The sequence below is a fragment of the Halococcus sp. PRR34 genome (assembly GCF_028617175.1).
Taxonomy (GTDB): Archaea; Halobacteriota; Halobacteria; order Halobacteriales; family Halococcaceae; genus Halococcus; species Halococcus salifodinae.
Map to the genome: position 1 here is coordinate 1 of NZ_JAQJDA010000025.1, position 45,101 is coordinate 45,101.

48 protein-coding genes, 1 tRNA gene, 1 other RNA gene and 1 pseudogene are annotated in these 45,101 nt (G+C 58.5%); 30 read left to right on the top strand and 21 right to left on the bottom strand.

The window, feature by feature from the left end:
- Nucleotides 1-70: 70 nt before the first annotated feature.
- Nucleotides 71-622, bottom strand: a complete 552-nt coding sequence (locus PHA81_RS18400; protein WP_273838098.1) for a hypothetical protein — start codon at nt 620-622, stop codon at nt 71-73.
- A gap of 241 nt (nt 623-863) precedes the next feature.
- Between PHA81_RS18400 and PHA81_RS18405 the strand changes: the two genes are divergently transcribed.
- From PHA81_RS18405 to PHA81_RS18415, 3 genes are all read left to right on the top strand, one after another.
- Complete coding sequence (locus tag PHA81_RS18405) at nt 864-1,229, top strand: group 1 truncated hemoglobin (protein WP_193790531.1); 366 nt, start codon at nt 864-866, stop codon at nt 1,227-1,229.
- Nucleotides 1,230-1,396: 167 nt separating this feature from the next.
- Nucleotides 1,397-2,557 (top strand): multicopper oxidase domain-containing protein, encoded by a 1,161-nt coding sequence (locus tag PHA81_RS18410; protein ID WP_005046249.1) that lies wholly within the window; start codon nt 1,397-1,399, stop codon nt 2,555-2,557.
- 5 nt (nt 2,558-2,562) lie between these two features.
- Nucleotides 2,563-3,600, top strand: coding sequence for a halocyanin domain-containing protein (locus PHA81_RS18415; protein ID WP_005046247.1), 1,038 nt, complete (start codon nt 2,563-2,565; stop codon nt 3,598-3,600).
- 105 nt (nt 3,601-3,705) lie between these two features.
- Here PHA81_RS18415 and ffs read toward each other — a convergent pair.
- Nucleotides 3,706-4,019: signal recognition particle sRNA (ffs, locus tag PHA81_RS18420), an RNA gene on the bottom strand.
- A 61-nt stretch (nt 4,020-4,080) separates the two neighbouring features.
- On the bottom strand, nt 4,081-4,506 hold the full coding sequence (locus tag PHA81_RS18425; protein ID WP_005046245.1) for a helix-turn-helix domain-containing protein: 426 nt from the start codon (nt 4,504-4,506) through the stop codon (nt 4,081-4,083).
- A 97-nt stretch (nt 4,507-4,603) separates the two neighbouring features.
- On the opposite strand from PHA81_RS18425, the gene PHA81_RS18430 reads away from it, so the two are divergent.
- Nucleotides 4,604-5,224 carry a hypothetical protein gene (locus tag PHA81_RS18430; RefSeq protein WP_005046243.1) on the top strand — a complete coding sequence of 207 codons (621 nt, stop codon included), beginning with the start codon at nt 4,604-4,606 and terminating at the stop codon, nt 5,222-5,224.
- 433 nt (nt 5,225-5,657) lie between these two features.
- On the opposite strand, the gene PHA81_RS18435 is transcribed toward PHA81_RS18430, so the two are convergent.
- Entirely contained in the window at nt 5,658-6,335 is a 678-nt protein-coding gene (locus PHA81_RS18435) for a helix-turn-helix domain-containing protein (RefSeq protein WP_005046239.1), read from the bottom strand.
- Nucleotides 6,336-6,571: 236 nt separating this feature from the next.
- On the opposite strand from PHA81_RS18435, the pseudogene PHA81_RS18440 reads away from it, so the two are divergent.
- The 13 genes and pseudogenes from PHA81_RS18440 to PHA81_RS18500 all read left to right on the top strand — a co-directional run bounded on the left by PHA81_RS18440 (nt 6,572) and on the right by PHA81_RS18500 (nt 20,531).
- Nucleotides 6,572-7,570, top strand: a pseudogene (locus PHA81_RS18440) (transposase).
- A 201-nt stretch (nt 7,571-7,771) separates the two neighbouring features.
- Nucleotides 7,772-8,413 carry a hypothetical protein gene (locus PHA81_RS18445; protein WP_049910462.1) on the top strand — a complete coding sequence of 214 codons (642 nt, stop codon included), beginning with the start codon at nt 7,772-7,774 and terminating at the stop codon, nt 8,411-8,413.
- Nucleotides 8,414-8,416: 3 nt separating this feature from the next.
- A complete protein-coding gene (locus PHA81_RS18450; RefSeq protein WP_273838104.1) occupies nt 8,417-9,097 on the top strand; it encodes a Rieske 2Fe-2S domain-containing protein in 681 nt (226 codons plus the stop codon).
- A 6-nt stretch (nt 9,098-9,103) separates the two neighbouring features.
- Entirely contained in the window at nt 9,104-10,555 is a 1,452-nt protein-coding gene (locus PHA81_RS18455; RefSeq protein WP_005046217.1) for a cytochrome bc complex cytochrome b subunit, read from the top strand.
- Nucleotides 10,548-10,736 carry a hypothetical protein gene (locus PHA81_RS18460; RefSeq protein WP_005046215.1) on the top strand — a complete coding sequence of 63 codons (189 nt, stop codon included), beginning with the start codon at nt 10,548-10,550 and terminating at the stop codon, nt 10,734-10,736. Before PHA81_RS18455 ends, PHA81_RS18460 begins: the two co-directional genes overlap by 8 nt.
- Nucleotides 10,733-13,867 (top strand): molybdopterin-dependent oxidoreductase, encoded by a 3,135-nt coding sequence (locus tag PHA81_RS18465; RefSeq protein WP_005046213.1) that lies wholly within the window; start codon nt 10,733-10,735, stop codon nt 13,865-13,867. The genes PHA81_RS18460 and PHA81_RS18465 overlap by 4 nt, the downstream gene beginning before the upstream one ends.
- A complete protein-coding gene (locus PHA81_RS18470) occupies nt 13,864-15,027 on the top strand; it encodes a 4Fe-4S dicluster domain-containing protein (RefSeq protein WP_005046212.1) in 1,164 nt (387 codons plus the stop codon). Before PHA81_RS18465 ends, PHA81_RS18470 begins: the two co-directional genes overlap by 4 nt.
- Nucleotides 15,028-15,141: 114 nt before the next feature.
- A complete protein-coding gene (locus tag PHA81_RS18475; protein WP_005046209.1) occupies nt 15,142-15,990 on the top strand; it encodes an ethylbenzene dehydrogenase-related protein in 849 nt (282 codons plus the stop codon).
- Nucleotides 15,990-16,694 carry a molecular chaperone TorD family protein gene (locus PHA81_RS18480; protein ID WP_005046207.1) on the top strand — a complete coding sequence of 235 codons (705 nt, stop codon included), beginning with the start codon at nt 15,990-15,992 and terminating at the stop codon, nt 16,692-16,694. Before PHA81_RS18475 ends, PHA81_RS18480 begins: the two co-directional genes overlap by 1 nt.
- Before the next feature lies 1 nt (nt 16,695).
- Nucleotides 16,696-17,607: a hypothetical protein gene (locus tag PHA81_RS18485; RefSeq protein ID WP_049910438.1), complete on the top strand. Its 912-nt coding sequence runs from the start codon at nt 16,696-16,698 to the stop codon at nt 17,605-17,607.
- Nucleotides 17,604-18,509: a HEAT repeat domain-containing protein gene (locus PHA81_RS18490; RefSeq protein ID WP_005046203.1), complete on the top strand. Its 906-nt coding sequence runs from the start codon at nt 17,604-17,606 to the stop codon at nt 18,507-18,509. The genes PHA81_RS18485 and PHA81_RS18490 overlap by 4 nt, the downstream gene beginning before the upstream one ends.
- 3 nt (nt 18,510-18,512) lie before the next feature.
- A complete protein-coding gene (locus tag PHA81_RS18495; protein WP_273838115.1) occupies nt 18,513-19,763 on the top strand; it encodes a P-loop NTPase in 1,251 nt (416 codons plus the stop codon).
- Between the two features lie 141 nt (nt 19,764-19,904).
- On the top strand, nt 19,905-20,531 hold the full coding sequence (locus tag PHA81_RS18500) for a universal stress protein (RefSeq protein WP_005046199.1): 627 nt from the start codon (nt 19,905-19,907) through the stop codon (nt 20,529-20,531).
- Between the two features lie 38 nt (nt 20,532-20,569).
- Here the strand turns inward: PHA81_RS18500 and PHA81_RS18505 are convergent.
- The 4 genes from PHA81_RS18505 to PHA81_RS18520 form a co-directional block, all read right to left on the bottom strand.
- A tRNA-Met gene (locus PHA81_RS18505) sits at nt 20,570-20,643 on the bottom strand.
- A gap of 155 nt (nt 20,644-20,798) precedes the next feature.
- Nucleotides 20,799-21,326 (bottom strand): hypothetical protein, encoded by a 528-nt coding sequence (locus PHA81_RS18510; protein ID WP_005046198.1) that lies wholly within the window; start codon nt 21,324-21,326, stop codon nt 20,799-20,801.
- Entirely contained in the window at nt 21,316-22,395 is a 1,080-nt protein-coding gene (locus PHA81_RS18515; RefSeq protein WP_005046197.1) for a hypothetical protein, read from the bottom strand. The genes PHA81_RS18510 and PHA81_RS18515 overlap by 11 nt, the downstream gene beginning before the upstream one ends.
- A 191-nt stretch (nt 22,396-22,586) precedes the next feature.
- Entirely contained in the window at nt 22,587-23,018 is a 432-nt protein-coding gene (locus PHA81_RS18520) for an IS481 family transposase (protein ID WP_005046194.1), read from the bottom strand.
- Nucleotides 23,019-23,158: 140 nt separating this feature from the next.
- Between PHA81_RS18520 and PHA81_RS18525 the strand changes: the two genes are divergently transcribed.
- The 5 genes from PHA81_RS18525 to PHA81_RS18545 all read left to right on the top strand — a co-directional run bounded on the left by PHA81_RS18525 (nt 23,159) and on the right by PHA81_RS18545 (nt 26,835).
- Complete coding sequence (locus PHA81_RS18525) at nt 23,159-23,488, top strand: hypothetical protein (RefSeq protein ID WP_273838122.1); 330 nt, start codon at nt 23,159-23,161, stop codon at nt 23,486-23,488.
- A 166-nt stretch (nt 23,489-23,654) separates the two neighbouring features.
- Entirely contained in the window at nt 23,655-24,110 is a 456-nt protein-coding gene (locus PHA81_RS18530) for a MarR family transcriptional regulator (protein ID WP_206536866.1), read from the top strand.
- Nucleotides 24,111-24,731: 621 nt separating this feature from the next.
- Nucleotides 24,732-25,031, top strand: coding sequence for an Htur_1727 family rSAM-partnered candidate RiPP (locus PHA81_RS18535; RefSeq protein WP_005046189.1), 300 nt, complete (start codon nt 24,732-24,734; stop codon nt 25,029-25,031).
- A complete protein-coding gene (locus PHA81_RS18540; protein WP_005046186.1) occupies nt 25,028-26,215 on the top strand; it encodes a TIGR04347 family pseudo-SAM/SPASM protein in 1,188 nt (395 codons plus the stop codon). The genes PHA81_RS18535 and PHA81_RS18540 overlap by 4 nt, the downstream gene beginning before the upstream one ends.
- A gap of 95 nt (nt 26,216-26,310) precedes the next feature.
- On the top strand, nt 26,311-26,835 hold the full coding sequence (locus PHA81_RS18545) for an Rrf2 family transcriptional regulator (RefSeq protein WP_005046184.1): 525 nt from the start codon (nt 26,311-26,313) through the stop codon (nt 26,833-26,835).
- 54 nt (nt 26,836-26,889) lie between these two features.
- On the opposite strand, the gene PHA81_RS18550 is transcribed toward PHA81_RS18545, so the two are convergent.
- From PHA81_RS18550 to PHA81_RS18560, 3 genes are read right to left on the bottom strand one after another with little or no spacing between them, the layout of a single operon-like run.
- Entirely contained in the window at nt 26,890-27,231 is a 342-nt protein-coding gene (locus tag PHA81_RS18550; RefSeq protein WP_049910435.1) for a glutamyl-tRNA reductase, read from the bottom strand.
- Nucleotides 27,232-27,245: 14 nt separating this feature from the next.
- Complete coding sequence (locus tag PHA81_RS18555; RefSeq protein ID WP_005046178.1) at nt 27,246-28,349, bottom strand: TIGR04053 family radical SAM/SPASM domain-containing protein; 1,104 nt, start codon at nt 28,347-28,349, stop codon at nt 27,246-27,248.
- A gap of 3 nt (nt 28,350-28,352) precedes the next feature.
- Entirely contained in the window at nt 28,353-28,655 is a 303-nt protein-coding gene (locus PHA81_RS18560) for a CGCGG family rSAM-modified RiPP protein (RefSeq protein WP_005046177.1), read from the bottom strand.
- 161 nt (nt 28,656-28,816) lie between these two features.
- On the opposite strand from PHA81_RS18560, the gene PHA81_RS18565 reads away from it, so the two are divergent.
- Nucleotides 28,817-29,095 carry a DUF2249 domain-containing protein gene (locus tag PHA81_RS18565; protein WP_005046175.1) on the top strand — a complete coding sequence of 93 codons (279 nt, stop codon included), beginning with the start codon at nt 28,817-28,819 and terminating at the stop codon, nt 29,093-29,095.
- 59 nt (nt 29,096-29,154) lie between these two features.
- On the opposite strand, the gene PHA81_RS18570 is transcribed toward PHA81_RS18565, so the two are convergent.
- Both PHA81_RS18570 and PHA81_RS18575 read right to left on the bottom strand, forming a co-directional pair.
- A complete protein-coding gene (locus tag PHA81_RS18570; RefSeq protein WP_005046173.1) occupies nt 29,155-29,388 on the bottom strand; it encodes a DUF2249 domain-containing protein in 234 nt (77 codons plus the stop codon).
- Between the two features lie 53 nt (nt 29,389-29,441).
- Nucleotides 29,442-29,678, bottom strand: a complete 237-nt coding sequence (locus PHA81_RS18575) for a DUF2249 domain-containing protein (RefSeq protein WP_005046172.1) — start codon at nt 29,676-29,678, stop codon at nt 29,442-29,444.
- Between the two features lie 134 nt (nt 29,679-29,812).
- On the opposite strand from PHA81_RS18575, the gene PHA81_RS18580 reads away from it, so the two are divergent.
- From PHA81_RS18580 to PHA81_RS18590, 3 genes are all read left to right on the top strand, one after another.
- Nucleotides 29,813-30,466: a helix-turn-helix domain-containing protein gene (locus PHA81_RS18580; protein WP_005046170.1), complete on the top strand. Its 654-nt coding sequence runs from the start codon at nt 29,813-29,815 to the stop codon at nt 30,464-30,466.
- Between the two features lie 149 nt (nt 30,467-30,615).
- Entirely contained in the window at nt 30,616-30,987 is a 372-nt protein-coding gene (locus PHA81_RS18585; RefSeq protein WP_005046168.1) for a helix-turn-helix domain-containing protein, read from the top strand.
- Nucleotides 30,984-31,262, top strand: coding sequence for a hypothetical protein (locus tag PHA81_RS18590; protein WP_005046166.1), 279 nt, complete (start codon nt 30,984-30,986; stop codon nt 31,260-31,262). Before PHA81_RS18585 ends, PHA81_RS18590 begins: the two co-directional genes overlap by 4 nt.
- Before the next feature lie 22 nt (nt 31,263-31,284).
- Here PHA81_RS18590 and PHA81_RS18595 read toward each other — a convergent pair whose 3' ends face one another.
- Nucleotides 31,285-31,731 (bottom strand): halocyanin domain-containing protein, encoded by a 447-nt coding sequence (locus PHA81_RS18595; RefSeq protein ID WP_241430429.1) that lies wholly within the window; start codon nt 31,729-31,731, stop codon nt 31,285-31,287.
- Between the two features lie 144 nt (nt 31,732-31,875).
- Here PHA81_RS18595 and PHA81_RS18600 point away from each other — a divergent pair, with 144 nt between their 5' ends.
- From PHA81_RS18600 to PHA81_RS18610, 3 genes are all read left to right on the top strand, one after another.
- On the top strand, nt 31,876-32,394 hold the full coding sequence (locus tag PHA81_RS18600) for a winged helix-turn-helix domain-containing protein (RefSeq protein ID WP_005046162.1): 519 nt from the start codon (nt 31,876-31,878) through the stop codon (nt 32,392-32,394).
- Nucleotides 32,391-32,894: an IS630 family transposase gene (locus tag PHA81_RS18605; protein ID WP_273838155.1), complete on the top strand. Its 504-nt coding sequence runs from the start codon at nt 32,391-32,393 to the stop codon at nt 32,892-32,894. The genes PHA81_RS18600 and PHA81_RS18605 overlap by 4 nt, the downstream gene beginning before the upstream one ends.
- A 138-nt stretch (nt 32,895-33,032) precedes the next feature.
- Nucleotides 33,033-35,348: a cbb3-type cytochrome c oxidase subunit I gene (locus PHA81_RS18610; RefSeq protein ID WP_005046157.1), complete on the top strand. Its 2,316-nt coding sequence runs from the start codon at nt 33,033-33,035 to the stop codon at nt 35,346-35,348.
- Nucleotides 35,349-35,455: 107 nt separating this feature from the next.
- On the opposite strand, the gene PHA81_RS18615 is transcribed toward PHA81_RS18610, so the two are convergent.
- The 6 genes from PHA81_RS18615 to PHA81_RS18640 form a co-directional block, all read right to left on the bottom strand.
- Complete coding sequence (locus PHA81_RS18615) at nt 35,456-36,475, bottom strand: halocyanin domain-containing protein (protein ID WP_005046156.1); 1,020 nt, start codon at nt 36,473-36,475, stop codon at nt 35,456-35,458.
- Between the two features lie 15 nt (nt 36,476-36,490).
- The gene (gene nirK / locus PHA81_RS18620) at nt 36,491-37,591 is read right to left on the bottom strand and encodes a copper-containing nitrite reductase (protein ID WP_005046154.1); all 1,101 of its coding nucleotides are present in this window, start codon (nt 37,589-37,591) and stop codon (nt 36,491-36,493) included.
- A gap of 434 nt (nt 37,592-38,025) precedes the next feature.
- A complete protein-coding gene (locus tag PHA81_RS18625) occupies nt 38,026-39,525 on the bottom strand; it encodes an MATE family efflux transporter (protein ID WP_005046153.1) in 1,500 nt (499 codons plus the stop codon).
- Nucleotides 39,522-40,097 carry a TetR/AcrR family transcriptional regulator gene (locus PHA81_RS18630; protein ID WP_005046151.1) on the bottom strand — a complete coding sequence of 192 codons (576 nt, stop codon included), beginning with the start codon at nt 40,095-40,097 and terminating at the stop codon, nt 39,522-39,524. The genes PHA81_RS18625 and PHA81_RS18630 overlap by 4 nt, the downstream gene beginning before the upstream one ends.
- Before the next feature lie 162 nt (nt 40,098-40,259).
- Nucleotides 40,260-41,543, bottom strand: coding sequence for an MFS transporter (locus tag PHA81_RS18635; RefSeq protein WP_005046148.1), 1,284 nt, complete (start codon nt 41,541-41,543; stop codon nt 40,260-40,262).
- The gene (locus tag PHA81_RS18640; protein ID WP_005046147.1) at nt 41,540-42,172 is read right to left on the bottom strand and encodes a TetR/AcrR family transcriptional regulator; all 633 of its coding nucleotides are present in this window, start codon (nt 42,170-42,172) and stop codon (nt 41,540-41,542) included. Before PHA81_RS18640 ends, PHA81_RS18635 begins: the two co-directional genes overlap by 4 nt.
- Before the next feature lie 667 nt (nt 42,173-42,839).
- Here PHA81_RS18640 and PHA81_RS18645 point away from each other — a divergent pair.
- Complete coding sequence (locus tag PHA81_RS18645; protein ID WP_005040586.1) at nt 42,840-44,108, top strand: digeranylgeranylglycerophospholipid reductase; 1,269 nt, start codon at nt 42,840-42,842, stop codon at nt 44,106-44,108.
- Between the two features lie 220 nt (nt 44,109-44,328).
- On the opposite strand, the gene PHA81_RS18650 is transcribed toward PHA81_RS18645, so the two are convergent.
- Nucleotides 44,329-44,655: a hypothetical protein gene (locus PHA81_RS18650; protein WP_273838150.1), complete on the bottom strand. Its 327-nt coding sequence runs from the start codon at nt 44,653-44,655 to the stop codon at nt 44,329-44,331.
- Nucleotides 44,656-45,101 lie beyond the last annotated feature (446 nt).

A 45,101-nucleotide genomic window follows, 5' to 3' on the forward strand; every position in this document is an offset into this window, starting at 1 on the left:
ACTCTGATCCCGCCTCACGTCTGGTCTCTTTCAACGTATCTGCTCGTACCGTGACCGATAGAGTGGACAACTAGCGAATGTCTGTCGGCGTGACTCCCTTTCCTGTCTCTTCTGATGGGGTAGTACAAGTGTCGTCTCCTGATTCGAGGTACCCATCTTCGAGCTCGCCGAGTTCGTCGTTGATCTCACCGCTTCGATGGTGCATCGAATGAACGCGAACGCGGACGAGATCGTATTCGTGACGCTCCGTCAACCCGTTCCATGCACGGAACGAACCGACCGTAAGCGTGTGGCTCTGTGGGCAGAACGGTGTCGTTGGTGTGAACTCGGCATGAAGCGTCCGTTGGTCGTCGACGTCCTCCGCATACCGATAGCCAGCACTCGGATGACGGTGGTCGAGATTGAGTTGAGCGAGGTTATAGCCGAAAGTCATGTCGTAGACTCCCCGCTCTTCGAATAACTGTTTCGTCAGCCTGTGGAACGCCACGTGATCTTCTTGTGACAGTAGGTCTTGGCCGTCGAGAAACGTTCCTGGCTCCGGAAGATGGTCGGGAACGAACTCGTCGTACGTGTCGAAGATAGCGCCGTCTGATCCCGAGAACGGTGACGGGAAACCGGACATAGCTGCGTGTTGGATGCGAGCGAGTGTAGGTGCCGTCCCGAACCTGTTCGGGTTATCCGGATGAATTTTGCCACCCTCCACAACGAATTCCTCTCTCAGGTGGCCGATTGACCAACTCGTATAATAATTGTGGAAGTTACTTCCCGACAACGAATGATGTTACATCTCTCGGTTGTGGTCCTCACACACCCCAAATCCGTTCGGGTAAAGACATTAATTGATGACCCTCTATCCACTGATGATGTCAGCAACCAGTTCGATGTACGAAGACATCGGTGGTAACGAGGCTATCGAAGCAGTGGTTTCGGACTTCTACAAGCGCGTCCTCGACGATCCTCTTCTGGAACCATACTTTGAGGAGACCGATATGGACGCTCTCTTCGCTCACCAGGTCCAGTTCGTCAGTGCTGTCGCCGGTGGTCCCGTCGACTACGAAGGCAACGATATGCAGAATGCTCACGAGGGAATGGCCATTACCGAGGAGGCGTTCTCACACGTTGCCGGGCACCTCGCAGACGCTCTCCGCGCGAACGGTGTCTCAGAACCTCACGTCGAAACCATCATTGAGAAAGTCGCGACGCTCGAAGACGACGTCGTCGACCAGTAGCACCCTACTGACTCCCCTCATGGCCAGCCGAGGAGTGATCTTATACACGTGTACTCGAAGCCCGATCAAAAACACCTATCAAGCTCGGGTACGTGAGGGGGCGTTCCCAGTCACTGAGAACTGGCCTCCCGGCTTATCTCCGGATCGTCCGAACGATCAACTGTATCATGACCGACCGCATCGGCGCTCCGGGCACGGGGATTTCACGACGAGAATTCTTGGCGGCGAGTGGGGGTGTCGGCACAGCAGTGCTGGCTGGGTGTACGGCGATCGGCCAAGAATCATCGACGAACCCAACGCTTGGTGATCCACCGGCGAACGTGAGCTCCGACAACGGAACGCTTCCGTACACGTCCCCACCCGACGTCGTTCAGGTCGACGAGCAGGGCGGGAAAGTGACGCTCAGCACCCAGCAGTGCAGACACGCGGTCCACCCCAAAGAAACGATGGGGGGCCCGATCGAGCTCCCCCAGGTTTGGGCGTTCAAGGCCGATGACGGTCCCGCGAGCGTTCCGGGGCCGATCCTCCGGACCACCGAGGGCAACGACATGGAGGTGACGCTGGACAACTCGGACGGGTTGCGCCCGCACACGGTCCACTTCCACGGGTCTCAGACCACGTGGAAAAACGACGGTGTACCGACGACTACCGGCATCGAGGTCGGCCCCGGTGAGAAACACACCTACAGCATCCCGGCGAACGTTCCTGGGACCCACTTCTATCACTGTCACTACCAGACTCACCGCCACATCGACATGGGGATGTACGGGATTCTCCGGATCGATCCGAAGGGGTACGAACCAGCTGATAAGGAGTACTTCATGACGGTGAAAGAGTGGGATTCGCGGCTCAATCGGATGATGGCCGGCGAGGACGCCCAGTACAGCCCGCGGCAACGCAACCCCGATGTGTTCACCATCAACGGGAAGAGTGCACCGCGGTCGTTCCATCCTGAGGATGGCTCACCGATCATCGTCGACAAGGGCGACTCGGTTCGAGTCCACCTCGTCAACGGCGGGTATATGGCTCACCCGCTCCACACCCACAACCATCGGTTCGAGGTGGTCGAGTCCGACGGTGGCCAGATCCCTGAAGCCGCACGATACACTCAAGACGTCGCCAACATCGCCCCTGCGGAACGCCGCACCATCGAGTTCACCGCCGATGCTGATCCCGGTATCTACCTCCTGCATTGCCACAAAGTCCACCACGTTATGAACAGGGACAGCTATCCTGGCGGGATGCTCGGGGCGATCGTCTATCGCGAGGCAATGAATTCGGACATCTTCGCCCAGCTCATGGAGTACGCCGGCTACGACGGGGAGTGATCTCAATGGACGCAATGAGAGGACAACCGAGTGCGGCGCAGGTCGGCCGACGAGGGTTCCTGAAGGCTGCTGGCGGGACGGCAGTCGGTGTCGGAACGCTCGGAGCCACAGCAGGAACTGCCAGTGCACAGGAAGGGAGCGACGCTACGGACGGGTGGTTCGGCGGCGTCAGCAACTACGAAACCGTCGTCGACAAAACAGGTCAAAGCCAAGTCGAAGTCACTGTCGGCACGAAGGGCAACGGCGGTAACTTCGCGTTCTCGCCGCCGGCTATTCGCATCGATACTGGGACGACAGTCGCGTGGAAATGGACCGGCGAGGGCGGTGGTCACAACGTCGTTGCCGAAAACGGTGCGTTCGAGAGCGAGATAGCGAGCGAGGCCGGCCACACGTTCAAACACACCTTCGAGAAGGAGGGTGCGATCAAATACGCTTGTCTGCCGCACAAGAGTATGGGAATGCGAGGAGCAATCCTCGTGGGTGCTAATGCGACCATCGATACCGGATCGAAGCAGTCCGGTGATGGATCGTCGTCTCCATACGGTGGGTGGCTCGACGACACCGAGAACTTCGAGAACGTCATCGATCTGTCTGACCGTGATCGAGTCGAGATTCAGGTGGGTGCAGCAGGCAATGGAGGGAATTTCGCGTTCTCACCTCCCGCGATCCATATCAACCCAAAGACGACTGTCGTCTGGCGGCGGATCGAAGATAACGAGGCGCTCACCGTGGTTGCTGAAGACGAGTCGTTCTGGACTGACTTCGGAGAAGAAACTGGCGAGACGTTCGAGTGGACGTTCACCGGCAATCGTGTTGTGAAATACTCCTGTCCTGCGTATGAGGAACTCGGGATGAAGGGGTTGATCGTTGTCGGGAATCCCGATCTCCCGACGATCAGTGAAGTGGTGTCAACGCCGTGGGGTAGCGCGCTTGCCGGGAGCGGGCTGATGGCGGTTCTCTCACCGGTTGCACTCGGCGCGTTCCTCAAGATACATGGAACTGGTGACACCGACTCGACCGAAGCATCCGACCGACAAGGATGAGATCCCCCATCTCTGGGGGCGTACCAAACGCTCACTCGTGAAGCAGATCTCGTCATAACGGCTCAGTTCTACCCTGACCAATCGGTTTCGGAATAGAAGTATAGGAGATGGACGGTCCGGGGTTGCCCGACGTTCCGGCATGGGGAAGCCCGCGTGCCTCCTCCACCCCGCGACCCGGCGAGCGACGGCTGTCCGGCGGTCCGCTGCTCGCTTCCGCGCCTGACGGGCTGCCGCCGGTTAACCGCGGCGAGTCGTCCCTGCAGACGAGTGGCCGTGGACCGCCGCCCCCGACGGACGAGGCTTCGACGTTGGCTTGCGGGGCCCGTGCCGGTCGGCACGGACGCACCCGGGGTTCGGCCCCCGCTGAAGACCGTGTTGCGGGTGACGGGCAGGGCCTAACTGCTCGACCTAGTCCGATTTGGGGTAAGCGCTTCGGACACAAGCGCTTTTCGCAGGCTCTATTTTCTCAAAATCGACATGTTAGGATTCAGATTCGGGTGTAGTCGAACTGTCGTACATTTCTTCGAACGCTTGCTCGCCGCGGATCAGTTCATCGATGCCTTCACTGAGCGTGACCTCTCCGAACACGGTCGCCCGATAATATGTATATAGACCGTCCTGTCCTCGCTCGGTGCGCTGGCGCTTCTCGATGAGACCGACATCGACGAGCTTGTTGAGGTGGTAGTGGAGCGTGCTGTCATCGATGGATATCACTTCCTCAAGCTCCTTGGGACTCATTTCCCCGCCATGGACGAGCCGGTAGCAAATCTCGTATCGGGTACGGTGCCCGACGGCGGCGTGCATCTCGAGATACTCATCGAGGCAGAGAATGCTGTCTGTCGGCAGCAGATCTTCTGGGTCATCCGGGAAGTCCCCGCCGATCGTACTCGTTTGATCGATTGCCATCTTGTGCCGGGATACGGGTGGAAGACTCTTAGCCTTTGTCAAGCCGAGAATTTTCGAAAACGCCACTCTTTATATTCTCGACCAAGCACGACCCTCCATGACCGCGGAGATCACGCGCGAGTTAATTGTCGAGCGGTTGGGGAGTGTGAAATACGACCGCTTCCTGTTCTACCTGATGGGGCCGTACAAGTCGTTCAACCTCAACTACGTACTCAGCGGGGAGGAACGCCGTGAGATCGATATCGAAGATCTCCCCGGACCGTTGCGCCGACTCTTCCAAAACAGGGGCGAGATCAACGCAGCGCAGGCACTCTTACGGCGGGTGCAGGGAGAGCTTCGGATGACTCCCAATGTGAATGCGTTTTTGGCCCTTGACGTCGGGGTGGACACTGACGATGTAGATGCAGTGACCCAGAGCATCGAGTACACCCGATGCAGCAACGCGACTGCGTTCGTGGTTCCGTTTCTCGGTCACAACTTCGGCGTCGGAGAAGAAGCCGGAAGCATTCTCGAAAACCTCGCGGAAACACACGGTGATCGATTGGTCTTCGTCCATGAAGACGACGTGACGAGTGCGATGATTCGATCGGCGAATATGCGGTGGGACCTACGAGTCGAGACGTACGAAACTGAAGAAGAACTCGTCGCCACTCTCCGACGATTCGCGGGCGGCATCATGCAACGAGAACGCCGCGGAGACCTCGAAAGTCTGGACTGATCGAGATAGAAAAATGAGACTATCCCGATAATTGTCTTGCGTTGTCTGGACACGATAATGCGGACAGGCAGCATTTAATTCACTTTCTGTCGATAACATCGAATCTAAGAGAATGGTGTGACCGATACGCGCCCTGTATGTTGCACGCCGATTTCAACAAGTCCACAATCTGTGATGTGAGGAACTCTGAGAATCAGTGTTAATCCCTATATCACTTGCTGTGGTTACTGAACGCCTCTGTCGATATCGGGCCACCACAGGCGACACAACCCGACGCGAGTAATAGCTCCATCATATCGGCGTCGATCTGGACGTACTCGCCGCAGTGCGGACACCGAAAATCATACCGCTGGCCTGCACCCCTGCTCGTCACGAGCAATCTCTTCGAGTACACCACTACAAAGAGCCACCCACAATAGTTTGGGAGTTAATATCACGACCGAGTAAGAACCGAGTCCATGAGCTTCGACTGGGCGGCCGCGAGGTGTTCAGTGAACGTCGAGACCGTGATATCAAGCGCCGCTGCGACTGTCTCGGCGTTGGCTTCTCGTGGATGAACGAAATATCCCATGTCGTGCGCGACGGTGAGGACCTCGCGCTGACGGTCGGTGAACATGCTCCGATCGACGAACATGAGGTCACTTTCTGCCTCGTCTGCATCCGAACGTAGCAGCCGGCGAACCGATACAGTCTCGAACCGCTCCTTGAGATCCCTAATAACGGTCTGGAGCGTTTCGATATCAACTGCGAAGAACGTGACGGTGACCTGGTCACCGTTGACGGTGACGTCCCGAACCGGACAGCCGAGCGCCTCGACTCGGTCGCAGACACAGCCCCGTCTCTCGCGATCGAATCGGTAGACGGTTTCCGAGTCAGTATCGAACACTCGAGTCATCGATTTGATTTCGTCGATTGCGATGTCGTCGGAGTCGTCCCGCGTCCTCCCGTTCACTTGTTCGACGGTGAACTCTTCAGTGATGGCTTCGTCCTCTGACGGTATCGTACTCCGCGTGATGCTGTTAATTGTCGCAGCCGTCTCGGTCCCCTTCGTTGGGAGTCGGCATGAGGCAGGCCCTCCGACCTCCAGCTCGGCGAAGATACCGTCCCCCATACTCCGGAGTCGCTTAGCCACTCACTTGAGTTTATTGTCGAACATGTTCGGAAAGACCTATCAGCACGGTGGCTGGGTGGAGCATCCCTCTTCAGCGAGCGAGCTATCGTGGAGCGCTATCCCGTCTTTTCACCGAGCAATCAGAGGATGCGAGTAGGGTCAAGGGCGGTCACGATTGGAGGGATATGAGCGTGTCATAGAAAACGTCACATGCGAGGTTGCAGGGCGTGGGAATTGTGTCCAACAACGCCCAAGCCCTGCAAAACGTAGCTTCAGCCGACGACTTCTTGAATGTCGCGGCGATCGAGACTGTACCGCTGTTCGAGTATCTTGAGTTCGAGTTTCTACTGGAGTACGACGTGTTCGCCCCCTGCGATCGGGGGCGAACACGAGTCCATGAGCCACCAGAGCTCTTCCAAGGCTTTCTCCACTGTTACTACGAGGACGTCTACGGCACTCGTCCTGTCACACGGGAACTCCAGAAGCCGTTGGTCTGGTTCAGCTGTGGCTTCGATCGACCGCCGTCGAGAGACGCGGTCGATCGCTTCCTCACCGATCTCGAACACGTTGTTGACGATGTCTTTGACCATCTCGTCGAGTAGGCCGCCGTTCGGGGCCTGCTCGACTCTACCTACCGAATCGATTCGACTCACGTTGAAGCGATTCCGTGGAACGACGACGCTTCGTGGAACTACGATTCAACCGCTGAAGCGCACTACTACGGCTTCGGCTGTACGATCGTCTCGTCGGGAGCGAAGGTACCCATCGCAGCGGAGTTCACACCAGCAAAGCAAGCGCCAGAGGAGACGGCGATGCGCGTCACGCGTGACGCGCTCGCCGTCGAAGTACCGGTCTGGATGATCGGCGACAGTGCGTACGACACGCTGGACTGGCACGACCCCTGCGGTCAGCAGGAGGTCGTGCCAATCGCCCCGTACAACCCGCGAAATACGGACGATCCGCTCGATATCGAGTACCGGGTCGAAGACCGCATCGAAAACCACAGCGAGGGCGTTCAGCTCAAACGCTCGGTCTTAGACGAGACGTACAACCGCCGAACACAGGTCGAACGGACCAACGATGCAGTCAAGAACTGCGGCCTCGGGCCCGTCCGCGCCCGAGGCCGCGTCCACGCACGGGCGCAGGTGTTCCTCGCGCTGTGCCTCCGAGTAGTCGTCGCGATCACTAACGATGAACGAGGAGACAACCCTGGCCGCGAGATGCTCACGGCATGAGACGGATTCTATGACACGCTCGGAGTATTTGAACTCCCCCAGTATGGAGGGAGGGGACTCACACCCCGCTGGTGTCGAGAAATGATATGGTCACGGTGTTCGATCCCCAGCGCGCACGTCGCCAAACGTATCGACACCGATGGACCGGGACGGAGAAGGGAGGGACGAAGTGATGCGAACGAATCAGTGGACCATCCAATGGTGAGGCGAGAAACGCTCGTCATTGGCGTACTCATCGCGCTGGTGCTGCTTCCAATGTGGTACGTCGGGATCCAGGGAGAAGCGACCAGCGAAGAAATCCAGATCGACCAGAGCGTGAGCGAAATCCAGCCCCTTGGTGGCCCGGTCGATCTGCCGAACAAACTCTCGCCAAGTCAGGTCGGTGTCATCGTGTGGATCGCGTTGTTCGGGCTCTACGGCGTTTTGGTCGGTGCTCATCGCTTCATGAACACCGCTGTCAGACCATCCGATCCAGATGCCGAAGCAGTCGTTTCCGATGGGGGCTACTCCGGTCAGAATGATGCTGAACGTGAACCGGAGCCGCCAGATGAGCGGACGGACGGTGGCGTCAATCGTCCCTCGTGGCTGACTGCGGAAAATCGTTGGCTCGTCGAGTACCACGACGCGACTGGATCGAACGAGGGGATCATCGTGATGGGAGCGCTGACCGTGCTCGCTATCGTGTTTTCGGCATTGTTCACGGGTGAATACCTGACACTGGCCCGGACGCAGTACTTCGGCCTCTACGCGACGGGGCTGTTCCTGTCGCTGGCCGCACTGACTGTCGCGTACTACGCCTGGTTCATGCCACACGTCGAAGTAGCGGAGAAACGGGAGCATTGACCCATGAGAGACCGAAATCAATCAACTGATCGCGAACGACCGTTGGCTGACGACCAATCGACCGACTCGTGCGAGAGTTGTCCGTGCGTTCGCGCTGACGGCGGTGCGGAATCGACATCCAACGACGGCGAGGGTGGGAGACTCCACCGACGGGACATGGCGAAGGTCCTCGCCACAGTTGGTGGCCTGACTGCGGTCGGAAGCCTGGCCGCGCCGCTTGCGGGACTGACCCGTGTGTTCGAGCGCGAATACGACGGTCCCACCTATAGCGATAGCGTGCCGCTCGTGGATGCGGAAGGCAACCAGATCGGCGAAAACCAGCTGGAGATGGGTGACTTCATGACCGTCTTTCCTGAACCGCGTCCGGGGCTCGAAGATGCGCCGACCTTGCTGGTTCGGTTCCCCGAGGAGCAGTACGCCGAGCCAACAAACCTCGAATTCACCGTCGGGGGCTATGCGGCGTATTCGAAAGTCTGCACGCATGCGGGATGTATGGTGGCGAATCAGGAGGGCCAAACGATGGTCTGTCCCTGCCACTTCGGGAAGTTCAATCCAGTTCAGGGGGCATCGGTCGTCGGCGGGCCGCCGCCGCGGCCACTTCCGCAGCTCCCCATCACGCTGTCCAGCGATGGCTACCTCATCGCCACCGGGGATTTCGACGGAGCAGTCGGGGTACAGGGGTGAGAACGCATGTTGAACCGCATTTACGGCTGGTTTGACAGGCGATTCGACCTCGAAGACAGCAGCAAGTTCCTCGGGAAGGCCTTCCCGGCTGAAGACTCGTTCCTACTCGGCGAGGTCGCGCTATTCACGTTCTTCCTGCTGGTGATGACGGGTATCTTCCTGGGATTCTTTTTCGAGCCAAGCACCACTGAAGTCACGTACGACGGGAGCGTTGCCCAGTATCAGGATCAGGAGCTCCCAGCAGCGTTCGCGAGTGTTCTCTACATCACCTACGACATTCCCTTCGGGATGTTCCTCCGGCGGCTACACCACTGGGCCGCGCACTTCTTCGTGGCGTCGATCGGGCTGCATATGCTCCGCGTGTTCTTTTCCGGAGCGTACCGCAATCCCCGCGAGCCGAACTGGGTGGTCGGCGGTCTGCTCGCTTTGCTGGCCATCTTTGCTGCGTACACAGGGTACTCACTACCATTCGACGAGTTCGCCAGCACCGCAACCGGCATCGGGTATAGCATCGCCAACTCGATACCGATAGTTGGTGATATCATCTCAAAAATCGTGTTTGGAGGAGAGTATCCTTCCAGCGCTACTCTTCCACGGTTTTACTTCCTGCATGTCTTTGCCATCCCAGTCGCCATCATGGCGCTGATCGGGGTTCATATGGCGATACTAATCCGACAGAAGCACACCGAAGGTCCGCGGAGCAGCGACGTAGCGGGTGAACAAACGGTTGAGAAAGACGACGATACGTACGTCATTGGCTTGCCCGCGTTCCCGAATCAGGCCGCAGTAAGCGTCGTGGTGTTCTTCCTCACGTTGGCGTTCGTCTCCCTACTCGCTGGATTTCTCCCCGTCCACAACGTTGCGGCGTACGGTCCTAATGATCCAGCGAGCACGCCCGAGCTCATCATGCCCGACTGGTTTTTGATGTGGGTGTTCGGCTTCCTGAAGGTGATGCCGTCGTGGATGAGTTTCACCGTTCCGTTCACCGATATCCACGTCTCGACGGAGTTCCTCAGCGGAATGGTTCTCCCGGGTATCGTGTTCGGTCTGGTGTTCCTGTGGCCGTTCATCGACTACCGAAAGGGTCCGACTCATTTCACTGTCAATCCCCTGCGACGCCCGTGGCAGACTGCTGTCGGGGTCGCGGCAGTGACGTTCATCATGATCGCGTCGATCGCCGGGATGAACAATATCCTCGCGGACGTCATCGCTGTCTCGACTGGTACTATCAACAACATACTGCTTGTCGCAACGTTGGTCTATCCCCTCGTGGCTGGGGCGATTACGTACTACATCCTTCGTGACAATACCTCAGAAGAGTCACAAGAACGCGGCGAACCTGCCGCAGATGGTGGATCACGGTCGATGAAGCCGACGTCAGAGAACGGACCAACCGACGGACCGAGCGATGATCCAGCTGCTGACTCGTCGCCCTCGGGAGGTGAGGCGGATGACTGACCACCGTGTGACAGTGGACGGTCGAGTCTATCGGCTACTCGACTATGCAACGAAACTGGCTGGCCTCGCACTCATCGTAGCGGGGTTGGAGGTCGGCGGCGCAACGATGGCCGGGTTGCTGCTCGGCATCAGCGGAGCGGTACTCGGACTCACGACAGTATTCATCGGGAGACAATCATGAGTGACAACCAATCGAACGTGGACGTAGAGAACGCAGACGAATCGAACAGCGGTGTCGGTCGCCGAGGGTTCCTGAAGGGGCTCGGTCTCACGACCGCACTCGGCCTGACCGGTACGACCATCGGCGACGAGCTCACTCAGATGGGCGGGATCGAGAACGTCGATGGATCGGACTACATCGGGAGTTACCCGTATCGAGAGTGGGAGGATTTCTACCGTGAGAAGTGGGACTGGGACTCGGTAGCCCGGAGTACCCACGGCGTCAACTGCACGGGGAGTTGCTCATGGAACGTCTACGTCAAGAACGGCCAGGTCTGGCGCGAGGAGCAGGCCGCCGACTATCCCGAGATCAACGACGAACTGCCTTCTTCGAACCCGCGCGGCTGTCAGAAAGGAGCGTGCTACACCGATTACGTGAACGCCGAGCAGCGCATCACACACCCCCTGCGGCGGGTCGGGGAACGTGGTGAGGGGAAATGGAAGCGCATCTCGTGGGACGAAGCCCTCACCGAAATCGCCGAGAAGGTGATCGAGGAAGTCCAGCAGGGCAATTACGATGCCATCTCCGGATTCACGCCGATCCCGGCGATGAGTCCGGTTTCGTTCGCTTCGGGATCGCGGTTCGTCAACCTCATCGGCGGCGTGAGCCACTCGTTTTACGACTGGTACTCCGACCTGCCGCCGGGTGAACCCATTACATGGGGTACGCAGACCGACAACGCCGAGAGTGCCGATTGGTACGATGCTGACTACATCATCGCGTGGGGGTCGAACATCAATGTCACTCGGATCCCGGATGCCAAGTTCTTCCTCGAGGCCGCATACAAGGGGACCAAGCGGGTCGGAATCTTTACCGACTACTCCCAGACAGCCATCCACTGTGACGACTGGTTGTCACCGAAAGCTGGCTCCGATGCAGCACTTGCTCTCGGAATGGCTCGGACCATCGTCGACGAGGGCCTACACGACGAAGCACACCTGAAAGAGCAGTCGGATATGCCCTTCCTCGTCCGCGAGGACACCGGAAAGTTCCTTCGCGTTGCCGACGTGCCGAGCCTCTCGACCAGCGGCGAGGCGGGCAAAGTGTTCGCGATGGTTGATCAGCAAGGCAACCTCCGGAACGCGCCGGGGTCGCTCGGCAATCGCGATGGCAAACACGACGACAGTGCGAGCATCGCCTTGGACTTCGATCCACGGTTGGACGTGAACCAGTCAGTCGATCTCCAGGACGGGAGCGTGCAAGTCCGGTCGGTCTGGTCGCACGTCACCGAGGAGCTGTCGAACTACACCCCCGAACGCGTACACGAGCTCACCCGCGTCGGCGAGGAGACCCATCAGGAGATCGCCCGCGAGTTCGCCAACGTAGACAAGGGCAAGATCATCCACGGCAAGGGCGTCAACGACTGGTATCACAACGATCTCGGGAACCGGGCGATCCAGCTGCTCGTCACTCTCACTGGTCACATCGGTCGACAGGGCACTGGGTTCGACCACTATGTCGGCCAAGAGAAAATCTGGACGTACAATGGCTGGCAACAGCTCTCGTTCCCGACAGAGAGCGTTCGGGCAGTTCCGACAACGCTCTGGACGTACTTCCACGGCGACATTCTCGGAAACGTCGAACCCGATACTCGACAGCGGATTCAGGAATCCATTGATAATGGGTGGATGCCCGTCTATCCGAAAGAGCGTGAGGATGGTTCGCGCCCCGATCCGAGCGTCTTCTTCTGCTGGCGAGGTAACTATTTCAACCAGTCGAAGGGCGGCATCGCCATCGAGAACGTTCTCTGGCCGAAACTCGATCTCATCGTCGATATCAACTTCCGGATGGATTCGACGGCACTGTACAGCGACATCGTGCTGCCGACCGCGAGCCACTACGAGAAACACGACCTGAATATGACCGACATGCACTCGTACGTCCATCCGTTTACCCCGGCGATCGAACCGCTGGGCGAGTCGAAAACGGACTGGGAGATTTTCCGGCTAATCGCGAAGAAAGTCCAGGAGATAGCAACCGAACGGAATCTGAGTCCGATTCAGGACCGCGAGTTCGATCGTCAGATCGACCTCACGAGCGTCCACGACGACTACGTGCGAAACTGGCCGGACGACGAATCTGGTGCATTAAAAGAGGACAAAGCGGCTTCCGAGTTCATTCTCGATCACTCCGAGGAGACCAATCCCGAGGGGAGCGATAGTCAAATCACGTTCGACGATACGGTCGAGCATCCACGACGATTTGAGGCGGCGGGCGATCACTGGACCTCACCGCTGGAGGAGGGCAAACCGTACACGCCCTGGAAGCGCTATGTCCAGCAGAAGAACCCGTGGCCGACGTTCACCGGCCGCCAGCAGTACTACATCGACCACGACTGGTTCCTCGATCTCGGTGAGGCAGTGCCGACGTACAAGGAACCTGAAGTGCTTCAGTCCGAGCAAGAGTACCCCCTCCAGTACAACACGCCCCACGGACGGTGGTCGATCCACTCGACGTGGCGGGACAACAAGCATATGCTCCGTCTCCAGCGCGGCGAACCCATCGTCTACATGCATCCCGACGACGCCGAAGAGCGCGGGATCGAGGACGGTGACACCGTTCGAATCTACAACGACCTCGACGAAATCGAGGTGAGCGTCAAGATCTATCCCAGTGCCCAGCCCGGCGTGGCGAAGCTCTACTTCGCGTGGGAACGCTTCCAGTTCCCGAGCCGCGGGAACTTCAACACGCTCGTCGGGATGTACATGAAGCCGACGCAGCTGGTGCAGTATCCCGCAGACAGCGGCGAACACCTCGAATTCGTTCCCAACTACTGGGGGCCAACTGGCGTTAATAGCGACGTCCACGTCGAGGTCGAACTGGTCGAAGACGAAGCGACGGGTGAGGGGACTGCCACTACAACCGCCCAAGATCAAAACGGGAGTTCGGGAACCACGACGGCGAATCAGACCACCGCTAACTCTGGCACAATGAATACAACAAGTGGAACGACCGACGGGACGGCAAGCAACGAGACGACAACAAGCAGTGAGAGTACGAGTACCAACGCGACGGCCAGCGGTAACACGTCCGATCTCGACGTGATTCCGGGCGATTCGCCCGATGAGGCTTCCGGCGGTGATTCCCAATGAGCTCACAGAACCAGCAGAACGCCACCAACGAGACCAGCAGTGGTAATGAGAGCACCACGGCCCAGTCCGGGCAGCAGATCGATATCGCAGACGGGATCGACCATCAGGTAGCGATGGTGATGGACCTCAACAAGTGCGTCGGCTGCCAGACCTGTACGATCGCCTGTAAGACGCTCTGGACCGATTCCGGCGGCCGTGAGTACATGTACTGGAACAACGTCGAGACCCAACCCGGAAAGGGCTACCCGCGCGGCTGGGAGGACGACGGCGGTGGGTACGAATCGGCCGAACAGGCCGGAAATCAGGAGCATCTCGACTATCAGGAAGGGGACACCTCCATCCCATCGCAGGAAGACTACGGCCGAGCGTGGGATTTCAACCATACCGAGGTGATGTACGACGGGAGCGACGCACCCCTCCGCCCACAGGGAGAGAACCCCGAATGGGGAGCGAACTGGGACGAAGACCAAGGTGCGGGCGAGTACCCGAACTCGTACTACTTCTATCTCCCGCGCATCTGCAACCACTGTACCCATCCTTCCTGTGCCGAAGCCTGTCCGCGGAAGGCGATCTACAAGCGTGAGGAGGACGGGATCGTTCTCGTCGATCAAGAGCGGTGTCGCGGCTATCGCTACTGTGTCGAGGGGTGTCCGTACAACAAGGTCTACTACAACGTCATGCGCAAGCGCTCGGAGAAGTGCATTTTCTGTTATCCCCGCCTCGAAGGCGAAGGATCGGGCGATGGCAACTTCAACCTCAACGACGGCGACGCGGTGCCGCCCGCCTGTGCGACGGAATGCCCGCCTCAGCTCCGGATGGTCGGCTTTCTGGACGACGAACAGGGTCCGATTCACAAGCTGGTCAACGAACACGAGGTGGCACTCCCGCTCCACCCCGATTATCACACCCAACCGAACGTCTACTACATCCCCCCGTTCGCTCCACCACAACACTCCGAGGACGGCGAGAGTATTGACGTCGAGCGGATCCCGCGCCCCCTCCTTGAGAACTTGTTCGGCGATCGGGTTCACGACGCGCTCGACACCATCGAGCGTCATCGCGACAGGGTTCGACGTGGTGAGGACAGCGAGCTCATGGATATCCTCACCACCAACAACCCGGCTCAGCAGTATCGACTGGAGGCGTTCGACGGTGAGTAAGCGACGCGTCGAACCGTCGAGTTCGCTGGAACTCGCTTCCAGCGGCGTTCGAATGAACGTCCAGGAGGCGCGAGTTCGGGCGTCTCGGAATGGTGTTCCAGAGGTGTTCAACAGGTGACCGAGGACCTCACGGCGATAGCACGGAAACTGCTCGTCGCGGTGGTGTTCGTCCTTGCTGCAGCACTTGCTCCGATGCTCGTTGCAGGAGCGCCCGCCGATCAGATTCCAGTTATGGAAGCATCTCAATCGGAGGCTGACTCGGTCTCGAATCCGACGGCTTCGGTATGGAACGATGCGTCAACTGTCACGGTCCCGCTGTCGAGCGCCCCGAGCCAAGTGCCGGATGCTAATAACACCACCATCAGCCGAGCGAACGTCGAGGCGATTCATACGCAACAGCGGCTCTTCCTCCGAGCGTCGTGGTCGGACGCGACGAAGGACGGCAACGTCACGCCATCTCAGTACGAAGCGCCTCGCCTCAATTCCTACGGCGATGCCATCGCTGTTCAGTTGCCAGCAAACGTCAGCCAACAGCCCGGTATCGCCATGGGGAGCCCGGAGGCGATGGTGAACGTCTGGTGGTGGAACGGTGCAATGGGTCAGCAGGAACTTCTGGCCGCCGGTCCAGGGACGACGATGCCGTTCAATCAGACCGCTATTTCGACCAACGCCACATATCGAGATGGTCGGTGGCACGTGGTACTCTCGCGGAGCCTTGCTGCCAACGAAACGAACCGCGGCTCGATGGCGATGGACCAGGACGTGCCCGTCTCCTTTGCGGTCTGGAACGGGTCGAACACCGAGCGTGCGGGGCAAAAGGCTGTCAGTGAGTGGTACACGTTTCCGTTCGGACCCGGGCCAGAGGGGCCGCCGTACCAGACGGTACTCTGGACCATTGCAGGACTCGCTATCGCCGTCGTCGCCGTCGTCACTGTAACGGCAGTCAGACGAGGTGGGTCCTGATGACGACCGACGTTCCCGCACCGGAACCCGATGATCCACCACTCGATCGTGAGGATCTCGAACCGGATGCGGCGGCCCGCGGAACAGTGTACGCCTTACTTGCTAGTGCATTCGAACACCCGTCCGAGAGCCTCCACACTGCGCTTGCCGAGGACGACCTCCGCGAGCACCTCGACGACCTACTCGCTCGGACACCCCTCGACGTCGCCACGGAAACGGTCGGGACCGACGATGACTACAATACCTTCTGCGCCCGGTACAACGACCTCTTCGTCATTGGCTACTCGGAATATGAGGACCGGACTGATGGTACGCTCTCGACCGACGAACCACCGGTTCCGCTCTATGAATCAGCCTACCGACCTGAGGCGTCGTGGACCGACGTGAACCTTGATCTCGCGCGGGCCTACGATTACTACGGGGTACGACCTGCATCCTCCAACCGGGAACACCACGATTACCTCGTCCTCCAGTTGGAGTTCGCTGGCTATCTCGCCCGGCGCGAAGCCGTCGAGGACGATCCGGATGCTGCACGAGCACGGCTCGATCTCCTCGACCGTCATCTCCGAATTCTCGTCGAAGGCGTCGTCGAACGCATCGACAACGAACCGAACACGGGTGCATACGGGCGGTTTGCTCGGCTACTCGATGAGTTCACCGCTACGGATCGCGAGGAACTCCTCGAACAGCTGGAGGGCGAGTGAGATGAGTCAATCGACCGGCAGAATGAGCGAACGTGTGCGATCGTTCGCGGGGGCAGCCTCCCAGGTCGTTCCAAACTCGCAGACGCCGACGGTTCGACTCTCGGCGGGTCTCGTAGCAGTAGTCGGCATCGCTCTGCTGACCCTCACTCGAATCGCCGTGAACGTTCCCGTCGGTCTTCCACTGGTTAGTTCCAGCGTATGGTTCGATACAGTGACGACTGCGGCGGTTGTCGGCCCGGCTGGCGGGATTATCCTTCTTGGTGTGACGGCCGAGGAGGCATGGGAACGAATCGGATTGATACTTGTCGGCGTCTTCGGTCTCTTATCGGCGTTGACAACCGCAATCGCTGTGCCGGCGGTCGGCGTCATCGTCGCCGGAAGCTGGTTGCTGCTGATCGGCCGAGCGAGAGGTTTCGAACGCCAGGACTATCGATGGCAGACCCTTGGTGGCCTCGTCGCGATAGCGCTTCTCGGAAGCCTGGCCCTCTCGTTGTTTGGAGTCATCGGTGTCCGCCCGGCTACGCTCCGACCTGCCGGGACGACGCTCGCACTCATCGGGATGGCAGCGACTCCGCTTGCTGTTCGATCGAGCCTTGGCCCGCTCGCGGTTGGCGCTCTCACTGGAGTTGGAACGTTCTCCCTGACCGCATCTGCCCCGTTCGTCTCGGGGGCGATCGTGCTAATAGCCGGAAGCGCCGTCGGTGCATCGGCGGTCCTGCTCGCGGCAGCCGTGGGTGGCCTGACCGCAACGATAACAGAAGGAGTAATGCGTCACCGAATCACGCCGGCGGTCGCGGGACTCCTGCTCTTGATGGCGGGCGTTCCCTCGTCGATCCCGCGCGCACTCAGTGTCGTACTTGCAGTAGCACTCATTCTCGGGATTCTATTCGATACCAGAGGTGATTCAGCATGAGCCACGATCACGACCACGACTGCGGCTGTGATAGCGGGTGCGGGTGCGAGAGCGACCCGTACTCGGATGACCCGGAGTACGAAGAAATCGAAGACGACCCCGACCCACAACTCGACCCGCGAAAGAGTCCAGGGTTCGATCACACCCTCGACAGTCTCGCGGACATCGAGGTAGGCCGAGACGTCACGCTCGGGGAAATGACTCCGGACGAACTGACCGCGAGTGACACCGATCCAGTAGCCGACGCATCGGCCCGCGAACTGCTTGCTGACCTCGAGGATGGATCGAAAACGGAACGGCGGCGTGCCACGCTCGCGCTCGCCGAAACCGACGGGTCAGCGGCGGTTGTGAACGCGCTATCGCAGATCGCGCTCGGAGACGATGATTCCGATGTCCGACAGTTTGCGATCGAATCACTCGCCAAACTCCGAGCCGACGACGCTGGCGATGTCGCACTCGCCATCTCGCACGACGACGAGGACCCCTGGGTTCGGGCTGAGGCGCTCGTTGCACTCGATCGTATCGACCGAGAAGGGTATGCCGAACGGATGGAGGCTGCATTGAAGGACGACCACCATGCTGCTCGCCGGAACGCTCTGATCTCGCTGTTCAAAGTTCGCGGCGAGGATATCGAAGACGACGCTATCGAGATGGCGACCGATCCAAGTGAGCGTGTCCGAGAGTGGGCCGCCCACGTCCTCGGTGGGATCGACGACGACCGTGCTCGCCGGACGTTGGAGGGAATGGCAACCTCCGACGACAGTGACATCGTGGCGCTGACCGCTAGACACGCTAGATCGGTCGATCCTGATCGCTTCCGGCGGCGGTTCACAGGAGCAATGAAAGAAGGAGACACGCTCCTCCCCGGAGAGGACCTGCTGAATCGCCAACCGACTCTCTGAATCATGAGTGAACACGAACCTCAACTTCAGGAAGACGTAGAAGAGACGCTTCGATCGGTCGAGGACTCCCGGTCCGGAATGAACGTATTCGAGGCCGGGCTGGTCGAGAATATTACCATCGAGGAGGACTCGGTCACCGTCGAGGCGAATTTGGCCCAGTTCGATCCCCGGACCAGCACTGAAGTCATGGATACGATGTTGCACGCGGTTCAAGACGTGGCTGGCGTCGAGAGTGCCCACGTCGAACCCGCGGAAGTCGATACCGATGACCGGGTATCAATCGCCGAGATCGACACTGTGATCGCCGTCGCCTCGACGAAGGGTGGGGTCGGAAAATCCACTGTCGCCACCCAGCTGGCCTGCGCTTTCGCGGCCGATCGCGATGTGGGCTTGTTCGACGCGGATATCTCCGGTCCCAATGTCCCCTCCCTCCTCGATGTCGATGGTCCGATACTGTCCGACGATGACGATAATCCGATTCCGGCCACCGTCGGGAGTATGGAGGTAATGAGCGTGGGCCTGATGACTGAGGGTGGTCCATTGGCTTGGCGGGGAGCGATGGCCCACGACGCGCTTTCCGACCTGTTCGCCGACACTGCATGGGACGACCCCGATACACTCGTCATCGACTTGCCGCCCGGCACTAGCGACGTACTGCTGACGACGCTGCAAGAGGTCCCTATTGATGGTGTTGTCTTCGTCACGACGCCGTTTCACACCAGCGTGGAGGATACCCGTCGGAGTCGGCGTCTGTTCGAGGAGAACGGTGTCCCGGTTCTCGGGTATGTGCTGAATATGGACCACTTCGTTTGCGACGATTGCGGGAAGAACCACGATATGTTCCCCGGGGGGACGCTGACTGAAGAACTCGATATGCCGGTATTGACTCGTCTTCCGTTCTCGCCTGACTTGCAGACGCAACCGAAACCGGGCACCGCCCCCGAAGCATTCGAGAGATTGGCTGAGTCGGTTGGTGAGCAGTTGGATGATGCTGATCGCCTCGAACTCCCTGAAGATCCAATTGACATCCGTGGCCTCGAAGCCCAACAACGGGTGGAGCGGGTGCGCGAAACGTTTGAATCTCTTGATTCGGGGGAGCCGCTCTATCTCGTGAGCGACCGCGATCCAACCCCAGTCGGCGAATTTTTGGTCACCCTCACCGGCGCAGATGGGGATCCGACTGATGTACTTCCAGAGTTCACGACCGAGCGCCGTGGTCTCGAAAAGTGGGTACTCAAGGCGATTTCTCCGTGAATATCATGTTCGCGTATCTGATGTTTCAGTAACGGCATGTGATTCGTCGCCAGTCGGTAGGACCGATCACGTTCCCACAAATCGAGAATTGGCATAGCCCATTATCGGTCGGATGGCGTACAGTCTACTGGAAACGAAACGATGTACGACCGAATCCTCTTCCCAACGGACGGGAGTAACCAAGCGAGCGCGCTCGAACACGCAGTAGACATCGCGGAGCTGTCTGGCGGGACTCTCCACACGCTCTACGTCGTCGACGACGCCGAGATTCCTGAGACGAACCGAAACCAAATCGTCGATTCGTACGAACGGGAGGGAGCCAACGCCATCGAACACGTCGAGGATGTGGCGGCCGAACGCGACGTCGCTGTCATGGGTGATATCGAACAGGGCACTCCACACGAGGCGATCCTCAACTACGCCGATGAACACGATATCGACCTCGTCGTGATGGGAACCCGTGGGAGATCGGGTCTCGACCGACTCTTGATCGGGAGCGTCACCGAGCGAGTCGTTCGGGCAAGTGACGTGCCAGTTCTCACGGTCTCGTTATCGAGCCACGAGGCAGCCATCACGGATACCGAACAGGCGATTGACCTCGCAACTCGGAGTCTCGAAGACGACGGCTACGAGGTGACCTCGATCGCGGACGAACCGTACCGGGTGAGCGGCACGTGGATTGTCAGAGCGCGTACTGGCGACAATGGGACGTTCAACGTCCACATTAACCGCGCTACTGGCGACGTGAGTCTTGCGAAGGTCAATTGAGGGGGTAAACACGACTGGTGATTTGCATGCAGAAGACATAGCGGGGGGTGGATTCGAACCACCGATCTGCGGGATATGAACCCGCTGGAATGTCTGGCTATCCCACTCCGCTATCCGGAATCTCTTGCTGCGAGGGGGTAACGGTTGCGACTTTCTCGGCATCTCCGACTACGAATTCTAATCGCCCCACTTCTGATCAATGTGGCGAGGAACTTCCTTTCACCTTTCGATTTCGACACTTATCGATTATATTACAGGGAATATAGTCTACTGCACATCCCGAAATTTTCCCCATAAGCGTTCAGTGACCCGATACCCACCATTGATCATGTCTCTTGTTTCGTCCAGGTCCCGAACGAACTTCCTCTGGCGATAGCTGTGGACGATAGTGTTTCGGTGATTCCGTAGCTTCTCCATCTCGCCGTGTGTTCCCTCGTCTATAATCCCAGTATGGAGGAGGAGGTTCTGGCGGCGCTCCTGTGTGAGCTTTCTCTCGAAGAACTCGCTCGACGATTTCACCGAGCTTGTCTCGGTGTCGGTCAGCACCTCCGCTAAGAGGCCAATCGAGAGTTCTTCGATTACCGCTGCGACCATTGTGAAGTACGTGAAGAGCTGAGTGCTCTCATCCGGCGACATGAAGTACCGACCGTCTTCATTAACGTCGTCTACGTCGAACTGCTCAATGCACTCTAGCGTCTGATCTCGGAGACTCTTGATCTCCTGCTCTGGATCATTTCTCAGGGAGCCTCTGAACACCTCACCGTAGCCATCGTAAGCGCTTGGATCATCCTCCATGCTCTGGATCTCGGTAGACGTTGAGAGTAGTGATCTGGGTGTCAAGATCCTCATCGGCGATACACCATGTACTTCCGTCCGTCGAAAGTGAGCCCCAGACAGGGCCTCCGGGATACGATTCCTCCCAAACGCAGTCCCCTCGTTCCACGAGGTACGCGTGTTCATCGATCGTCGTGACGAGAACCCTATCGCCGGTCTTATCGACCTGAACCGACCTCTCGTCTCTCGACATCCCTTCGATATTCGCTTTCCACTGTAGATTACCTCGCGTGTCGAAGCACCGAAGCACTCCTAGTGTGTGTGAGACAATCGACGTGTGGTCCTCCGAAACAGAGAGGAACCCACCTTCATTTTGGCCACTCCAAAGTTTGTCTGTCGCCTTGCGGACGCCGTTTTCGTTGGTGAGAACCTCGCCATCTAAACTGTACGAGACGATCGAGCCGTCGTCCAAACCGGCGGTGACACGGTCATTGTCGGAGTCGAAGACAAGCCCAATAACGTCCTCCTCGGTTTCTTTCGACCACTCCTGCTCACCCCATTCGTAGAAGAGTATGCCGGGCGTTCCGAAACGAGATAACGGATCCTCATCAAGACGGTAATGGCCCGTAGCGACTGCGACTCCACCAGCGTCTTGACTTGCCGATACCCTCTCTCCCACAGCGTCCTCCAGTGGCTGCCCCCACATCTCTTCGTTGCCTTTGACGTACCGGATGGTTCCTGGCCCCTCCCGAGGCCTCGTACACACACAGGCTCCGCTTAGATCGTGAACCGGCGCGATGTCCCAGAGCCCGTTGTACTGGTGCGTCCACGTCTCTCCATCACCGAATCCCATGACGATCCCGCCATCCATGAACGCAAGGACTCCTTTCGGACCATCCTCCGAGATATGTATGTGAGAGACCGATCTACTGGTTGGGGCGCTGATATAGCTGCTGGAACCGGATTCGCCAAACAGCGCGACTCGCCCGTTGTGCTCGCTAATTGCAACAAGCGAACCCGTCTCCGAGATGCCAGTCACGCCGTGATAGTTCCCGTTCTGCTTAGCGAGTACTTCCTCAGGATCTATCATCCATACTCTACGCTACCGCAGGTATTTACTCCAGAAAAACCATTCGGACGGGTACTGATCCCTGTGCTGTCCGGTAAAGATTTCGTCGGTCATCCATCGACGGTCACCTCGGTTGCGAGCAAGTCGCCACCGCCCTCCGCTGGCGATGGCACCAACCGCTCGAATGCCTCGTCTGGCGTCTCCAGCGTGTCCTAGTCGAGGCTCATGTGCGGGCGCTCCTCGTTGTAGATGGTGAGGAACTCATCCAGAGTTCCGAACCGCTGGCGGTGCTTCTCGTAGGTCTGGAAGAACCGCTCGATCTTCCCGTTCGACTGTGGTCGCCCGACCTTGCAGAGCGTGTGTTCGATGTCATTGTCGTGGAGAAAGCGTTCAAACTCGTGATCGAGACACGGACGATCATCCTGGCGGGGGTTGACGAATTCCGATCCGTGATCGGTGATGGCCTCCAAGATCGGGATCGGACTGTCGAACTCCTCGTCAACGCTGTCGAGGAGTTCGACGGCTTGGCTTGCCGAACTGGAGTCAACCTCGATCATGTCGAAGACGCGCCGCGAGGCATCGTCTTCGACCGCCGGCACCTGCTGTCCGCGGTCGTTGTGGTACCAGTCCAGATGGACCGTCACCGCCGCGTTCTCGCGCTCGAAACGAACCCACGGCTGCCTGCGGCCCTGCTTGGTAGGATTCTCGGCACGTGGTCGTGCTCCTGAAGAATTTCATGGACGCGGTTATTGGCGATTGAGAGGCCGTCTCTGACGCGGAGTACATGGGCGATGACGACTGCGCCAGCGCGGAGGCGCTGGCGGAGGTCGAGTACCCGTTCTTCGAGGTCGTCAGGATACTCTGCGTAGGGTCTGCGTCTGGGTGTTTCCAGCTGTGGGATCTCACCGCTCTCACGGTACGCTTTGGCGAGTTGCTGGACTCGCCGCTGAGTGATCTCGAATTGCTCAGCAACCAACCCAGTATCCATGCCGTGGTCAACAACACGCTGACAGATTCGGGTGGCGTCATCCTGAGCAAGTTTCATCTCACCTGGTTGATCGTCGGGCAGATAGCGCCGACGAAATCTTTGGCGGACACTACAGCGTCTCTGTAAGGGCAGGATTACCAGATACAGGTCGCCATCGGCCCCACTGAAGGGAATTTAAACTCATGCATCCGTATACTGCGCTTTCAGCGGCGAGTTTTCGGATTCACCTGGTAGTCTATCCATCCTACGAGCAAACAATACATCCAATACAAATCAGTACAAACAGTACGATATGCCGATCAGCGCAGATCACTTCGAGAACATCCACGATGAGGATAACGGACCGAGCCCAGGGACAAACGCACATGAAATCCTCTCATTCCTCAGCGAGTACGCTGATAAAGCATTCACTCAGGGTGAGATTGCCGAGTCAACGAGTGTCACCTCTGGATCGGTTGGCCCGACGCTTGTCCGTCTCCGCGATCGGGGCCGTCTCGAGCACAAAGGGAAGTACTGGCGCATCAGTGATCATGTACAGAGTCTTGATGCTGCCGTCACGCATGGTGATACCGTTGCCACCAGCCACGAGGATGAGTCGTTCGCATATGACGAGTGGCAGGAGCACGCGGTCGATCCGCGTGAGCAGCGTGAGGAGCAGTACCGGCTTCCAGAAAGGCGACGTTTTCTGGGCTCCCGATCCGTTCCGTCAGGGATCGAATCCACGACTATGGCTGATTCTCGCTGCTGATTCACTCCCCTATCCCGGGGAAGAATACATGTGTGCAGCACTCACCACGAGTGACCTCCCTCGGAATATTGAGGTTGGCAATGATTGGGTCGCGGGTCGGGACCCGGACAAGACATCCTACTGCTCTCCGTGGGTGGTTGCAACTATCAAATCTGATGCGGTTGTGAATCCACAAGGTGAACTCACGGAGTCGTTCACCGAGCAGATGATCTCGGAGTGTGAGACGTATCTCAACACAGCTTGAACACCCCAGAAAGCATTCTCACACCCCACATGCGTCGATAGGCGATTATGTTCGGGATGATTGATTAGTCTCTTAAGACATTACTGCTGGCTATGGCTCGTCCATGGGTCGGGATGAACTGGTCCGAACGACAGCAAATTATCGGTGGCGTAGTAGCACTTGCGGTTGGCGCAGTATTGTTATTTACACTTTCTCTGTCGACGACGAGAATGGGGAATTCTCTGATTGGATTAGCACTTGCGTTAATTAGTGCCTCCCTGCTCGTTACTGGAACATTATCGATCGGGACCTCCGAATTGAATTGATGGGCTACTACTGGATCACGTCCGAACATCATCGGGAGAAGGATGTTTGCGACGTGGTCCGCATTCACAACTATGGTTGAGAAATCGAAACGGTACCGTGTCGGTGATCAGCCACGCGATGCGGTCGAACAGGAGTGGGAAATTTTCATCCGAGACGATAGAGGCAACCCATTACAGCATGCAGGCAGTGTTTCCGCTCCAACAGCCGATGTTGCTCATACAGAGGCGACTAAGCTGTTTGGCTGGTATGCGACCGACATTTGGCTGTGTCCAGCATCCGACGTTCGGCGGTACTCCACTCATACGCTCGATGAACAAGCCGACTCAGTCAACCTCGATATAGATAGCGAAGAGCGAAGCCACGAAGCGTGATCTCGATCAGCAAACTCCTCTGTGATCTCGACGCAGAGGGCGATGGGCTTCGATACGATGCTGCCAGTGAATCCTCGAAACCACAAATTACCGAGAACAAGCAGCATCGCCCGGTCATCGTCTGGAACCTCACCAAGCAGTGTAATCTCTATTGCTCACACTGCTATGCGGCCGCCGATACTGAAACCGCTCAGGGCGAACTCACCACCGAGGAAGGCAAACGATTACTGGATGATCTCGCCGAGTATGCGGTTCCAGTAGTATTGTTTTCCGGTGGAGAACCCCTCGTCCGCGATGATCTGAACGAACTGATCAGGTACGCCGATTCGAGAGGAATCCGTCCTGTGCTCTCGACGAACGGCACGCTCATCACTCCCGACATCGCTCGGAACCTGCGTGAGGCGGGGCTCGAGTATGCTGGAATCTCGGTTGATGGACTCCCCGAACGAAACGATGGGTTCCGTGGACAGGACGGTGCATTCGATGCTGCTGTTCGCGGGATTAGAGCATGTCTCGACGCCGGACTCAAGACTGGACTCCGGTACACGATCACCAAGCAGAACGCAGCTGATCTCTCTGGTGTCGTTGATTTCCTCCACGACGAAGGTGTCAATCGATTCTGTTTCTATCACCTCGATTACGGTGGCCGTGGTGCGGACATCGTCGACCTTGATCTTCCTCCGGAAGAGAAACGGGCTGCGGTGAAGCGACTCTGTGACCTCACACGGGAGTACCACGACCAAGACGAAGAGATTGAGACACTGCTCGTCGGTAACTACTCCGATGCTGCCTATCTCGTGGAATACGCACGCCAGTATCTGAGTGAGGCCAAAGCAGAACGGATACACGACTACCTCCGCCGGAATGGGGGCGATCCAACTGGCGAGCGTGTCGCCGACATCGACTACCAGGGCAACGTCCATCTCACACAGTTCTGGCAGAACTACAGTCTCGGGAACGTTCGTGATCGCCCATTCAGTGCTATTTGGGAAGACGAATCGAATCCCCTGTTGAAGGCGTTACGTAACCGAGAGCAGCGGTTATCAGGTCAATGTGCCCGATGCCAGTATCAGAACATCTGTCGCGGGGCGTCACGCCTCCGAGCGCTCGCCATTCACGACGACCCGTTCGCGCCTGATCCGCAGTGTTATCTCACAGACGGTGAAATCGCCTCGAATGTATAGTTCCGTTCACCGTCTATCTTGTAGTATCTCAAAAAATGGGCCATCAGGTGCTCACCCACTGGGTTTGAAATGTATAGCCCTCCTAGTATGAGAATATGTCATCAATCGAACTAACAGACAGCCAGAAGAAGGTCCTCCAGACACTGGTCGATCTCTACCGCGAGAGTGAAACCGCGATCAAAGGTGAATCCGTCGCGGAGATGATCGATCGCAAGCCCGGCACGATTCGCAATCAGATGCAGAGCCTCAAAGCACTTCAGCTCGTCAAGGGCGTTTCGGGCCCCAAAGGAGGATATAAACCGACCGCGAACGCCTACAACGCGCTCGACATCCAGGAGATGGACGAACCCGCATCCGTCCCGCTGACCCTCAATGACGAGCGTATTGAGGCCGTGAACGTCCAGGAAATCGATTTCCTCAGCGTGCATCACCCTGAGAAGTGTCGCGCGGAGATTCACATTCAAGGGTCGACGGAGGACTTTCAAGACGGTGATACTGTTACCGTAGGACCGACCCCGAAATCGCGTCTCGCCATTACTGGACGGATCGATGGTATCGTCGATACTGACAACATCCTGGTGCTTGACACCGAGAGCATGGATGCACCTGTCGACAACTGATATCTCAATTGTAGTCGAGAACCCTCAGCATTCACGCCTGGGAAGCTGTCACTGTCATTCTCCATTTGATAGTGAATCCGGGTCAAATAACTCCAGCGCTGTCTGAACGTCAGATCGGTCCTCGGACCGAGCGTTTCGAAGTGATTGCGTCGGCGGAGCCACTAACTCAGTAATGAGCGTGTCCGCCATGTCGGCGATGATCTCGCGCTGCATTTCAGTGAGGTCTCCCTGATTTCCCAGCTTCGTGAAAGCTGTCTCGAGTTCCCGCTGCTTGATCCGTTCTGCGTGAGCGTGAATGTGCTCGATAGCTCGCTCTCGTGAAGGACCTGGATCCACTGGTCGTCCTGATGTGTGATTCCGACGGCTGTGAACACTGTTCTCGGTACTTTGGGTCATCGATGAGTAGTCTCTCAGGCGGTGAATCGCTGTTCGGGAAGCGCTCCATCGTATTCATCCGGCGTGTACGCACAGAGCGGATCACTTGCCAGTGGGTCATCAGTGTATGCGTACGCCCGCGAACGGCTCCCGCCGCAAACGTGCTGGTACTCACACGCGCCGCACTTGCCGTGGAAGGCGTCCGAGTCTCGAAGCGTTTGGAATAGCTCCGATTCTCGGTACACGTCGACGATACTCTCGTGTTTGACGTTCCCGGCTGTTTCGGGCAGGAAACCCGAGGGATACACTCCGCCAGTATGGTTGATGAACGCGAACCCGTTCCCGGCGGTGATTCCGAGCCGCCGGCCGATGCCGTCCTCCGCTGGCTTACGGGTAGCGTGGTCGGCACGGCCCCGTTCGATCGCAACACGTCGATAGTGAGGTGCCTCGGTCGTCTTGATCCCGAACGATGCCTCATCGCTGACGGTACACAGCCATTCCAAGACTCGTTCTGCACGGTCGGGTGAAATCGGATCGAGGACTCGCCCGCGGCCGATCGGGACGAGGAAAAACACCGACCAGAGCACAGCACCGAGATCCGCAACGAGATCTCTAATAGCAGGAAGTTCGTCGACAGTCTCTGCGCAAACGGTCGTGTTGATCTGTATCGGTAGTCCGGCAGTTCGGGCATCACATGCTGCTTGCAGGGTTTGGTCGAAACTGCCCCGTTCCTGACGGAACTCGTCGTGTGTCGTGGCCGACCCGCCATCGATACTCAGTGCCATGCGGCGAAGGCCGGCATCGGCCAACGTCTGGATCCGATCGGCGGTGAGCGACGTCGTTCCACTCGGCGTGAGCGTCATCCGAAGCCCGTTGTCCGTTCCGTAGTCGACGAGTTCGATGGTGTCATCGCGGGCGAGCGGATCACCCCCGGACAACACGACGAGTTGTCCGTCGCCGAAGGTGCGTACATCATCCAGCAGCTGCTTGCCCTCTGCTGTCGTGAGTTCGTCCGGATGTCGCTGCGGGTGTGCGTCTGCTCGACAGTGTTTGCAGGCGAGGTCACACGCCTGCGTTACCTCCCAGATGAGAACGAACGGTCGTTGGGTGGTATCGATCTCCCGTGGATTCCTCGGCATCGATTAGACGTGGACGCGGGTGACGTGGCCACCGCAGCCACACTGTTCGATGTAGCTCCACTCGATATCGCCGCCGTACTCGTCGGCGAGCGCTTCGAAGAGGTACTCTCGTGGATGGCCGTGATTCCCGTGCGTGACGAGATTCACGTGGTTGCCTGATTTCGTGTGATCGATCGCGTCGGTAGCCTGCTTGATAACCAGCGCTCTATCATCTTCGTGACGAGGTTTTTCGAGGTTCGCCGACCACGAATTGTCATGCATACGATCGGTAATCGGTTCGGCATCGTTGTGGGAGACGCTCGCCATATTCGGTCTTCGGCTCGTGGGCTGGAAAGCAAACCCCCGAACGTGTTCGGGGATGGTGGAGCAGAATGGAATCAGATTCTCTTTGACGATTCGATACTGACGAGTGGACTCTGAACATCTTCGGGGAAGTATTCGTGAGAGTGTGGCCCATCAGTGAAACCATGCCCGCTGTCGAAGAGTACGTGATGGACACTGAAGCGCCATCAGACCGAGCGCGAGAGACCATGGACGCCCGCGAGCTCCCGCCGCCACAACCGCTCCAGAACACCCTCGAACGCCTCGTTGAGCTGGATGATGAAACCGTGTTGGTGCAATTGAACGACCGTGCTCCACAACACCTGTATCCGAAACTCACCGATCGTGGATACGAGTACGAAACGATCGAGACGGAACTCGGTGTCGTTACTGTCATCTGGAACCCGGATCCGCAGCGCGATTGAGACTGCTCAAATCTCAAATCTCGTTGGAGACACGAAAACAGACTGGTCCGGCAAGCCGATCACTTCTTTGGAAGGGTGGCAACGAACTCGTTCTCACCGCGTTCTTCGACCTCGTACCCTTCCGCGTCGAATTCAGGGACTTCAGCCTGCATCTCGTAGAACAGCGGTTTCGGGTCGTGATCATTGATCAACGTCAGTGTTTCGCCACTATCTAGGTCCGCGAACGCGTCGTGGATTTTCGGATGGCGCTCCGGTGCCGGGATATCGCGGAGATCAAGCGTCTGTTCTGACATCTACCTGTTTGTACTCTCTCGGGAACCCAAGGGGTTTCCCCGAAGATGTTCGGTCAGTCGTGGGTGATCGACACGCGCCACTCGTCGTCTCCAGTATGTGTCGTCTCGTAGACGAAGCCACGTTGTTCGAGAACGGTGTAGAGCGGTTCAGGCTCGAAGCTATTGATGAGAACGAGCGTCTCTTCCTCATCGAGCTCTTTGAGTGCTGCCATGATGTCAGTAAACGGTTCGCCGTCAATCGTTCGGACGTCGAGCTCTTGATTTCCGTCGATGGTCGGTTCGATACTCATGCATGGTCCTTCATGAGCGACACAAATGGCCGTTCCGCCGATGATGTTCGTCTCCTAGAGTCCCTCATCTCGTGACCGAACATGTTCGGGAACACTGATTGGGAATCAGGCCGAATATATTCGTACGAACACCGATGCCACGAGCCAACCTCACGCTCACGATCCCTGAGAGCGTCTGGATCGGAGAGGTCTCACGCGCACACCCGGAAGCAACGTTCCGCATCCTTGCGGCCCTCGCGGACGATGACGCTGGCGTTGGTCTCGCCGAAGTCACGAGCCAGAATCTCTCTTCGATCCTCTCTGAGATCAATGCGAGTGACTCGATCGTCGAGCTCGACATCCTCCGCCAACATGGTGATGAGGCGCTGATTCAGTTCGAGACGACGATGCCGCTGTTGCTGTTCCCAGTCCAAGACTCGGGCGTCCCGCTCGAAATGCCGTTCACCATCGAAGAGGGAGAGGCCAACTGGGAGATTACCGCACCGCAGCGGCGTCTCTCCGAGCTCGGCAATCAGTTCGAACAGTTCGGGATCCCGTTCACGGTCAATGAAATCCACCAGCATATCGAACCAACGCAACTCCTCACCGACAGCCAACTCGAACTCGTTCGGACAGCCATCGAGCAGGGGTACTACGATACGCCGCGACGTTGCTCGCTGACCGACCTCGCCGCCGAATCCGATGTGGCGAAATCAACGTGTAGTGAAACCCTCCACCGGGCCGAAGAGAAGATCATGAAACGATTCGTCGAGGACCTTTCCGAAGCAACGTCGACGGAACGAACATGAAATGTCGTGGCCGGGCTATCGTCAATAGCGGTGGCCAACGGTCGGCGTGAGAGTACACTTGCGGCACTGTGGAGAGAATGACCACATTCAAGCCCTACATGACCGATCACACAATCGAGCACGACGCGGCTTCCACCCAGGATCAAGGAATGGTACGTGATCCGTTCGCTGCTGACCATCCGCAGCTTCAAGACGTGCTCGATGCCCTCGATGATCCCGAATGCCGAACTATCATCAAACACATGGAGAAACCGATGACTGCAAAAGAGGTCTCGAACAGGTGTGACATTCCGCTCTCGACCACCTACCGAAAGCTCGAGCTTCTCGTCGAGGCTTCATTGATCGAAGAGCAAACAGAAGTCAGAGTTAGTGGTCGACATACAGCACGATACGTACTGGATTTCGAGGAAGTAAACGTCGCCCTCGACGAGGATCGTTCGTTGGAGGTTGCGATCGAGCATCCCGAACGCACGCCGGATCAACAGCTCTCCGAACTTTGGGCGGAGGTGAGAAAGAAATGACAGCACTCGTTGCGACTGCAGTGACCGTCCTCAAGGTGCTGAGCCTCTCGCTCGGCGGGCTGATAACGTACTTTTCGTACAAGGCATATCGGAGAACCGGATCGCCCGCTCTTCGTGCACTCACGCTCGGGTTCGCGGTAATAACGCTCGGTGCGTTCGTGGCCGGTATTGTTGACCAAATCGTGCCGGTCGATCAGAGCCATGCACTCCTCGTCGAGAGTGCGTTCACCACGGGAGGATTTGCTATTATCCTGTACTCTCTCTACGTCGACTGAGGTCGAAATCGTTGTCGCAAGCTCACTTCACCACGATGCCGCCTTTCATTCCCATCGCTCTGTGCGGCGTGCAGTAGTACTTGTAGGTGCCCGTGTCATCGAAGGTGTGTTCGAATGTGGCTCCCTCCGTGCTCTGCAGTTCACTCTCGAAGCTACTGTTCTGTGCCACCACGTCGTGATTCCCACCCTTCCCGGTCCATTTCCAGAGTACCGTCGTTCCTGTACTGATTTCGATCGCCGGTGGAGCGAAGGCATACGCGCCATTGTTCCCCTGTGCACCCACCGAAACGGTGACCTCACTCGCCCCGGTCTTGTCCGCGACGCTGCTGTAGTTTCCAGTATCGCTGAGCCAGGCATCGAACGTACTTGTGCCACTACTGTTCGCTTCAGTTCCAGACGAAGGTGAGTTTGCCGTATCAGCAGGACCCTCCTCACCTGTTTCGGATGAATTGCCAGTACAACCAGCCAACACTGTTCCTCCAACGATGATCGTTGGCGTTGCTCTCAGAAACGTCCGCCGGCTAACACTGGACAGGTGCGACATTGGGACTCTCCGGTAGTGCTATAGGGATCAGTGCTCTAATTCATAGTCTCAGGGCGCGTATAGGCGGTTATGACGAAGCGGGGAAAGAAACTGGTCGGTGTCAACGAGAAGCAGTTGCGTGAGCAACTGCGCACGGAACGGGACCCGAAAGCAATCAAACGCTTGGTTGCAGCTCTCGAATACAAATCCGGCCTCTCACCCGCCAAGATCCAGCACAAGTACGGCTGGCACGAACAGACCGTCTACGATTGGCTCGACATCGTCGCCGAGCGCGAAGGAGTCGCGCTCGGCGACCGCCCTCGTGGCGGCAGTTCTTCCCGACTTACCGACGAGCAGTGGGACGAACTGACGGTGACGCTTCGGGCGTCACCGTTGGAAGCAGGAGTCGACGCACCAGCCTGGAGACCGCCGCTCGTCCGCAAATACATCGCCGAGAACTACGACGTTGAGTACTCTACCGCGCATATGTATCGCATGATGGGAAAGGCCGGGCTGTCAGTTCAGACAGCCCGGCCGGTCCATTACGAGGCTGATCCAGAAGTACAACGACGCTGGCGTGCGGAGTTCAAAAAAAGTGGCCGACGCTGAAGGCTGAGGGCTACCGGATCGTCGCGATCGACCAGCACTCCGAGGCGGTCGCCACTAACCAAAAACCCGATTGGTTCCCGGTGAACTCACGCCCGAGACTGCCGGTCTCGGGCGTTCGTGACAAGATGAATATGTTGGGAGCAGTCACCGACGATGGCGAGCGATTCATCGCTCTCACACCGAATCAGTTCAACGCCGAGGTCGCCAAACACTTTCTCCGAGCGGTCCAGCACGAGTTTGGCGAGAAGCTCGCGATCGTCCTGGACAACGCGAGCTACTTCATCGCGAAGACGTTGAAGAAGCAGGCCGCCGCCGACGGCCTGCTTCTGGAGTTCCTGCCGTCGCATTCGCCGGAACTGAACCCGCTCGAAAACTGTTGGCGTCAGCTCAGAGACGGTCGAGCCAACCGACTGTTTCTGACACTCGATGAGGTCAACGAGTTCCTCTCAACAGCTCTGCCAACACTCAACTCACCGCAAATCTATGAGTATCTCTGCTAATCCCTATATCAGTGGAAGCTACAAGGAACCGTTCTCGATTCCGAGTTACTGGGAATTGCCGAATATATTCGTCAGGTTTCAATGGCTGAGAATCGGCCACGACATATAATGAGGTAGTCAGCGAACTCTCAGTGAACTATGGAAGTCACTCGAAAGACGCTGGCAAAGCTCCTCGTAGTGGCCTTCGTCTTCAACCTGATCGTCATGGGTGCAGGGGCGTATCTCACCTACCAACAGTCACCCGACCGCCCCGAGCGGATCGTCGGTCCGAACAGTGACACGCTCACGACAAACGAACAGATCGTGAGCGGCAAGGCCGTCTTCCAGCAGAACGGTCTCATGAATCACGGGTCGATACTGGGCAACGGCGCGTACTTTGGAGCCGACTACACCGCTGATGCGCTCGACCGACTCGTGACAAACATGCGCGAGTATGTCGCCCGCGAGCGCTACGGGACTCCCTACGCGAATCTCGATGAGGCACAGAAAGCGGGCGTGAAGACGGTCGTCGAGCGGCAACTCAGCGACAACACCATCGACGACACCATCGAACTCGGTGCGGCTGAGGCATACGCCTACCAACAAGTCCGCGAGGCATACGTCGAGCGTTATTACGGCGGTGCGCCCGAACACGGTATTCCGTCGGGGTTCGTCTCGTCGCCGGAGGATGCACGCCGATTCGCGGATTTCGCCCTCTGGACGTCGCTGTTCTCCGCGAGCGAGCGTCCCGGTTCCGAGAATTCCTACACCAACGAGTGGCCGTTCAACGCCGGTGCGGGTAACGATGCCCCCGCCTCGGCGATGCTCTGGAGCGTATTTGCGATGGTGATACTCGTCCTCGGCGGCGGGGCGGGCATCTGGCTCTACAAGTCCATCCAACTCTCCGAACCGGAAAGCGAGGGTATCGATATTCCCGACCCCGAGGAGGTCACGCTCTCGCCAAGTCAGTTCGCCGCCGTCCGGTTCGTCCCGGTCGCGGCCGCCCTGTTTCTCGTCCAAACGCTGCTGGGCGGGCTGATGGCCCATTACTACATCGAACGCGAGGGATTCTACGGCATCGCGCAAGCGCTCGGCATCGACGCGATGGCGACGCTCCCGTTCGCCATCACAAAGGCGTGGCACATCGATCTCGCGGTGCTGTGGATCGCGACGCTCTGGCTCGGTATCGGACTGTTCCTCCCGCCGCTGCTCACCGGCTACGAGCCCGATAACCAGAAGACGCTCATCCACGTCCTTCTGGGCGCGCTGTTTGTCGTGGTTGTTGGGGGATTGGTCGGCATCTGGCTCGGCGCACAGGGCTACATCGACGGCTCGCTCTGGTGGCTCCTCGGCAACGAGGGACTCGAATATCTCGAAGTCGGTCGGGTCTGGCAGGTTGGTCTCCTCGTGGGCTTTGCGCTCTGGACCGCCCTCGTCGCCCGTGGATTTAAACCGCTTCTCGACCGGGAGAGTCGCTACGGACTCGCCCACATGATCATCTACGCCGGCGGGTCGATTGGGCTGTTGTTCACCGCGAGTATGCTGTACACGCCGAAGACGAGCATCGTCGTGACGGAGTTCTGGCGGTGGTGGGTCGTCCACATGTGGGTTGAGGGGGCCTTCGAATTCTTCGTCGTCGCCGTCACGGGCATCGCCCTTGTCGCGATGAACCTTCTCTCACGCCGGAGCGCGGAGAAAGCCGTCATCCTCGAAGCACTGCTGGTGATGGGAGCGGGCGTCATCGGCGTCTCGCACCACTACTGGTGGATCGGGCTGCCCGAATACTGGGTCCCCATCGGGAGCCTCTTCTCGACGCTGGAGTTCATTCCACTGGTGTTCATCCTTTTCGAAGCTATCAACCAGTATCGCGCGTACATGAGCGCCGGCGAGCGGTTCCCGTACAAACTGCCGTTCATGTTCATCATCGCGTCGGGGATATGGAACTTCGTCGGTGCGGGTGCGCTCGGCTTCTTCATCAACCTCCCGATAATCAACTACTACGAACACGGGACGTTCCTGACGGTGGGCCACGCCCACGCCTCGATGTTCGGGGCTTTTGGCTTCCTCGCGCTCGGGATGGCGACGTATCTGCTGCGCTTTACCACCAAACCCGGCGCGTGGGACCCGACGAATCTGAAACGCGCGTTCTGGTTGCTGAATGCCGGTCTCGCGTGGATGGTATTTGTCGGCGACATCCCGATCGGCTTTCTTCAGCTGGAGACCGTTTTCACGCAGGGGTACGACGCCGGCCGCTCGCTCGCGTTCTACAACCGCGGTCTCGTCCAGGACCTGTTCTGGGCGCGGCTTCCCGGTGATATCCTCATCATCCTCGGTGCCGCGGTATTCGGTTACGATGTGGTGAGAAAACGATTCGTTCGCCGCGAAGAGACGGCAACCACGTCTGGCGGGACGATCATCTCACGGCGCGTGCTCGGTGAGGAGGCAGACAGCGGACGGAGCCCCGACGACGACTGAGCACCGTCTCATTCGTTGGCATCGCGAGAGGATCGAACGTCAGAAGTCGACTGCTAAACGTCCGTTCGAGAGGGTGAGTGCTGATAGTCGAAACAAATCCGAATTGATCAGGCCGGTTCCTCACCGCTCCACGGCCCGGTTGCCGTTTCGTTGTGAAGCTTGATGCCACGGTGAAGGATCCCGCCGAGAACGGTAGCACCACCACCCGCTACCACGAGCCCCTTCGGTCCGAGTCCGGGTACGACGCCTCGTCCGACGACGACGGCACCGCGCATGCCACGGTCACTATGTGAAACGCACTCGTATTTACTGAGGCCATCGCCACCGAACTTCGTCGCGAACTGATGACCCGCCTTTGCTACCTTCTCACTCTGGTATCGCCCGTTCGTGTCGACAACATCGTGCGGGCCAGTATCCGTTACCCACTCCCAGATGACGGTCGTCCCGGGATCGACGTGAATCGCGGGTGGGTCGAACGCATACGGACCACCGTTGCCCTCTGCACCGAGTTTCACTGTCACTACATCGTTTCCAGTCCGATCGATCACTCCCCCGTAGTTGCCCGTGTTCGAGAGCCAGCCATCGAATGATCGGGACGAATCGCTGGCTCCGGTTGCGGAGGCATTGGCTGCGCCGCCGTCGCTGTCAGCTCCAGCACCGCCGCTAAGTGACGCGGTTGCGTCACCGACGACGACAGCTCCTTTCATCCCCATCGCCTTGTGCGGCGCACAGTAGTACCGGTACACCCCAGAACTATCGAACATGTGTTCGAACGTGGCTCCCTGACTGCTCTGCATCTCGCTCTCGAAGCCGCCCTCCTGTGCCACGACGTTGTGACTCCCGCCCTTTCCGTTCCACTTCCAGACGACAGTCGCTCCGGCGTCAACCCGCAACGCAGCGGGACCGAACCCGAAATTACCGCCGTTCCCTTTCGCACCGACGGTGATTTCGACTGTCGACTGCCCGCGACGATCGACGATCTCGTTCGCGTTCGAGACGTTCTCGAACCAAGACCCGAGGCCACCCTCCTGTGCAGCAGCTGGTTCGGCGAGCGCCCCGACACCGATGGCCGTCCCAGCGAGCGCGCCGAGAAACGTCCGCCGACTCGTAGTTGTAGTAGTTGTCATCGTTCTCTCCAGAGATCAGTACTGCGGCCCCTCCTCGTCCTTCCCCTTGGCTTTGTTCGGCGCAGGATCGAAGACTTCCGGGCGCTCGGGCCCGGTCACGTCGATCTCGGCGAGGAGTCCTCGCCGCGTCACCCGCGTGAGCGCGTGATCGACGAGCTTGATACGCGAGGGAACTGGCAAGTCCATCTCGCCGACCATGCAGCTTCCGGGTGGCACTTTCATCGTCTGGACGTACTTCTCGGGGTGGCCGGCGAGCGCACCGTCGCGCCACGCCCGCGTCCAGACGTTACCGATCGGATGGAAGTTCGAGGAGACGTTCGGGCCACCCGTCACCAGGAACACCCGCGCAGTCTCACCGGTTTCGGCTTTCATCGTGCCGTATCGATCGGGCGTGAATGGGTACTTCTCACCATTGAATAGCACGTACGTCGGTGCTTCCTTCGCCATCGCGTCCGCGTCGAAGCTGTGGTGGCCCTGCTCGCCGACCGGCTTGTTCGTGTAGAGTTCGTGTTGGCCGAGGTAGAACTCGCGATCGACCGGGGGTAGCCCCTCTTTGGGCTCGACGAGCACCATGCCGAACATGCCCGTCGAGATATGCTGGTCCATGTTCGGGACCGCGCAGTGGTAGATGTATGCACCCGGATACGTGGCCTCGAATCGCATGCTGTTGGCTTTCCCTGGGCCAGCAGTCGTGGCGACGCTCCCGCCCCCGGTACCGTAGATGGAGTGCATATCGACGTTGTGCTGGCGCTTGTTCTCGGGGACGTTCTCCATCGTGAACGACACGGTGTCGCCTTGCCGAAGGCGGATCATCGGCCCTGGAACCTGCCCATCGAAAGTCATGAAGTTGAACGTCACGCCCTCTTCGATTTCGGCGGTAACCTCCTTGGCTTCCAGCGTGATGTCGTGGTGTTTCGATTCGTTCCGGTCGATTGGGTCGGGAACGTCAGTGGGATCAGCTGCTACTCGGTCCGCAGCTTTCTTCTGAGCCCGTTGGAGCGTCGTCGAGGGCTGGCCGACCGCTTCGGTTTCGAGGCCAGTCGTACAGCCGGCGACGGAGGCCGCACCCCCGATGCCGAGCGCTCCCATCAGCCGTCGTCGTGAGATCGGGAACATGGTTGGTTCCTCCTTACAGGTGCTACTTCTGCTTCTGTCACCATCAACCGGGAAGGCGATTCTCACGCGGCTGAAACGCCCCCATATATGTTCCTGTTCGGGTTTAAGAGACGATAGAAACAGGATGCCGACGAGACATCGACGGTAGAGTGAATGGTTCGGAGAAGGGGTGAAGGTGGCTTGAAACAAAACGAGGTACCCCATCTTATCGCGTCCAAAATGGATGACCACTCTGCCTACAACGATGCTTGCAAGGGCAGAGCGAGCACTCTACCGGGATGGCCGTTCGCGCTGAGCGAGGAATTATCACCTATGTGGCGGTTTGTAGAAATCCAAACGCCGAACCTCTGGATTTCAGGGTGAAGGTAGCTGATGTGGGTGTACTCGAGATTAGAGAGCTAAGGACGAGTAACGTCGGTAGAACGTCGCGTTCGTTAGTCGTCCATCGCGGGTTCCGCGTTTGCATTGGCATCGATGCTGTCAGACTGAGACGTGAGATCGGTATTCCTCCAACTTCCCCGGCGGAACCAGAAATACGAGATCAGTCCACCGACAACGTTCGAAATCGGGAACGCCAGCCAGAGGCCAGTCACACCGAGAACGCCTGCCCCGAGCCACGCGATCGGCAGGCGAACCAGCCCGAGTGTGCCAACGGCGATGACGGCCGCGATCATCGTCATGCCGGCTCCACGGAACCCGCCGGTGTATGCGCGCATGATCCCGATGAACCCGAACGTCGGTGCGGAATACCGGAGGAACGTTGCACCGACATCGACGACCGCGGGATCGGTGGTGAACACCGATACGATCGGTGCCGCGCCGAGCCAGACTATCGCGCCGATGACCGACAGCACGACGAACAACACCACCGCACCGAAGTGGTTGGTCCGTCCAGCCCGATCGACCTCGTCCGCTCCGATATTTTGGCCGGTCATCGTCTCGACGCCCTGTGAGAACGCGATCGCCGGGAGGAACACGACCGAGAAGATCCGGGTCCCGATCCCGTAGGCGGCGACGACCGTGGTGGGGAACGTAGCGATCACGACCAACAGCAGGTTGATCGAGATCGAACGAACCGTCCCTTCGACGGAGGCTGGTAACCCGATCGAGAGCATCCGTCGGGCGTAGCTCAGGTCCGGCACCATCTGTCGGAGATTGATCTGCACGCCACGCTCACCCCGGAACATGATCCAGAGCGCGACCACGAACGCGAGTGCTCGCGAGGCGATCGTGGCGATTGCCGCACCCTCGATCCCGCTGCCCGCGAAACCGGTCGCTGCGTACAGCGAGGATTCGAGGCCGCGAAGTCCGAGATAGCCGAATAGCGGGTTCGACTCGAAGCCGAAGATCAACAGCGGATCGAGCACGATGTTGATCACGACCGACCCGAACATCACGAGCATCGGCGTGATCGTATCGCCGTAGCCACGCATCAACGCGATGAACATCGCAAAGCCGAAGACGAACACCAGTCCGATCGAGAACACGCGCATGTAGCCCGCTGCGAGCGGCGCGATCGCTTCGCTCGCGCCCAGCAACTGGATGAGCCAATCGACAGCGAAGTATCCGATCACACCGAGCACCAACGAGGCGATGACCGAGAACGTGACCGTCTGTGAGGCGGCGTACTCTGCGCGGTCTTCCTCGCCCGCACCGACGTGTTGGGCGACGAGGACGCTACCTGCGACCGAGAGCCCGAGCGCGAGCGAGATCAGCAGAAACACCATCGGGAACGCGAAGCTGATCGCCGCCAGTGCGTCCGTGCTGTACTGGCCGAGCCAGAACGTGTCCGCGAGATTATAAGCGGTCTGGAACAAGTTCGTGATCACGATCGGCAGCGAGAGATACAACAACGGCCGACCGATCCCACCCGAGGTAAGATCGAACTCCTCGCGTGATTTGAACAGCCCACTCAGTGCATTCCGCAGGCTCATCTAGCAGCGACCTCCGGGGACTCCTCGGCCAGAAGTGTCGTATCGATATACCCGAGCAGGAAATCCCGCGTTTCCTCGATCGGGTGATTGATAGCGACGTGACGTGTTTCCGCCCCGTTGATCGTCGTCACGAAGAACTCCCCGACCCGCTCGGCGTCGATATCCGAACGGACGGTTCCGTTCTCGATCCCCTCAATCAGTAGCTCGTGAACGAACGCGTAGCTTCGCCGATCGAACTCCGCGAGACGCTCGTGATATGCGTCGTCATAGGGTGCTTGGGCTTTGATTTCGAGGAGTGCGGTCTGAAATCGCTGGTGTTGCTGTTCGTCGTGGGGCGTCAAGCGCTCGTGAATGTAGGTCCGGAGCCGCGTCACCGGATCGTCACCTTCGATGGTCTCGAGGTTTTCGACGAACTCTTCGTGGATGAACTCCAGAAACGCAAGCAGCAGTTCGTGTTTAGTGTCGTAGTGGTAGTGCAGTGCAGCCTTGGTTTTGGTGGTTTCGTCGGCGATGTCCTGCATTCGTAGCGAGGCGTAGCCATGCTCGCAGAGTGCACGGTATGTCGCCTCCATGATTTCTGTTTCCGTCTCATTCATTGTGATAACACATTCTGATTAGTTAGTCAGTATGCCTGTTAACTGATTAGTTAGTTAAAGCCTTTCGACTCAACGTCGCAGCTGAGATCGGGATGCCGGGAGTATCACTACTGAATTGGCGTAGCCGACTACTGCTAATCAGTCGTCACCAGGGATGGCTCTAGAAGAGACCGTGGAGCTTTCACCGAACAACGTCGCGGCGACGAGTACGCCGACGAAGACCACCAGGCCGACGCAGGCGAGGTACTCGACGGTGAAGCCCACCACCTCAGCGAGCGGCAGCGCAACCAGCGGGCCGACACTGGAGCCGAGATCGCCGAAAACGTTGTAGACACCACCGAGTTTGCCCGTGTCGTTGTCAGGACTAATATCGCCCAGATACGCGAGCAACGGCGGGTTCGACCCTCCAACGCCGACGCCGATGAGCGCGACGCCGGCAAGTGTGCTTGCCAAGGTGGGCACGAGCGCGAGCAGCGCGAATCCGCATCCGAACACCGCGAGCGCGGGCAGCGTCAAGAGCGCACGATTCGAGAGGCGATCCGAAATTGAACCCACGATTACCGTTGTCAGGCTCGAACAGAGCACACCAAGGGCCATCACGATCCCGCTCGCGCCCACTCCCGATAAGAAGGCGATTTCGATGCCGTTCTGCTGGGCGTAGAGTACCACCGTCGAGAGGAGGACACCCGCGAACAGCAACCGTACGGTGAAGTTGACCGCGCCGACCGTGAAGATGCGAACGTCGGCCCGGATCATTCTCGGAAGGTCGGTCAGCCCGCTCCGAGAACCGGTGGTGGGCTGGATGTTCGGTAGCACGGCGAACGCGACGAGGAAGGCGAACAGGCCCGCAGCGCCGGCGGCGAGGAAGGCCGGCGTGTAACCGAACGTGTCGGTGATAAGGCCGCCCACGACCAGTCCTGTCGGGAAGCCGAGACTCTGGCCGCCCCGCATGTAGCCGACCCACTTGCCACGGTTTTCGGTGGTCGTGACCCGTGTGATGGTGCTGAACGCGCCCACGAACACGAACGCGGAGCCGAAGCCCCACACCGCCCGTGAGAGCAAGAACACACCGCCAGCGTCGAGCACTGGGACAAGTCCCGAATGGATGCCGAGCACGTAGCCAAACGGCGCACACCCTTGGAGCAGAAAGCCCACGAGCATCGGTCGGCGGGTGCCGAGTCGATCAAGGATCTGGCCCGCGGGGGTGTTCATCACGAGCCGGACGATCCGGTTGGCCGAGAGGATCAATCCGACCAAGATCGGCGCGATACCCAGTACTTCGCCGAGCGCGGGCAGCGTCGGGAAGGCAACCCCGCCACCGATACCACCGAAGAACACACCTGCAATGAGCGCCCCTGCGACGTACCGTGTCGAGCGATCCGTACCACGGTCCGGATCGTCGCTGGTTTCGCCCTCGCTCATTCGACGAGCCCGTCCGCCCCGTCACGAACCAGTACGGCGTCGAAATACGTTACGAGGGCCTCATGCGTCTCTTTGGTGACGGCTGGGTCATCGAGTACGATCCGGTTAGTGCGCGCGCCCTGGATTGTCGATAGTACGAGCGTTGCCAGTCGTTCGGGATCGGCGTCTCGAAAGATGCCCTGATCGATTCCGTCGGCGATGGTCCCCGCGACCGTCTCGTGGACGAATCCGTAGTTTTCGGCGAACTGCTCCCGGTAGGCTGGCGTGTAGGGTGCCTGGGCGCGGACCGCCAGCATCGCGGTCTGGAACTCCCAGTAGCTCGATTCGTTGTCGGCGTCTCGTCCGAACAGTAGACGGTCCACGATCGTGAGCAGTCGCTTTCGGGGGTCCTCGTGGTGATCGACGTCGGCGTGGGCGGCGAATCGATCGAGCAGGTACTCCAGGAATGCGGCGAGTAGGTCGTCTTTCGTGTCGTAGTGGTAGTGTAACACCGCCTTGGTCTTGTCAAACTCGTCGGCGATGGCCTGAGTCGTCAGGTTCGCGTAGCCGTGCTTACATAGCGCCCGGTAGGTTGCAGCCATGATCGCCTCCTGGGTCTCGGAGCGGTCGGCGGGCGCAGTGTCGCTCATGCTAACTGGTTAGTTAGCGCGGCGGTAAAGGGTTTGGAGCCGTGGGTGGTGTGTGAGATAGCGTCGGTCTGCCTCGGCGGCAGTGTTGAACCGAGTAACGACCGACTAAGAATATCGTCAGACACCTCATTTGTCTTTCAGCACGGCACTCACACTGCTCGATTTCACGGATAGAGCGGAGAATTGGTAGAGGTTTATTGAAAGAGGAACACCAAAAATCAGCGCGGTGCCCTGTAGTCCAGCCTCGCAGAAACCGTGACAGCTTTCGCAATCAGCGACATATTATCTATTGCTAGCCATGAGCCAAAGCGACAGTGACGACGAACAAAGCGGATTGTCAGGGAAGCTACGGGCGGTCCAACCTACTGCTGGGATGCATTCAAATAACCAGATGAATATTGTCGGAATATTGATTGCCACTGGATTGCTTGTTTTCTTCCTGCCCTTGTTGCCGATACTCGTCGTTGGATGGGTGCTACTGAAGATATTCGGCCGCTAGGCAAACGGCCATACGTTCTACTTTCAGCAGAGTAGTGGGATCTTCTCGCTTCTTTTCATTCAGTCGCCGAATCAGCAGATGGCGATCCGATCACGAGCCGCGATCAATTCCCGAACAGGGTCAGTAGTGGTCAGCAAGACTATTACCACACTGGATCAAATGGTTTTCATGCCCAATGGGTACGATGTTGTTATCGCTGGCGCTGGTCCCGCCGGCGCGCAGTGTGCCCGAGATCTCACGGAGCGCGGCTACGAGGTGCTCGTTCTCGAAACCGAACCCGAGAAGACGTTTCCGGCCCAGAGCAACAAGTCCACCGGCGGAACCTTCCCCTCGATGATGGGGTCGTTCGGTATCCCTGACGATGTGGTGATGAACTACACCGATAGCGTCGTCTTGGAATCACCAAGCGAAAGCTTCCAGTTCCTCCAGCCGGGCGCAGTTCTCGAATTTGCTGATTTTAAACGCTACCTCGTCCGTGACGGCCGCGAGCGCGGCGTGACCTTCCATTTCGACGCGCGGGTCTCGGAGCCCATCCTCGAAGATGGAGACATCACCGGTGTTCGTTACGATGGCAACGAGGAGGCCTACGCCGATATCATCGTGGACGCGACTGGCCCGGCCGCACCGCTTGCGAAGTCTCTCGGGGTGAGCGATCTTGAGCGGGACAAGCAAGCCGTCGGCATCGAGTGGGAATTCGAAGATGTGGACCTCAATCATCCCGACTACACCGACCTAACCGACACGATGATGCTTCGGCTCGACCACGACCTCGCGCCAGGCGGGTACTCGTGGATATTCCACACTGGCGCGGATACGGCAAAAGTTGGTCTCTGCTTCATCCAAAACGAGAAATACAGTTCGAACGCCGATCGTATTCTCATCGACGACGCGCTCACGCGCTGGCTTGAAGACGATCCTCGGTTCACGAACGCCGACCGTATCGACAACAGCCAACATCGCGGCTCCGCACATATCCAGCCACCCGGACGTCTCAGCACGGACGGGTTCATGGCAATCGGCGATACCGTCCCTTCTATCGACCCGCTGTGGGGACAGGGCATCGATAAATGCATGCGATCTGGGCGCGCGGCGGCCGTCACGGCCGATCGCTGTTTTACTGGCGGGATCGACACGTCGGCCGACGAGATGACGATCTACGACACCCTCTGGCATCGCAACGTGGCACCGAAGGCGTCGATGCGCCTGCTAATGGCCCACTTGCTCTACTACGCCCCGACCGAACGCTACAACCGCTTCATCCGCGACCTCCGCCGGCTCAGCGACGATACGCTCTCGGCGGCCAACGGAGGCAATCCGCTCGCGCTGGCGAAACTGTTCCATCCTGGCGATATCTCCCTACTCCGGAAGTTCGCAGCCGAACACCGCGACCTGATTAGCCAACTGCTCCCCAGTCTGTCCTCACTGCTGTCAGAGTGACTATAGCAACGGTGAAACTGTTGCCAGGTCGCTCTTACTTGTACTTCTGCGGTTAAGCGGCGGTACTGTTTTGCAACGGCTCATGCTTCCTGTGGAGGTCACCACAGTTGCAGAGAATGGGCGATTTCAGCGGATTCGGTGCAATGGTGCTCAGATAGCCTTCGTCCCAATGCCGATCGGGCGTCTGAACGTTCCCACACTCATACTTCCTTGCTACCGTCTACATGGATTCGGGGTCCCACTCAGTGGTTTCGCCGGGTGCAGGTGGCGTTCGATCGGAGTACCCTTTTCGCCCGATCGCTCTGTCATCAACCATGTTCAGTACTGCTTGGCGAGCATCCGCAGCTGAGTCGAACACCTCGCCTTGCAGTGGCTTGAAGAGATCTGCAAGCGTCTGTGTCCCATCCGGCAGTTCCACCTCCTGTTCACCGTATTCGTCGATGAGAGTGGTACTTGTCGCTGGGTAACTATGGTCGTCGATCAACGTGGCCAGCGTGCCGAACTCTACACCCTGCTCACGTGTCTTGTCGGTGTTTCTCTCCCCCATAGGATGACGATCTTCGAATCCTACACAAAAGTTCCTTATGGCCAGCACTACTTCACCGGTTGCCGCTGAACGAGTAGCATGATTTACCTTGAAGCTGGTGCAGTTGTGCGGTTTTGCGGGTGCAAGCGGTGGTGGCTTGAATCAACCGTGGAAAGTCACGCGGGAGACACTTCGACTTTGACCACGCCGAAACTACCCGGGAATCGGGCTTGTGACCGGTAGGTAATGGCCATGAATCAGTTTGAAACGACAGCCATCCCCAACCGAGGCACTGCTAGATTGAGCCCTCCGATTCAAGCGCTTCGATCGGCGGCTGATTCTCCAGCGCTTGGTGGCTCCTGAGACGATTGTCGCTAGTTGTCCACTCTTTCGGTCACGGTACGAGCAGATACGTTGAAAGAGACCAGACGTGAGGCGGGATCAGAGTGTAACCCGCTTGGAAGGCA

Coding starts and splice junctions, on each gene's coding strand:
- PHA81_RS18400 (WP_273838098.1), bottom strand. CDS start 622: ATGTCCGGTTTCCCGTCACCGTTCTCGGGATCAGACGGCGCTATCTTC.
- PHA81_RS18405 (WP_193790531.1), top strand. CDS start 864: ATGTCAGCAACCAGTTCGATGTACGAAGACATCGGTGGTAACGAGGCT.
- PHA81_RS18410 (WP_005046249.1), top strand. CDS start 1,397: ATGACCGACCGCATCGGCGCTCCGGGCACGGGGATTTCACGACGAGAA.
- PHA81_RS18415 (WP_005046247.1), top strand. CDS start 2,563: ATGGACGCAATGAGAGGACAACCGAGTGCGGCGCAGGTCGGCCGACGA.
- PHA81_RS18425 (WP_005046245.1), bottom strand. CDS start 4,506: ATGGCAATCGATCAAACGAGTACGATCGGCGGGGACTTCCCGGATGAC.
- PHA81_RS18430 (WP_005046243.1), top strand. CDS start 4,604: ATGACCGCGGAGATCACGCGCGAGTTAATTGTCGAGCGGTTGGGGAGT.
- PHA81_RS18435 (WP_005046239.1), bottom strand. CDS start 6,335: ATGGGGGACGGTATCTTCGCCGAGCTGGAGGTCGGAGGGCCTGCCTCA.
- PHA81_RS18450 (WP_273838104.1), top strand. CDS start 8,417: ATGAGAGACCGAAATCAATCAACTGATCGCGAACGACCGTTGGCTGAC.
- PHA81_RS18455 (WP_005046217.1), top strand. CDS start 9,104: ATGTTGAACCGCATTTACGGCTGGTTTGACAGGCGATTCGACCTCGAA.
- PHA81_RS18460 (WP_005046215.1), top strand. CDS start 10,548: ATGACTGACCACCGTGTGACAGTGGACGGTCGAGTCTATCGGCTACTC.
- PHA81_RS18465 (WP_005046213.1), top strand. CDS start 10,733: ATGAGTGACAACCAATCGAACGTGGACGTAGAGAACGCAGACGAATCG.
- PHA81_RS18470 (WP_005046212.1), top strand. CDS start 13,864: ATGAGCTCACAGAACCAGCAGAACGCCACCAACGAGACCAGCAGTGGT.
- PHA81_RS18480 (WP_005046207.1), top strand. CDS start 15,990: ATGACGACCGACGTTCCCGCACCGGAACCCGATGATCCACCACTCGAT.
- PHA81_RS18485 (WP_049910438.1), top strand. CDS start 16,696: ATGAGTCAATCGACCGGCAGAATGAGCGAACGTGTGCGATCGTTCGCG.
- PHA81_RS18490 (WP_005046203.1), top strand. CDS start 17,604: ATGAGCCACGATCACGACCACGACTGCGGCTGTGATAGCGGGTGCGGG.
- PHA81_RS18495 (WP_273838115.1), top strand. CDS start 18,513: ATGAGTGAACACGAACCTCAACTTCAGGAAGACGTAGAAGAGACGCTT.
- PHA81_RS18500 (WP_005046199.1), top strand. CDS start 19,905: ATGTACGACCGAATCCTCTTCCCAACGGACGGGAGTAACCAAGCGAGC.
- PHA81_RS18510 (WP_005046198.1), bottom strand. CDS start 21,326: ATGGAGGATGATCCAAGCGCTTACGATGGCTACGGTGAGGTGTTCAGA.
- PHA81_RS18515 (WP_005046197.1), bottom strand. CDS start 22,395: ATGATAGATCCTGAGGAAGTACTCGCTAAGCAGAACGGGAACTATCAC.
- PHA81_RS18525 (WP_273838122.1), top strand. CDS start 23,159: ATGGGCGATGACGACTGCGCCAGCGCGGAGGCGCTGGCGGAGGTCGAG.
- PHA81_RS18530 (WP_206536866.1), top strand. CDS start 23,655: ATGCCGATCAGCGCAGATCACTTCGAGAACATCCACGATGAGGATAAC.
- PHA81_RS18535 (WP_005046189.1), top strand. CDS start 24,732: ATGGTTGAGAAATCGAAACGGTACCGTGTCGGTGATCAGCCACGCGAT.
- PHA81_RS18545 (WP_005046184.1), top strand. CDS start 26,311: ATGTCATCAATCGAACTAACAGACAGCCAGAAGAAGGTCCTCCAGACA.
- PHA81_RS18550 (WP_049910435.1), bottom strand. CDS start 27,231: ATGACCCAAAGTACCGAGAACAGTGTTCACAGCCGTCGGAATCACACA.
- PHA81_RS18555 (WP_005046178.1), bottom strand. CDS start 28,349: ATGCCGAGGAATCCACGGGAGATCGATACCACCCAACGACCGTTCGTT.
- PHA81_RS18560 (WP_005046177.1), bottom strand. CDS start 28,655: ATGGCGAGCGTCTCCCACAACGATGCCGAACCGATTACCGATCGTATG.
- PHA81_RS18565 (WP_005046175.1), top strand. CDS start 28,817: ATGCCCGCTGTCGAAGAGTACGTGATGGACACTGAAGCGCCATCAGAC.
- PHA81_RS18570 (WP_005046173.1), bottom strand. CDS start 29,388: ATGTCAGAACAGACGCTTGATCTCCGCGATATCCCGGCACCGGAGCGC.
- PHA81_RS18575 (WP_005046172.1), bottom strand. CDS start 29,678: ATGAGTATCGAACCGACCATCGACGGAAATCAAGAGCTCGACGTCCGA.
- PHA81_RS18580 (WP_005046170.1), top strand. CDS start 29,813: ATGCCACGAGCCAACCTCACGCTCACGATCCCTGAGAGCGTCTGGATC.
- PHA81_RS18585 (WP_005046168.1), top strand. CDS start 30,616: ATGGTACGTGATCCGTTCGCTGCTGACCATCCGCAGCTTCAAGACGTG.
- PHA81_RS18590 (WP_005046166.1), top strand. CDS start 30,984: ATGACAGCACTCGTTGCGACTGCAGTGACCGTCCTCAAGGTGCTGAGC.
- PHA81_RS18600 (WP_005046162.1), top strand. CDS start 31,876: ATGACGAAGCGGGGAAAGAAACTGGTCGGTGTCAACGAGAAGCAGTTG.
- PHA81_RS18610 (WP_005046157.1), top strand. CDS start 33,033: ATGGAAGTCACTCGAAAGACGCTGGCAAAGCTCCTCGTAGTGGCCTTC.
- PHA81_RS18615 (WP_005046156.1), bottom strand. CDS start 36,475: ATGACAACTACTACAACTACGAGTCGGCGGACGTTTCTCGGCGCGCTC.
- nirK (WP_005046154.1), bottom strand. CDS start 37,591: ATGTTCCCGATCTCACGACGACGGCTGATGGGAGCGCTCGGCATCGGG.
- PHA81_RS18625 (WP_005046153.1), bottom strand. CDS start 39,525: ATGAGCCTGCGGAATGCACTGAGTGGGCTGTTCAAATCACGCGAGGAG.
- PHA81_RS18630 (WP_005046151.1), bottom strand. CDS start 40,097: ATGGAGGCGACATACCGTGCACTCTGCGAGCATGGCTACGCCTCGCTA.
- PHA81_RS18635 (WP_005046148.1), bottom strand. CDS start 41,543: ATGAGCGAGGGCGAAACCAGCGACGATCCGGACCGTGGTACGGATCGC.
- PHA81_RS18640 (WP_005046147.1), bottom strand. CDS start 42,172: ATGAGCGACACTGCGCCCGCCGACCGCTCCGAGACCCAGGAGGCGATC.
- PHA81_RS18645 (WP_005040586.1), top strand. CDS start 42,840: ATGCCCAATGGGTACGATGTTGTTATCGCTGGCGCTGGTCCCGCCGGC.
- PHA81_RS18650 (WP_273838150.1), bottom strand. CDS start 44,655: ATGGGGGAGAGAAACACCGACAAGACACGTGAGCAGGGTGTAGAGTTC.